Genomic DNA, 56,883 nt, shown 5'->3' on the forward strand with positions numbered 1-56,883 from the left:
CATTCGCCATGTGAAAGTAGGACACCGCCAGACGCCCCATATAAAACCCCAGCTCAATGAGCTGGGGTTTTAACGCAATATTGACAGTTTTTGTGGTGGATATAGCTCAGTTGGTAGAGTCCCGGATTGTGATTCCGGTTGTCGTGGGTTCGAGCCCCATTATCCACCCCATAATAGAAAAAGCCCTGATTTCTTGATGAAATCAGGGCTTTTTCACGTTCTGCGCTGTTAATAAGCGGCAGGCTGTTAAATAACATGGATACAGCCTGCCATTTCCCGCCTGAATTTATTTACAGCAATCTTGATACCAGCCGGTCGGCCCGGACCCGGTTCATACGGGTCAGCAGTTTACGTACCGGCTCCGGATAATGGTCTACGGTTTCCAAATCCAGATAATGATTGATCCGGCTGGTATTGGCACGGATAGCGGCCAGTTCCTGCTCTTTTTGCGCGGCTAATTGCTGCTGCGGGTCATGAAGCAGCAGGCCATTTTCCAGATCCAGACTAAAAGCGCGTGGATTGAGATTATTGCCGGTAATCAGCATGAACTCCTGATCTACCCACAGGCCCTTGAGGTGGTAGCTGTGTCCCGGGTCATTCCACAACAGCAGATTCAGTCTGCCGGCATCGATATCGGCCTGTTGTGCCTGAGCAAAGCGGCGCAGGTTGGCTTCATACAGATAGGGCAGTGCGCCTATGACTTTGAATGGTTCGCTAGGCGGGATAAAGAAGTCGTTGGCGGTCTTGTCGCCGACGATAATGTCGACGCGCACACCGCGCGCCAGTAGCTGGCGTATTTCACGCATCAGCGGGCGCGGCAGGTTGAAATAGGGCGTGCAGATCACCAGATGGCTGCGGGTGCTGGCCATCAACTTCTGGATCAGGCGGTTGAGCGGATTGCGCTTGCCTACCCCTAATAATGGGGTGACGCCTAGCGAGCCTGGTGCGGCCTGATCCTGTACCTGGCTTTGGTAATGGCTGTTGCTGAGCCGTTCGCGCAGGGCGCGGATATCGCCGCGTATGCTCTTGGTCGCGGGCGGATTGGGCTGATCCAGACGGTGTACGGCCGGACTGGCAAGTACGGTGTCTTTCAGCAGGGCAACCATGCTGTCGGCAAGCCCACGGTTGGTAATCAGGTGATAGCGGTCATAGCGATAGCGCTCGCCGACATGCAGATAGACATTATTGAGGCTGGCACCGCTATAGATTACGGTGTCGTCGACAATAAACCCCTTGAGATGCAGCACACCGAACAGTTCGCGCGTCTGCACCGGCACGCCGTATACCGCGACTTCCTGATCCGGATGTTTAGCGGCCTCGTCCTGATACCAGGCTGCATTGCCATCCGCCTTGCCTTTGCCTATCAGCCCGCGCTGGGCACGGTGCCAGTCAACCAGCACGGCGATTTCCAGTGCCGGGTTGCGCTTACGGGCCGCGTACAGCGCTTCCAGTACCATGGCTCCACCTTCATCGTGTTGCAGATAAAGGGCGGTCAGATAGATGCGGTGCTGCGCCTTGGCGATGTGTGCCAGCAGGGTTTCACGAAACGCGGCGGTGTCGGTCAGCGTAATGATGTCTTCGGCCGCCAGCGCAAAGCGCGGCAGCGCATGGATGTAGCTGCGTGGATCGTTGAAAAGCATGATGAGGCGCCAAAACACGCGGATGAATCGGAATGTCTGATGTTAGCATCAAGCGGCGCCTTCTCCCATGGGTTCGGTCAAACTAGAGACAGTATGAAGTCTTTGCTCTATAGATGCCGCTGGCAATACAATAGGCAAATAGTCTATTTGCAAGGAGAAGGCGATGCTTTACCCGGAACTCTATACACAATTGGAAAAAGCACGCTGGAACATGGAAGCCGATATTCCATGGGACACCTTTGATGGCAGCCTGTTGTCCGACGAGCAGGCTCAGACTATCAAGATGAATGCGATTACCGAGTGGTCGGCCTTGCCGGCCACCGAGATGTTTTTGCGCGACAACCGCCACGATTCGGATTTCTCCGCCTTTATGTCGGTCTGGTTCTACGAGGAGCAAAAGCATGCGCTGGCGCTGATGGAGTATCTGCGCCGCTTCCGCCCGGAATACTGCCCGACCGAGGCCGAACTGCATGCAGTGCGCTTCGAGTTTGACCCGGCGCCGCCACTGGAAACCCTGATGCTGCACTTCTGCGGCGAGGTGCGGCTGACCCAATGGTATCGCTGCGCATCCGAGTGGCACACCGAGCCGGTGATCAAGGCCATTTACAAGCATCTGAGCCAGGACGAGGCGCGCCATGGCGGCTGCTACCTCAAGTACATGAAGAAGGCGATTGTGCAGCATGGTGATGTGGCGCGGGCGGCGTTTGCCAAGATCGGTCTGCTGATGGCTTCTTCCGGCCGCTCGGCCAAACCGTTGCACCCCACTAATTTGCATGTCAATGAAGCACTCTTCCCCAATGACACCATACAAAGTCGTTTGCCTGACCCGGACTGGCTGGAAGCGTGGCTGACACAGCAGATCCGCTTTGACGAGCCTTGGGAGGCGCGCGTGGTGGGTGGTATCCTTCGCAACTTGTCCAATCTGTTCGAGCAGCCGCTGGAAACGATTCTGCAATTGAATCGCTACCGCAAGGCGCTCGCGGCAAGTGTGAAGGAAACCCATGTCCTACCCGACCCCGCAATTTGAAGCCAAAGTCTGCCCGCCCGAGGCGCTGGCCGAGCGTCTGGCGGCCTTGCCGCGCCCGGTGGTGTTTACCAACGGCTGTTTTGATATCCTGCATCGCGGCCATGTAACCTATCTGGCACAGGCGCGCGCGCTGGGTGCCAGCCTGGTGGTCGGCCTGAATACCGATGCCTCGGTCAAGCGCCAGGGCAAGGGCGACGACAGGCCGATCAATAACGAGGCCAACCGCGCTGCCGTGCTGGCGGCGCTGGAAAGCGTGAGCCTGGTGACCTGGTTCGATAGCGATACGCCAGCCGCGCTGATTGCCGAAGTCCAGCCCGAAGTGCTGGTCAAGGGCGGCGACTGGAGCGTAGACAAGATTGTCGGTTCAGCCGAAACGCTGGCGCGTGGCGGCGAAGTGCATTCCATTCCCTTCCTGTTTTCCACCTCGACTACGGCTACCCTGAACAAGATCCGCACAAGCGAGGGCAAGGCGTGAGCGATCACGCCTTTGCCGTCTTGCGCCTGTTGTCTGCCGGCGGCTTTCAGTCGGGCGAAGCGATGGCGCAACAACTGGGCTGTTCGCGTACCTTGGTGTGGCAGGCGGTGCATGCCATCGAGCAGGATTTCGGCCTGACCGTGTTTTCGGTGCGCGGGCGCGGCTATCAACTGGCAAGCCCTTTTGACTGGCTGGATGTGGCGCAGATTCGTACCGGCCTGTCCGAAGCGGCGGGCGACAGCCTGACCTTGGCGCTGGTCGAGCGCACCGACTCCACCAATACCCAGCTTATGACGCGGGCAGCCGCGGGGGCACCGCAAGGCTTGCTGCTGGCGGCCGAGGCCCAAAGCGCCGGGCGCGGCCGTCTGGGACGGCGCTGGCAGATGAAGCTGGGCGCCGGCCTGACTTTCTCGCTGCTGTGGCGTTTCGAGCGTGGCCTGGCGGCCCTGGCCGGCCTGTCACTGGCGGTCGGCGTTGCCATGGTGCGCGCCTTGCGCGGATTGGGTGCGCCGGTGATGCTTAAGTGGCCGAATGATGTGCTGCTGGATGGCAAGAAGCTGGCCGGCACCCTGATCGAGTTATCCGGCGACGCACAGGGGTCGGCGGCTGTGGTCATCGGCATCGGTTTGAATGTGGCCGACCCGGGCGAAGTTGACCAGCCGGTGGCCAGCCTTGCCGATGCCGGCTTGCAGCTTAGCCGCAATACGGTGCTGGCTGCCTTGCTCAACGAGTTACAGCAGGTGCTGGTCGAATTCGAGCGCGGCGGCTTCGCTGTGCTGCGCGATGAATGGTCATCTTATGCCGCGCACAATCAAGCGCCGGTGCGCTTGTCGTTCAGCCACCATGAGCCGGTTGATGGCGTTGCATTGGGGGTGGACGACAGCGGTGCCTTGCGGGTGCAAACTGCGTCCGGCGAGCAGCTGTTCCATGTGGGAGAAGTCAGCCTGAGGCCGCGGCCATGAAGCTATTGATCGATATCGGCAATACCCGGCTGAAGTGGGCGGTGTATCAGGGTATGGATTGTATGGCGCAGGGGGCGGTTGCGCATGGCGATATCGCCTCCCTCGCCGATATCTGGCCGCGCTGGCCGATTAGCGCCGGTTGGGCGGCCTCGGTGGCAAGCCCCGAGCTGCGTGCCGCTGTCGATGCCATCAGCCCGGTGCCGCTTGTCTGGGTTTCAGCCCAGCGTGCGGCAGGCGGTGTCAGCAATCATTACCGCAATGTGGCCGAGCAGGGAGCCGACCGTTGGCTGGCGGTACTGGCGGCACGTTCTTTGGTGGACGGGGATGTGGTGGTGGCCTGCGCCGGCACGGCCTTGACGGTGGAAGCGCTATCGGCCGAAGGAGATTATCTGGGGGGGCTGATTCTGCCCGGCCAGCAGCTGATGCTGCATAGTCTGGCGCGCGGCACCGCTTTGCTGGACAGGCCGGCGGGCGTGCATAGCGCTTTTCCGCAGGGCACGGAAGACGCCATTGCCAGCGGCGTGCTGGATGCACAAGCCGGTGCCATTGAGCGCATGCGTGCACGTCTGGCGGCGCACAGTGGGCGTCCCGCGGCTACGGTGCTTTTGACCGGTGGCGATGCGGCGCGTTTGCTGCCTCATCTCGCGGCACCGGTGCGTATCGTGGATAATCTGGTGATTCTTGGACTTCTCAGCATGGCGAGCACCTCATGAAGTGGTTTTTTGCAGCCGTAGTGACACTCAATTTGCTGGTAGCGGGGCTGATTGCCTTGCAGAAGGCGCCGCAAGATGATTTTGGCGCGCGCGAGGTCAGCCCGCAGCTGATCAGCCGGCTGCCGGATCATGGCTATCCGGCTCGCGTGGCAGCCAGCGCCCCGAGTGTGGAACAGGGGCTGACCGAAGCCAGCGTGCCGCTTGCCCTTGCCCCCCTGCCCGTACCTGCGCCGGCCAAGCCGGTGAGCAGTGCGCCGCTTGCGGTCGCCCCGCGTGCCGAGCTGCCTGTCGCCAAGGTCGAGGTGGTCAAGCAGTGTTATCGCTGGGGCGAGTTGAACGACAGCCAGCTGGCGCGTGCCCGTGGCGGTATTGCCACTTTGCGCCTGCCGGCGGCTCAGGTGTCGGACAGCGTGCGCGAGGACAAGCAGGCCGGCGGCAAGGCCTGGGTGTATTACCCGCCGCTGGCGACCCAGTCCGAGACGCAGACCCTGATCGCCGAACTCAAGGCCAAGGGGCTGGATAGCTATATCGTGCGTAATGAGGGCCCGTTTCGCGGTTACCTGTCATTGGGCCTGTTTGCCAAGGAAGAGGGCGCCAAGGCCCTGGTCAAGCGCCTGAAGGACTTGGGCTTTGACAAGGCGCAGATCGATGCACGCGGAGCGAGCAGCAAGAAAACCACGGTGAGCCTGCGTGCGCTGACACCGGAGCAGGTGGACAAACTCAAGGCGGTGCAGCAGCGCCTGCTGCCCGGCATCGTGGTCCAGCCTTTCAACTGCAACTAAGCGACCTGCCCGTCGGGAGCGCCCGCTCCCGACATCTGCCCTACCCTCTTTCCGTTACACGCCTGTTTCATATTAATGTCATATTTTTTTGATCCTGCTGTCACAGTAGTGACTTATGGTTGTCCTTATCGACCGGCCTCGCGGTAGAACCCAACGGAGTCATTCATGAGCGACAGCTACAAGATCAAGCATCACGGTGTGGAAGAGTGCAGTAATGAATCGGGCAACCCGGCGTTTTCCGCCGTACTGGATGCGCGCCTGTCGCGGCGCAGCGTGCTGCAGGCCGGGGGGGCCGCCGGTGTAGCCGGTTTATTGCCCGCGCTGGTTCAGGCTGCGCCCATGTCAGTGAAGCCGGCGGTCTTGGGCTTTGCACCGGTACCGTTCTCGGTGGAGGATAGGGTCGTGGTGCCACAAGGCTATGTAGCTGACGTGCTATATGCATGGGGCGACCCGGTCGGAATCAAGGGCATGAGCCCTGTGTTCAAGCCGGATGCGTCCAATAGCGCCGCCGAGCAGGAAGTACAGGCCGGCATGCACCACGACGGCATGGCGTTCTTCCCGCTGCCGCAGGGCTCGCAGGCCGCCAAGCATGGCCTGCTGGCGATCAACCACGAATACACCGACGACGGCCTGCTGCACAGCGATGGCATGAAAACCTGGAGCGGCGACAAGGTCAAGAAGGCACAGGCGGCGGTGGGCGTATCGGTGATCGAGGTGGAGGATGCTGGCAAGGGGCGCGGCTGGCGCGTGGTACGCCCGTCGAAGTACGCACGCCGCATCACCGCCAATACGCGGATCGCGATCGGTGGCCCGGCGCGCGGCCATGCACTGATGCAGACCGAGGCCGACCCCAAGGGTGTCGAGATCCTTGGCACCTTCAATAACTGCGCCAACGGCAAGACGCCGTGGGGCACCTATCTGACCTGCGAGGAAAACTTCGACGGCTACTTCGTCAACGATTCGGGCACGCTGTCGGACAACGAGAAGCGTTATGGCATCAAAAACAAGGACGCAGGCTACAAGTGGGCATGGGAAGATTTCCGTTTCGACTTGCAGATCAATCCGAATGAGGCCAACCGCTTTGGCTGGGTGGTCGAGATCGATCCCTACGACCCGAAATCCAAGCCGGTCAAGCGCACGGCACTAGGCCGCTTCAAGCACGAAGGCGCGACGGTGACGATTGCGCCCGATGGCCGCGCCGTGGTGTATATGGGGGATGACCAGCGCTTCGAATATATCTACAAGTTCGTGTCGAAAAACCGTTACCAGCCCAAGAACCGCAAGGCCAATATGAACTTGCTGGACGAGGGCACGCTGTACGTCGCGCGCTTCGATGCCGATGGCTCCGGCCAGTGGCTGCCGCTGGTGCATGGCCAGAACGGGGTGGATGCCGGTGCAGGCTTTGCCGATCAGGGCGAGGTCGCAATCAAGGCCCGCATGGCGGCCGATATCGTGGGTGCCACCAAGATGGACAGGCCGGAGTGGATTGCGGTCAACCCGCGTGTAGCCGGCGAAGTGTATTGCACGCTGACCAATAACAGTGAGCGCGGCACCGAGGGCAAGCCGGGTACGGATGCCGCCAACCCGCGCGCCGACAACAAGTTCGGCCATATCATTCGCTGGCACGAGGCCGGCGGCAACGCGGCGGCGGCTTCGTTCAAGTGGGACATCTTCGCGCTGGCCGGCAAGCCGGATGCCGCCAAGAGCGAGCACAGAGGGGCGCTCAAGGGAGATGGCTTTGGCAGCCCGGACGGACTCAGCTTTGATGCTCAGGGCGTGTTATGGGTGCAGACCGATGTGTCGACCTCAACGGTTAACATGAAGGAATACGCAGGCATGGGCAACAACCAGATGCTGGCGGTGATTCCGCAAAGCGGCGAATTCCGCCGCTTCCTCACCGGCCCCAACGGCTGCGAGATTACCGGCATCAGTTTCACGCCGGATAGCAAAACGCTGTTCATCAATATCCAGCACCCCGGCGAGCCGGAAAGCGAACGCTCCGACCCGGCCAAGCCGACGGCGGTGTCGAGCTGGCCGGATGGCGCAGCTTCCGGTCGTCCTCGCTCGGCCACGGTGGTGATCCGCAAGCTGGACGGTGGGGTGATCGGTAGCTAAGGCGGAAAAGCAGAATGCAAGGCCGGCTTTATGCCGGCCTTGTCGTTTGTCTGGCTGGTTTTCGTATCAGCAAAAAGACCAGGCCGCTGGCCCATGTCATCAGCGCCAGCGTGATGAATGTATGGTGGTAGGCGGCAAAGGTTTTGCCCTGATCCGGGTGGAAGTCTTGCCCTAAAAACAGCGACAGCACCACGATGGCGAAGGTCAGGCCCATGCTGAGCGCCAGCTGCATGGCGGTCGAGAGCAGCATATTGCCGGCGCTGGCGTATTGGGCCGGCAGACTGGACAGCGCGCTGGCGTTAAGTGTGGAGAATTGCAGCGAAATGGCGGCACCGAAAGCCAGTAGCACCAGCACGAAATACAGATTGCTTGTCTGTGGCGTGGTAAACGCCAGTGCCATGATGGCTGCACCCACCGCGATATTGCTGAGCATCAGCACGCGGTAGTTGCCGAAGCGCTGGATCAGCGGCACGACGGTGGGCTTGACCAGCAGCGCGGCGCCGGCAATCGGCATCAGCAGCAGGCCGGCATGTGCCGGCGAATAGAGAAAGGCCAGCTGTAAAAATAGCGGCAGCAGCAAGGGCAGGCCGCCCGAGCCCAGACGCACCAATAAATTGCCCAAGATGCCGATGCTGAAAATGCGGTTGCGGAAAATGGCCAGCGGAAACAGCGGTGCCTTGTGCTGCCGGGCGTAGGCAATATAGCCGGCGATACTGGCGATGCCGCAAGCGGCCATTGCCAGGGTGGCAGCTATGGACAGGCGGTGTTCGCCGAACATCTCCAGTGCGTAGGAAAGCAGCAGCACACCGCTGGCAAACAGCAGATAGCCGGGCACATCGATGCGGGCAGCGGGCTCGCGTAGCTGCGGCATATGCCTCCACGCCAGCACAAAGCCCACTATCCCGACCGGCACATTGACCAGAAAGATCCAGTGCCAGCTGCTGTACTCGACAATCAGGCCGCCGAGCGAAGGGCCGAGTACCGGGCCGATCAGGCCGGGCAGGGCAATAAAATTAAGCGCCTCCATGCGGCTGGTGCGATCGGGATAGCTCTTGAGTACGGCCAGGCGTCCGGTGGGCAGCATCAGCGCGCCGCCCACCCCTTGTACGATACGGCAGGCTATCATCTGCGGCAGTGTCTGCGAGGCGGCACACAATATGGAGCCCAGCGTGAATAGTACGATGGCGGCAAGGAAGGCGCGGCGGGTGCCGAAGCGGTCGGCCACCCAGCCGGAGAGCGGCACCAGCACTGCCAGCGTCAATACATAGGCGACCAGTACAGACTGCATCACCAGCGGGCTCTCGCCCAGGCTGGCGGCCATCGACGGCAGGGCGGTGTTGAGGATGGTGGCGTCCAGCGTCTCCATAAACAGGCTGATGGCCGCAAGCCAGGGCAGCCAGGGGGAGACGCCATCGACGCGGGGGGGAAGCAGAGTCGGCATCTACGCACTATATATGCCGCCGCCTCATCTTGCCGGCATTGGCCGTACAGGCTCAGGCGGTGATGGTTTGTGCGCTTTTCTGGCTGAGGGCCTGATTGAATTGTTCTGTCGGTAGCGGCCGGCCGAACAGATAGCCCTGATAGTGATGGCAGCCTAGGCGCGCCAGGGTCGCTTGCTGGGCATCCGTCTCTACGCCTTCGGCAATGACATCCAGCGCCAGCGTCTGTGCCAGTGCCAGAATGGTACGCACGATATCGGTATCGGTATCGTGGCCCGCTTGTTGCAGATCGCGCACAAAGCTCTGGTCTATCTTGAGCTGATCCAGTGGCAGGCGTTTGAGATAGGCCAGCGACGAGTAGCCGGTACCAAAGTCATCCAGTGAAAAGCTGATGCCGTGAGCCTTGAGCGCTACCATCTTGAGAATGGTCTGCTGTACATGGTTCAACAGCATGCTTTCGGTCAGTTCGAGTTTGAGTCGTCGCGGGTCGGCGCCAGTTTGTTCTACGATGTCCAGCACTTGCTGCACAAAATCGGGCTGATGAAACTGGCGGGCGCTGACATTGACGGCCAGCGTCAGCCCGGCACTTTCCGGCGCATGGCTCCAGCTGACCAGCTGGCGGCAGGCCGTTTCCAGTACCCAGTTGCCCAGCTGGATGATGAGCGTGCTTTTTTCCGCCAGCGGAATAAACAGTCCTGGCGAGATCGGGCCTTTTTCGGGGTGTTGCCAGCGCAACAATGCTTCGGCGCCCAGCACCTTGCCTTGGGCATTGACCTGAGGCTGATAGTGCAGTGCCAGTTGCTGCTGGTGTATGGCATCGCGCAGGCTGGACTCCAGCGCAGCGCGCTCGTCTACCGTGTGCTGCATGGCCTGGTCGAAGAAGCAGACGGTATTGCGTCCGCTGGCCTTGGCCTGGTACATCGCAAGATCGGCCTGCTTGAGCATGTCTTCGATATTGCCATCGTGGCCATGGAATAATGCAACGCCGATGCTGCAGGAGCTGTGGTGGCTATGTTTGCCCAGTACGTAGTTTTCCTGCAGGGCCGCCAGCAGTTTTTCGGCCACGGTCTTGCAATAGCTGGCTGCAGTTTCCGGGTCGGTACTCAGCCCTTCCAGCAGTACCACAAACTCGTCTCCGCCTAGCCGGGCGACAATATCGCTATCCCGCGTATTTCTGCACAGGCGCTGGGCCACCTGTTGCAGCATCTGGTCGCCCTTGTCATGGCCCTGGGTGTCGTTCAGATCCTTGAAATTGTCCATGTCGATAAACAGCAGCGCACCAGACAAACCGCTGCGTGTCGCGCCGGCCATGGCATGTTGCAGATTGTCCAGCAGCATGCGGCGGTTGGGCAGTCTGGTCAGCGGATCGTAATAGGCCAGACGCTGGATTTCTTCTTCGGCATGTTTACGCAACGTAATATCGGTCATGGTGCCGATATAGTGGGTGACTTGCCCCTGCTCATCGAGAACCGTAGTGATAGTCAGCCACTCGGGGTAGATCTCGCCATTCTTGCGCCGGTTCCATAGCTCGCCTTGCCAGGTATGGTTGCGGACCAGTTCGTCCCACATGGCGTGATAAAACTCGGCAGAGTGACGGCCCGATTGCAGCAGCCGGATAGGCTGGCCCACCACTTCTTCGCTGCGATAGCCGGTGATGTCGCAAAAGGCCTGATTGACGCGCACGATTAGCTGGTGCCGGTCCGTGATGACCATCCCTTCTTGCACCTCGAAGGCGATGGCGGCAATGCGCAGATCGGCTTCGGCACGCTGACGTTCCTGTGCGCGGTCAAGAAAGGCGTTGAACCATTCTGTCAGCTGGTTGATTTCGTCAAGTGTCCGTATTTTGGCCAGTCGCCATTGCCGTGGCAGGCGGTCGGCCTGAAAGTCGCGGAAACCGTCCGAAATGGCGCGCAAGGGACGTATAACCCGGATGGTGTAAAGGCGGATCAGCAAGGCAATCAGCAGCAGGGAGACGAGCAGGATGGCGACGCCGGCCTGCGCGATGCGGCTGACCGGCGCCAGCAAGGTCGCTTGCGGTATCAGACTAACTACATACCAATCCAGCCCTGCCAGTTTGTGGTAGTTGAGCTGGGTCGCTTGCTCATCCATTTTGATGGTGAGCGATCCTTGCCGGCCTTGTAGCAGTACGCCTAGCGCCGGATCTATGGTCTGCCCCAGCAGCGCTTCATCCGGGTGAAACAGCAGGCGCTGTTTGGCGTCGACGACCAGTAACACCGCGCCTTCACCCATCTCCATTTCGCGCAGATGCTGGTATAGGAAGCGCGGGTCGAAATTGACCTGCAGCATGGCGAGAGTCGCCGTCTTCTGGCCGCTGGCATCCAGCTGTTGCAGCAGTTTGGTCGCGACAATCACTTGCCGGGTACTGGACGAAGTATTGACGTTGTTTTCAATGCCATGCCAGCGAATGGCATTGCCTGCACTGTTCGTTTCGCGCTGCAATCGCTCGCGCAGCGTATGGTCGATGGCTGACAGGTTGAGCGTATCGCCCACATGGTAGTGCTGGCCATTGCGGGTAAACAGATCGATGGAGGCCAGTCCTTTCAGGCTGCTGTATCCGCTGAGGATATAGCCTATGCGCGCCTGGGTAGATAAGGACTCGAAAGCACTATCGCGCTGGCTGGATTTGTCGGCGCGCGCCAGCATCTGCTTGATTTCGTCTACCGACTCGATGTTATGAATCAGGTCTTCGATCTGTTCCAGATGCTGGGTCAGATGGGCGGCCTGTTCGGTCAGCAGGTTCATATTATGGCGGGAAGCCAGCTCGACCACCGTGCTGCGCGTCACGCTGAAGCTGATCAGCTGGTACAGCAGCAGCGGCAATACGCTGATGGCCAGCAAGAACCCGATCAGCTTGAGCGAGATATTGATCTTCATTACGGTGCTGTGCCGGGGCGCGTGCCGCGCAGAAGAACGGAATCGACCAGTAACTCGGCCGGCACCGGCTTGCCGGCTAGCATGGCAAGCGCTGTTTTGACGCCCTGATAGCCTTGTTCATTGCCCTGCTGGTCCATTGTCGCGACCAGTTCGCCACGGGCAAGTGCCTGGCGGGCATCGGGAATGGCATCGAAGCCGGCGACAAGGATGTGTGTGCGCTTGCTGTCAGTCAGATATTTGCGGGCACCGATCGCCATCATATCGTTGGCGCAGAAAATGCCGCGCAAATTGGGGTGTTGTTTCAGCAAGGACTCGGTGACATGGTAGGCATCGTCTATTTTCCAGTAGGCGCTTTCGCTGGCAACGAGCTGCATGCCGGCCTGCTGGAAGGCGCGCTGTGCGCCCAGGCGCCGTTGCTTTGCATTATCGGCTGATGGAATGCCTTCGATAATGGCAACCGCCGAGTGGGCGGGCAGATGGCGGCTCAGTTCCATGGCCGATGTAAAAGCGGCCGCTTCATTGTTGATGCTGATAAAAGGCACCGGGCGCATGCCTTGTGCCGCCATGGCCCGTGTGTCCAGCCGGTTGTCGATATTGACGATATGGATGCCAGCCTGCTGTGCCTGCTTGAGGGCCGGCACCAGGCGCACCGAGTCGCCCGGTGCAATCACGATCGCATCCGTGCCGCGCTTGACTGTATCTTCGACAATCTTGATTTGCTGTTCGATCGAGGTTTCTTGTGTCGCTGTCTTGATCTCCAGCCGGGTGCCGGTTTCCTGCGCGGCACGGCGTGCCCCTTTTTCCATTTCGATAAAGAAGGGATTGGTCAGGGTTTTCATGACCAGCGACACCCGCAGGCCATTTGTGTTGCTGGTCGCGGCAGCCGGAGCCGATGCGGTAATGGCGGAAATAGAAGCTTGCTCGCTATCGCAGGCTGCCAGCCCAATCAACAGCAAGGCGACAATCAGTTGCCTGAATTTAGAAAAGGTCATGGCTTGTGCCCGCAATAAAATATTGAAAGCCATCTTGCATCATCGATGATGCCCGTTTTCGTATTAAGTGAAACCTATCAAGCTCGGCATGATCTTATCGCATGTTGCCTGCTTATTACAAATGAGTATGTTTTTATTGTGTTTCTTGCGCAGTGTTGATACCGAAGGCACACTGCATGATGTGCCGATGGGGCACGGCAGCCTTAAACCGTCGGCTGTACAAGATGGACGGTAGCCGGTGACTGCCCGGCGTGATTTACATGGGGTAACACCATGTCGCAGATGATTTATGGGGACGGCGCGATCCGCCGTACCAGCCTGTTCGGCTCTTCCATCGAAAACACTTACGCCGGCGTGCTCTCCTTTATGCGCCGAAACTACACGCGCGAGCTTGCCGGCGCCGATGTGGTGGTGTCCGGCGTGCCGCTGGATCTGGCGGTGACCTTCCGCCCCGGCGCGCGTCTGGGACCGGCGGCTGTCCGTGCCGCCAGCGTGCAACTGGCCGAGCTCAAGCCCTTTCCCTGGGGTTTTGATCCGTTTGAGGATCTGGCGGTGATCGATTATGGCGACTGCTGGTTCGATGCGCATAACCCGCTGACCATCAAGGACGCGATTATTGAACATGCGCGCACCATCCTTGCTTCCGGTGCCAAGATGCTGACCTTTGGCGGCGATCATTTCATTACTTATCCGCTGTTGATCGCGCACGCCGAAAAATATGGCAAGCCGCTGAGCCTGATCCACTTCGATGCCCATTGCGATACCTGGGCCGACGACAGCCCGGACAGCCTTAACCACGGCACTATGTTTTACAAGGCGGTAAAAGACGGGCTGATTGATCCGAAAACCTCGGTACAGGTCGGCTTGCGTACCTGGAATGACGACTTTATGGGTATTCCGCGCATTGATGCGCCGACGGTGCACGAGATCGGCGTTGCCGAAACGCTGCGCCGTATCAAGGACATCGTGGGCGACAACCCGGCTTATCTGACCTTCGATATCGACTGCCTCGACCCGGCCTTCGCTCCGGGTACCGGCACGCCGGTGCCGGGCGGGCTGACCAGCGCACAGGCGCTACAGATCGTACGCGGACTGGAAGACGTGAATCTGGTGGGGATGGATGTGGTGGAAGTGTCGCCGCCATTTGACCAGAGCGAAATCACCGCCCTGGCCGCGGCACATATTGCTTGCGATCTGTTATGCGTGCTGCGCCAGCGCAAGGTGGCAGGCAAGCTGTAATTTATAGGCAAGTAAAAGGGCATTCCTGACGGATGCCCTTTGTCGTTTAATTGATCAGCGTGGCACTGATCAGCAGCAAGAGCAGCAGTGTTTCGCTGACCTCTATCCCCGCACCCAGACAATCACCGCTCATCCCGCCCAGCTTCTTTTTCAGGTACGCCCACCAGAGCACACCCGCCAATGGTGCGGCCAGCAAAGCCGGGGAGATCCAGGCCGACAGGCCGGCAAGCGCAGCCGCCGCCAGCCAGAATGACGGCCAGTGGCTGCGCCAGGCAAAGCGCTCGCCGCTGCCGGCAGCCAAGGGTGGCAGGGTGGCCGACCAGGCCACGGCAAACAGCCGCGACCACGCCGGTATCAATAGCAGGGCGGCCCATAACCCGGCTTTGGCGACCAGCATCAGTAGCACCAGTTTGGCCGCCAGTTGGCAGATCAGCACGATGACGCCGAAGCTGCCGACATGCGGGTCTTTCATGACTTCCATAAAGCGCTGCGGCGAGCTATGGGCAGCGCCTAGCGCATCGGCCAGATCGGCCAGCCCGTCCAGATGCAGGCCACCGGTCACCCATACCCATAGCAACAGGGCGGCCAGTGCCGCCAGCCAGGGTTCGATCTGGCCCAGCGCAAACAGCGGCAAGGCAATCAGCGCACCGACCAGCAAGCCGACCACGGCAAACCAGCGTGCGGCATCGGCCAGCCACGCCGGATCGAAGTGCTTGAGTTGGGGGGTGGGCAGGCGGGTGAGGAACTGTACCGCCAGAATCAGGCTGCGCATGGCGACTCCAGTCGGGTGAGATAGGCTGGATGCCCTTCGAGGAGGGATAGCTGGGCGAAACCGCCGCGTGGCACCGAGATCAGCCGTGCGGCGCTAAACGGCAGGCCCAGCAGCTCGGCCAGGAGCAGGGTAATCACGCCGCCGTGGGTGATCAGTACACGGTGATCGCCTGTGGCTTGCGTATTCCACTGCGCCAGCGCCGCCAGGATGCGCTGGCGAAAGCCGGCGTAGTCCTCTCCCCCGGGTGGGCATAGCTCGCCGGCTGCCAGGCGCAGGCCCCAGCCTGGAGCCTGAACCTCTACCAAACCCGATGGCAGGCCGTCCCAGTCGCCGAAGTCCATCTCGGCAAAGCCGGCATCGACCGTGAGCGGCAGCGAGGTGGCCAGTGCCGATTCGACGGCAAAACCGTGACAGCGCTGTAAGGGTGAGCTTGCCAGTGCAGTGACCGGTGCGCCGCGGCTGAGGCTGGCCCAGCTTGCATGCAGCTGTTGCCAGCCCTGTGTGTTTAGCGCGAGATCGGTGCGGCCGATCAGGCGGCCGGCGTGATCTATTTCGCCGTGGCGCAGCAGGGTAAGCGTGTAGGCGCTCATGCCTTGTCCGACACGCCGGCGCTATCAAAGGTCGCCATTTCGCCGTGCAGCAGGATGGCGGAGGCTATCAGCGGCAACACCAAAGCGGCGCCCGAGCCTTCGCCCAAGCGCAGGCGAAAATCGACCAGCGGGATCAGGCCAAGATGCGCCAGCGCGGCCAGATGGCCGGTTTCCTGCGAGCGGTGGCTGGCCATCAGCCACAGGGTGCAGTCTGGTTCCAGCGCCTGCGCCACCAGCGCCGCAGCGGCGGCGATAAAGCCGTCGACCAGGCTGGGCATGCCCAGACGCGCACCTTCCAGATAGAAGCCGGCCATGGCGGCGATTTCCAGTCCGCCCACTTCGGCCAGTACCGTCAGTGACTCAGTGTCCTGCGTCAGGCGCGCCAAGGCCGCCTCGACAACGCGAGCCTTGAGTTGAACACCGGCATCATCCACCCCGGTGCCGCGTCCGACCACGGTCGCGGCGGGCAGTGCGCAAAAATGGCAGATCAGCGCGGCGGAGGCGGTGGTGTTGCCGATGCCCATATCTCCTGCAATCAGGAGCGTGGCGCCGGCATCAATGGCGCGGCGCGCGGCGGCACGACCGGCCTCTAGCGCGTCTTGTGCCTGCTCGCGGCTCATGGCGGCTTGTACCGCCAGATTGTGCGTGCCGGTCATCACCTTGGCGTCCACCACATGCTCGCCCAGGGGCGGCAAAGTGCTGGCGACGCCGACATCGACCACTTCCAGCCGCGCATTATGCTGGCGCGCCAGTACACAGATAGCTGCGCCACCGGCAGCAAAATTTTTCACCATTTCGGCCGTGACGGCCGATGGGTAAGCCGATACGCCTTCGGCCGTCACGCCATGATCGGCGGCAAACACGGTGATGGCTGCATGCGGCAGTTGCGGGATTTCACGTTGCTGCCAGGCGGCAAAACGGCAGGCAATGTCTTCCAGCATGCCCAGACTGCCGGTGGGCTTGGTCAGCCGGTTTTGACGGGCTTGGGCGGCGAGCAGAGCGATATGGTCGGGGATGGGGAGCGAGGTCGGCATGATGGGCTTTGTGTATGGGGGCTATATGGTCAAGGAATATAAGGCAAGACGCAAATGGCGTGGAAGGAATCGGCTTACCCAGATATACTGCGCGCCGCAGGTCATGGGAAGCCGGTGTAAATCCGGCGCTGCCCCCGCAACGGTAAGGTCTCGTATCAGTGATGATGCGCAGGCTTCGCAACAGCCACTGTCGATATTCGGCGGGAAGGCGCGAAGCTGGCTTGACCCAGCCCGGAGACCAGCCTGCACAGGCGTCGCTGGAACTGACGCCTTTAGCTGGAGTATCGCGGGGAGGCGATAACGACCATTGTCGTTCTTAAGGTGCGCGAACTGCGTATCTCTTCCTGCACTCCTTCTCGTTTTTCTTTCGAGGGGTGCTGTCCAAATGTTCAAGCAAAAAACCATTGTTGCGCTGGTGTCCCTGGCGCTATCTCCGGCGCTATTCGCTGGCCAAACCACGGTTCAGGCCGAAGAGGTGGTGGTCACCGCCACCCGCACCGCTACGCCGGTATCTAAAGTGTTGTCCGATGTGACGGTGATTACGCGCGAGGAAATAGAAGAAACCGGCGCCACTCAACTGACCGAACTGCTGGCGCGTCAGCCGGGAGTGGAGGTAGCAAGTAATGGCGGCATGGGAACCAGTTCTTCGGTATTCATGCGTGGTGCCAATTCGAATCACACGCTGATCCTGGTCGATGGCATGCGTATTGTATCGGCATCTGCCGGCACTACCGCCTTGCAGCAGATTCCGCTGGATCTGATCGATCGGGTTGAAATTCTGCGTGGGCCGGCATCCAGCTTGTATGGTGCCGATGCGATTGGTGGCGTGATCCAGATCTTTACCCGTAAGGGTGAGGGTGCACCGAAGTTCAGCGCGAATCTGGGCTTTGGTGAACGCGGTACGACGATTGCTGGTATGGGTATCAATGGCAAAGTGGCAGACACTGCCTTTGGTATCAATCTGAGCCATCAGTCGACGAATGGCTTCTCTGCACAGAGCGCCAATTCGGATTCTGAATGGGGTTTGCATAATCCTGACCGAGATGCTTATCGCGAGAATGCCTACTCTGCCTATTTGACACAAACATTGGCCGCTGGCCACACGCTGACCGTGCGTTCGTTTCAGACATCCAGCAATGTCGAATACGATGTGAGTGAAGTTAATCAGGATGAGATCAGAGGCCGTTTGTCCGGTCAAAGCATCGAACTGCAAAACAAGCTGACTGACATCTGGAGCAGCACCCTGCGCTTTGCCCGTACGCAAGATAAGCAGGAAGGCTTTGATGATGGACAGATGGATATTCGCGCCAGTTTGTTCGATACCACGCAGAACGAATGGCTGTGGCAGAACGATGTGGCAACCAAATTGGGCGCCTTGCAGTTGGGGCTGGTGCATACCGAGCAGAATGTAGATGGTGTTGCCAGCTACATGCCTAATGGTTTCACCGTAACGCGCCGTACTAATAAAGCTGCTTTTGCCGGCTATACCGGTGATTTTGGCCCTCATTTATTGCAAGCCAGTTTGCGGCATGATGACAACTCCCAGTTTGGCGGCAAGACCACAGGGCAGGTCTCTTATGGCTATCGCTTTGCTGATGGCTGGCTGGCGCGTGCCGGTTATGGCACTGCCTTTCAGGCACCCACCTTCAATAACCTGTACGGTTCGTATAAGCCGAATCCTAACTTGAAGCCGGAAGAAGCGACCAATTATGAGGCAGGCTTGCGTTGGACAAATGCAGGGCATCGTGCCGAGCTGACTTGGTTTCAGAATACGATTGATAATCTGATCATTTATCAGGGCATGAGCAACAATATGGGGGCTGTTAACCGCGATGCCCGTATTGAAGGTGTGACGCTAGCGGGTGAGTCCAGCATGGGTGCGTTGACGCTATCCGGTTCGGCGACTTGGCAGGATCCGGAGGATCGAAATACGGGCAAGCAATTGCTCCGTCGTGCTCATGCGTTCGGGCAGGTTAATGTTTCTTATGATTGGGGCCGTTGGATAAGTGGTGCCGAGTATCATGTCACTGCCAGCCGTCCTGACTATGGCGCGGAATTGCCGGGTTATGCCAAGCTGAACCTGTATGCAGATATGAAGCTTGCGCGCGAGTGGACTGCAACTGCCCGTATCGAGAACGTGGCCGACCGTGACTATGAAAATGCCTACGGCTACAACACCGGCGGCCGTACCTGGTTTGTCGGCGTGCGTTACCAGCCTAAATAAGCCATGACTACGCATCTGATATCGGGTGGTGCCCGTTCCGGCAAGAGCCGTTTTGCCGAAAGCCTGGCGCTGGCGCATCAAGGCCCGGTGACGTATATCGCTACGGCTCAGGTGCGTGATGGCGAGTTTGCACAGCGGGTGGCGCACCATCAGGCGCGCCGCCCGGCACACTGGGCGCTGGCCGAGGCGGGGCGTGATCTGGCGGCGCTGCTGCGGGCGCAGTCTGCGCCTGACACCCTGCTGCTGGTCGATTGCCTCGGCATGTGGCTGATGCACTTTTCCGGTGACGATGGTGCGCTGCAGACCGATGCTTTTGAGGTGGAGAAAGCGGCGCTGCTGAGCGCTTTGGCCGACATGTCAGGCACCGTATTGCTGGTGTCCAACGAGACCGGCTGGGGCGTGGTGGCGGCCGATGCGATGACGCGACGTTTTGTTGACGAGCTGGGGCGGTTGAATCAGGATGTGGCTGCCGTGTGCGATCAGGTGACGCTGGTGGCCTGCGGTCTGCCGCTGGTGCTGAAAACGCCATAAGGCTGGCCTGTGCAAGGGCAGTGTTTGACGGCCTTGCCGGGCTTGGCTATTCTCGCCGTCATGGAAACCGAATTCGAATCTCTGGAAGGCCGGGTTGCCGCGCTGATTGCACGCATCCACGAGCTGGATGGCCAGAATGAGCGCATGGCCAGCGTGCTGGCCGAAGTGCTGAAAGAAAATGCCGAACTCAAGTTCTGCGTCGAAGAGACGCGCTTGCGGGTCGAAGCCTTGATTGCGCGCCTGCCGGGAGAAGCTGACGATGAGTAATCTGGTCCACGTCGACGTTAACCTGCTGGGCCGCCAGTTCGCTATTGCGACGCCGCCTGAGGAGCAGGAAACACTGCAAGAAGCAGTGCGCCTGCTTAGCGGCAAGATCGATGCGATTCAGGGTGCAGGCCGCATTATGGACACCGACAAGATCGCCATTATGGCTGCGCTGAATATCGCGCATGATCTTTTGAAGATAAAAGTCGGTGAGGGCTTGGAGATCGCGCAATTCCAACGTAAAATACGTTCCATGATCGAAGCGGCCGATACGGCGCTTGATCAGAGCCGGCCCAGCTAGTCAGGCCGGTCACTGCAAGGTTTAAATCCCCCTGCGGTGTGCGAGAAGGCTCACAAATTTCCTTGAACCAATGTGTTCGCTTTGGTTGCAGGTTTTAACATGTGTGGGTGTGTCGCTCCGGCTTGCCGGAAGCGCCCGAAACACAAGACCCGTGACCCCCTTTGTTCAGGGTTCAAGCGGATTTTGCCGGATCGCCACTCGCGGGGGGTTCCTCTTCCAAGATGAATCTCCCCGTTGTCCACGATAAACAATTGCTCCGGCGTGAATTGCGCCGCCGGCGCATGGCCGTGTCGCGTGTCGAACGCGGGCGCGCTGCGCTTGCCGTTTTGCGCCATGCCTCGCGTCTGCTCGGTCGCGGCAAGCGCATAGGCGGCTATCTTGCAGCCGGCTCCGAGCTTGATCTCGAACCCTTGATGAGTGCCGCGCTGTTTCGTGGCGCTTCCCTGTTTTTACCCCGTATCCCCCATCGTGGCCGCCGTTTGTGGTTTTCCCGCATTGGCGCGGCGGACCGCTGGTTTTCCCATCCGCGCTATGGCATCACCGAATACGACGGAATGCTGGCGCGCGCCGAAAACCTGGATCTGTTGTTTGTGCCGCTACTGGGCATCGATGATGAGGGTTTCCGCATGGGGCAGGGCGGCGGTTTCTACGATGCGACACTGGCTTACCGGCGTCGCCGTGCCGGTGGCCCCCTGCTGGTCGGCGTGGCGTATGAATGCCAGCGTGTGGCGCAGGTGCCGCGCGAGAGCTGGGATGTGCGCCTGGATGCGCTATTGACCGAGGCCGGTCTGTACCGCTTGACGGCACAAGGCTGGCAGCGCTGGTATGGGTCTTGATTCGCGACGCGTTGATATCTTTATTGCCTGAAAATATTCGTACCCGCACAATGCCGGCATATTGCCGGTTTTTTATGGAGTGCAGTGTGCAGGAACGTTACTGGTTGATGAGGTCGGAGCCGGACGACACGTCTATTGATGATCTGGCGCGCGAGCCGCAGCGCTTGTTCGAGTGGAGCGGGGTGCGCAATTATCAGGCGCGCAACTTTATGCGTGACGATATGCAGCCGGGTGACAAGGTTCTGTTCTGGCACTCAAGCTGTCCGGCGCCGGGCATGGCCGGCATCGCCGAAGTGGTCACGCTGGCCCACCCCGATGCTACGCAGTTCGATTCCGAATCACCTTATTTCGACCTCAAGTCCACAGCGGATGCGCCGCGCTGGGTTTGTGTCGATGTGCGTTTTGTCGCCAAAACCCCCTTGCTGAGCCCGGCTGCCTTGCGCATGATTCCCGGCCTCGAGTCCATGGCGGTGCTCAAGCGCGGTAACCGCCTGTCCATTACCCCCGTCACTTCCGAAGAGTGGAAAATCATCATGGAGCACCTGGGCTGATGCTGTCTTTATCCTTGTTTGCGGTGTTGCTGGGTTTCGGGGCGATTGCCGGTTTTCTGGCCGGCCTGTTGGGCGTGGGCGGTGGACTGGTCATCGTGCCGGTGGTGGTTGGCGTATTGTCGGCTGCCCATCTGGGTGGCGCGCATGTCCAGCATATTGCGGTGGGTACTTCGCTGGCGGTAATGGTGTTTACCAGCATTTCCAGCGTGCGCGCCCACCATGCGCGTGGTGCGGTCGACTGGCGCATCGTCAAGCGTATGGCGCCAGCCATGGTGCTGGGCACGCTGGCCGGCAGCGTGATCGCCGGCTGGATACCGGGGCGCGAGCTGCGCTGGTTTTTTGTGATTTACGCCTACGTGATCGGGCTGCAGATGTATCTGGGCGCCAAGCCGCCGGCCAGCCGCGAACTGCCGGGCACAGCCGGGCAATGGGGGGCGGGCGGCGTGATCGGCATGATCTCGAGCTGGGTCGGCATCGGAGGCGGCTCGATGAGCGTGCCGTTTATGAGCTGGTGCAATGTGCCGGTGCATACGGCGATTGGTACCAGTGCCGCCCTGGGCTGGCCGATTGCCGTGTCCGGCGCTATCGGATATCTGGCTAGCGGCTGGGGTCAGACCGGCTTGCCATGGGGCTCGCTCGGCTTTATCTATCTGCCGGCCATGTTGACGCTGATGGTGATGACGGTCTTGCTGGCACCTATAGGTGCGCGTGCCGCGCATAAATTGCCGGTGGCGAAACTGAAGAAGGCGTTTGCGCTGCTGATGGCGGTCATGGCGACCGAGATGCTGTGGACCTTGCTGCACTGAAAGGATAAGGATGAAAAACGCGCTGATTCTGTTGCTGGCCTGCTCGCTGCCGGCTTGGGCGTATACCGATGAAGGCCGCCTGCCGTATACCGGTCAGGCCGGCCAGTTGCCGCTACAGGTGGTGACCGATTTTCTCGGCCACCGTCTGGGGCAGGATGGCCGTTTCGAGTATGCCACGCTGAAGATAGAACAGCAGAGCCGGCCCGAAGCCTTCGATCATGCCCGCATCAGTGTGGTGCGCGAGGGCTTGCTGGATGACAGCGTGCGCGCCAATCGCTGGCGTTTCGACGTCAACCGTGCCTCCGACGGGCGCTGGCGCATAGACAGTGTGCGCGAAGATTTTGCCTGCCATCGCGGCCGGGCAGGCTGGGGTGTGCAGCCTTGCAGGTAAATGGCCAGCACCATTGGACAGTCACGCGATTTGCTGGTGCCTGATGAATAAAAGCCGCTCTCGGCCATGAGGCGGCTTTTATTCATGTTACAGCCGTCTACACGCGAAAATAAGCCACACTGCTGCGCAGCTGTTCGGCCAGTGTATGCATGCGCTGGACTTGCTTGACCGCAGACTGGGTCGTCTCGGCATTGGTGCCGGCCATTTGGGCGATCTGCTCCACATGGTTGGCAATCTCCTGGCTGGCTATCCCCTGTTCGCGTAGCGCATGCGAAATATCCACCACGGCGGCGACCACTTGGGCCGAGCTGTCACGGATCAGGCCAATGGCCTTGCCGCCCTCTTCCGCCAGTTCGCGTCCCAGTTTTACCCGTGCAACCGCTTCATTCATGCTGCCTTGCGAGGTGTTCGAGCTATCCCGGATCTCATCTATCATGCCGGCAATCTCCTGAGTCGCCTGTGCTGTGCGTTCGGACAGTTTGCGCACCTCGTCAGCCACGACGGCAAAACCGCGTCCGGCCTCCCCGGCGCGGGCCGCCTCGATCGCTGCATTGAGGGCCAGCAGATTGGTCTGGTCGGCAATATCCTTGATCACCTGCATGATGCTGGCGATATTGTGCGTCTTGCCAACCAGTTCGGCGATGCTGCCGGCGGCCTGATCGACCATGCTGCCGATGCGCGTCATTTCGGTAATGGCCTGCCCCAGCACTTCACCGCCCTGATCAGATAACTGGTTGGAGCTGGCCGATATCTGCTGGGCGTCCTGTGCACTATCCGAAATATGGCTGATGCTGACGGTCATCTGTTCGACCGAAGCGGCCATGGCGGTCGCGCCCTCGCTTTGCCGGCTCGAATTGTCGGCAACCTGATCGGCACCGCCGGCTACTTCGGTGCTTAAAGTCCCCAACTCACGGGCACTGGCGACGACTTCGCCCACTGTCTGGTGCAGTTGCTTCTGCATATGGGCAATACTGGCCATCAGGCTATGCTGGTCTCCTGCTGCCGTGGCGACCTTGATATCCAGCCGGCCTTCGGCAATCTGCTGCACGATATTGGCGGCTACTGCCGGGTCCGCGCCCAGTTGTGCCATCACGCCCTTGAGTAAACGCCAGCCCAGCAGTGAAACAATGGCGGCAATCAGGAGGATGATGCCGGCGATTTCCAGCAGTTCTTGCTTTAAGACCGACTGGATATCATCCAGATACAGGCCTGTTCCTATCATCCAGCCCCAGTTCGGGCTGGCCTGAACATAGCTCAGCTTGGCTTGCGGCTTGTCGCTGCCGGGCTTGGCCCAGTAAAACTCGACCAGCCCGCCACCTGTGGCAAGTGCGCCATCAAATAAGCGCCCCAGATCCTGGCCATCGGCAGTGATGACGCCATGCATGTCCTTGCCGATCAGCTTGGGGTTTACGCCGTGAGCAATCCAGTGCAGGGACTTGTCGCCGACAAAGAAGTATTCCTTGCCGTCAAAACGCAGCGCGGTCAGCGCCTGTTTGGCCAGCAACTGGGCTTGTTCTTGAGTGAGCTCGCCACGGCTTGCCCGCTGTTCATAGTTGGCAACCAGGCTGATGGCGTTCTCGACCTGACCGCGAATCATGGTGCCACGGTCATTCATCATCTGCTGGTACTGGCTGTACAGCAGCATGGCGCCTAGCGCACAGACTAGCAGCACAATGCTGGCAATCATCACCAGCAGTCTTGTTTTCAGGGTGGTGGTTCGCGGCATGGGGGGCATCCATTTTCATATTATGGATTGAACATATCATGGCTGGTTGTTATGCAATCAGATCTAAATCAATACATTTTTATATACATAAAGCATATTTTTTTAAAGTTTACAGAAAGTCCGGGCGGTGTAGCGTACTTATTCTTGCTGCAGCAATGGCTGTTCGAGTATTGATGCTGAAAATCGCGCACACCAGCCGGCTGTAAGCCTGTGAATATGTGTAGATCAGCGTGACGCGCGCCCAGCGCTGGCGTATCGACAGCATGCGTGAAGATTGTCCCTGCCAAGTCGGCCTTACAGGGATGTGTGGGAATAACCTTATTGACAATATTGTTGACAATGGCATTACTGGATCGTCATGATGTATCCGCATTTTTATGCATAAGTATTTATAAAAACAAGAGACATCACCAGCACGATGAAAACCAACCTACCGATCACCACGGTCGAGCATGTTCTCGATCCCAAGCGTCCCATTGTGTCCAAGACCGACCTCAAGGGCATGATCAGCTACGTCAATCCGGCCTTTGTCGAGATCAGCGGGTTTGCGCGCGAAGAGTTGCTGGGGCAGCCGCATAATATGGTGCGCCACCCGGACATGCCGGCTGAGGCTTTCGCCGATATGTGGCACACCCTGAAGGCCGACCTGCCATGGCGGGGGCTGGTCAAGAATCGCTGCAAGAACGGGGACTTCTATTGGGTCGAGGCCTACGTTACGCCCTTGTTCGAGGATGGACGTAAAGTAGGCTACCGTTCGGTGCGCAACATGCCGCAAGCGGCCGAGGTGCGGAAGGCTGAGCAGCTGTATGCCGCCATCCGCAGCCGGCAGGCGACACTGCCGCCGACCCGCTATCCGGCCCGGACTTCGATGCGGATCCGGATCGGACTATTGGCCATTCTGCCTGTGCTATTGATGGCAGCCATGTCACAGGCTGGGCTGAATGTCTGGCTGGCGGCCGCCCTATGTGCTCTGCTGGCGGGTGGTCTCGGTGCCTGGTGCTGGCAGGGGCTGCAGCGACCGGTCGCAGCCATCCGTCAGGCGTTGCAGCAGTTATCGGAAGGAAACTTCCGCTTCAGTATCGATACGCGGGCCAGTGCGGAATTCACTGAGCTTTTGATCGGCATGACTTCGATGCAGGTCGGGCTCAGGGCCGTGATCGCGGATGTGGTTTCGGGTGCGGAACAGATCAGGACGCAGTCGGGCTCTGCGCTGCGCGGAGTGGGCGAGGTGGTCGAGAGCGGGCATAAGCAGTCGGACGGTATCGCCTCTGTGGCGGCTGCGCTGGAGCAGTTATCGGCATCGGTACGCGAGATTCACGAAGCGACCGAGCGCAGCACACACCATGCAGCCGGAACCCAGACGCTGGTCGAGCAGGGGCTGAGTGCGATGCAGTCGACTCTGACCGTGACCGAAGAACTGGTGCCTACCGTACGGGATGCCCAGCAGCGCATGAACCAGCTGGGCGATGACGTCAACGCGGTAAACCAGATTACCCAGATTATCAAGGAGATTGCCGACCAGACCAATCTGCTGGCGCTCAATGCGGCGATCGAGGCGGCGCGTGCCGGGGAGGCCGGCCGCGGCTTTGCCGTGGTGGCCGACGAGGTGCGCAAGCTGGCCGAGCGTACCACCCAGAGCACGGTGGAAATTTCCAGTACGACCAACCGGATTATCGAGCAGACCAGTGCGGCGCTGGCCGCCATGCAGCTTTCCTCCTCCAAGGTGGAGGAGAGCACCCGCCTGACGCGTGCCTGCAATTCGGTATTCGAAGAAATCCGGCAGTCTGCCGAGGTGGTGTCTGGCTCTGCGCGCGATGTGACGGTGATGCTGGGGCAGCAACGTCAGGCCTCACTGGAAGTGGCGCAGACCATGGAGCACCTCAGCGCGTTTACCGAGAGCAATGCGCATAGCATGGTACAGACTGATCTCTCCGTTTCCGATCTGCAGGAAGCCGCCGAAGAGATGCGGGTGCTGGTGGCGCACTTCGAGCGCAGCCTCTGAGCGGGGATGCCCTCTATAGCGCCTGCAGCGCGCGATACAGCGGCAGGCAGGCATCGGCGATGCGCTCTATGCTGGCTTCGCGCAGGGCGGCAAGATCGACGGCACGCGCCTGTTTCATCCCGGCCCAGTCCAGTAGCGCGGCTTGTGCTTCGGGATGGTCGAACAGACCGTGCAGATAGCTGCCCAGCACCTGATGGTCGTTCGAGATCGCGCCTTCTGCCGCGCCGTTTATCAGGAAAGCCGGCTTGGCCAGTGCCGCACCCTGTGAGCGCCCCATATGGATTTCGTAGCCGCTAACCGCCGCCTCGGCAAAGGTGCAGTGCCCGGCGACATTCTGCAGGCGCTTGTCGCCGGTCAATACCGTTTCCATTGCCAGTAAATCCAGCCCGGTACTGCTGCCGGCTGCGCCCTCTAAACCGTCCGGATCATGAATCTGTGCGCCCAGCATCTGGTAGCCGCCGCAGATGCCGATTACCTTGCCACCGTAGCGCAGGTGGCGGCTGATGGCCGCATCCCAGCCCTGAGCACGCAAAAAGGCAAGATCGGAACGGGTGTTTTTGCTGCCGGGCAGGATGATCAGCTCGGCCGGCGGCAATGCGTCACCGGCCCTAGCGAATACCAGATCCACATCCGGGTGGGCGCGCAGCGCGTCGAAATCGGTATGGTTGCTGATATGCGGCAGGCGCGGCACCACGATGCGGAAGTGGCCGTGCTGCTGCGTGGTTTCCACTGCGTCTTCGGCGTCCAGCGTCAGCCCTTGCAGGTAGGGCAATACCGCCAGTACCGGCTTGCCGGTTTGCCGCTCCAGCCAGTCAAGTCCGTCGCTTAGCATGCTCGCGTCGCCGCGAAAACGGTTGATGACGAAGCCGGCGATGCGCGCGCGCTCGCTGTCCGACAAACAGGCCAGCGTGCCGATCAGGTGGGCGAATACGCCGCCCTTGTCGATATCGGCCACCAGTATCACCGGGCAATCCACTTCTTCGGCAAAGCCCATATTGGCGATGTCGCGCGCGCGCAGATTGACCTCGGCCGGGCTGCCGGCCCCTTCGACCAGCACCACCTGATATTGCGCGCGCAGGCGCTGGTAAGACTCAAGCACCGCCGCCATCGCACGCGGCTTGTAGTTGTGGTAGTCGTGGGCATGCATGTCGGCGGCGACACGGCCGTGGATGATGATCTGCGCGCCGGTGTCGCTGGATGGCTTGAGCAGCACCGGGTTCATATCGGTATGCGGCGCCAGCCCGGCCGCCACGGCCTGCAGCGCCTGCGCACGGCCGATCTCTCCGCCGTCGGCGGTAACCGCGCTATTGAGTGCCATATTCTGCGGCTTGAAGGGGACGACCCGGATGCCGTCGCGTGCCAAGAGCCGGCATAGTGCCGCCACGACCGTACTTTTGCCGGCATCCGAGGTGCAGCCTTGCACCATCAGCGTGTGGTAGGGGAAATTCATGGTGTCTGTGCCTTGCGGGCTTGATCGAGTCTTGCGCACAGCTGGGCCGCGCCATCGATAATGCGCGGGCCGGAGCGCGATAGCAGCGAGCTGTCCACGGTATAGAGCTGCTGGCGGCGTGCCGCGTTTAGCGTCGGGTAGCGCTTCCACATATCCAGTTCGGTGCTGCGCCTATCGTCGCTGCCGGCGATGATTACATCCGGGTTGGCGGCCAATACCGCTTCGGCATTGACGGTGGGTGCGGTGATGGGCAGCTGGCCGAACACATTGACCCCGCCGCACAGACGGATGGCATCACTGGCGATATGGCTGTCGTTCAGCGTATACAGCGGCTTTTGCCACACCTGATAGAACACTCGGACCGGTTTTTTGCCGCTGTAGCGGCGGGTCAGCATCTCCAGTTTCTGCTGGTAAGTCTGCGCGGCGGATTTGGCGGCGGCTTCACTCCCCAACAGGCTACCCAGTCGGGTGATGGAGCCGGGGAGATCGGCCAGCTTTTTCGGTTCGCTGTAAAACAGCGGAATGCCGAGTTTTTTCAGCTGGGCCAGCTGGCGCTCGGCATTGCCGTGCAGCCAGACCACCAGTAGATCAGGCTTGAGCGCGATGATGCGCTCCAGATCGAGCTGGCGGTTGTCGCCGATACGCGGCAGTTTGAGCGCAGCCGGCGGATAGTCGCTATACGACACCGCTCCCACCATGCGCGCGCCACCGCCGGCAGCATAGATCAGCTCGGTCGCGTGTGGCGCCAGGCTGATCACCCGCTGTGCCGGGCGCGCGAGGGTGACGGTATGGCCGGCGTCGTCCGTCACGCTGATGGCGGCGTGGGCGGGCAGGGCGAGCAGCCCGGCAAGTAAAAGCAGGATTTTCATTGTGTGTCCTTGCGGTAGGCTGCCAGTGCCAACGCCAGCCGATGCCAGGCATCTTCGTGTGGCGGCAGGCCCAGGCGAATGCCGCGTGCGGCTTGGGGAAACAGGCGCACCCAGATCTGCTGCCGTGCCATATGGGCGTGCAAGGCTTCGGCATCGGGCGCCGGCCACCAGCGAAATAGCGCCGTGCCCTGGCTTTGAATAGCGTAGCTGGCCAGCAACTGATGCAGGCGCTGGCCATCGGCTTGTAGCTGCACGCGCATGCGTGCTTGCCAGTCGCGGTCTTGCAGTGCTGCGCAGCCTATGGTTTGTGCCGGTCCGCTGACCGACCACGGGCCGATCAGGCTGGCCAATCGCTCCAGTAGCGGTGCTTCGGCTGCGACAAAACCCAGACGCAGGCCGGCGAGACCGAAGAATTTGCCGACCGAGCGCAGCACGATCAGCCCGTTCTGGCCGCTGTGGGCGGCGACGGACAGGCTTGGCACCATATCGGCAAAGGCTTCGTCCACGATCAGCCAGCCACCGCGCGCGGCCAAATGTTCTGCCCAGCCCAATAGCCTGGCCGGTGCGGTGTGTTCACCGGTCGGATTGTTGGGGCTGCACACAATCAGTACGTCACTCGTCGCAAGATGGGCGTCCAGCGCGTCCCAAGCCACTTCCTGCACCGTATGGCCGGCGGCGCGCCAGCTGGCTGCATGTTCGGCGTAAGTGGGCGACGCGATACTGACGCGGCAGGGCGCGCGCAATCGCGGCAAGGCTTGGATTGCAGCCTGAGTGCCGGCCACGGCCAGCATCTGCGGTGCGCCGTAACAGGCACAGGCGGCTTTGATCAGCGCCGGATCGTCTTCCGGCAGGCGCTGCCAGGCATAGTCTGGCAAGGGTGGAACAGGATAGGCGTAAGGCGATAAACCGGCTGACAGGTCGATCCAGTTGTCGCCGCCAAAACGGGCCTTCGCGGCGTTAAGGTTGCCGCCATGCAGCAGGCGGCTCATGGCCATAACCCCGGCGTGGCCAGCGCGGCGACCAGGCTGAAGATGATCAGCCATAGCACACTGCCCTTGGCGACCAGCGCCCATGCGCGCGCCAGATCAGTGGCGCGGGCATGGCGCCCCTCGCCCAGTGGCGGGCGCATCTCGTCTTCGCCGTCATAGCGTGCCTTGCCGCCCAGTGTCAGGCCCAGCGCGCCGGCGCCGGCTGCCATCACCGGCCCGGCATTGGGGCTGGGCCAGTTGGATGCCTGGGTTTTCCAGCAGCGCAAGGCGCAGCGGGTATGGCCGAGCAGGGCATAGGTCAGCGCAGTCAGGCGCGCAGGGATAAAGCCCAGCACATCGTCGGTGCGGGCAGCCATCCAGCCGAATTCGCCAAAGCGGGCATTGCGGTAGCCCCACATCGCGTCCAGCGTATTGGCCAGCCGGAACAGCAAGGCACCGGGGCCGCCGGCGATGGCAAACCAGAACAGGGTGCCGAATACCGCATCGCTGCCGTTTTCCAGCAGCGACTCGACCCCGGCCTTGGCCAGATCGCTTTCGCTGGCTTCTTGCGTGTCGCGGCTGACGATACAGGCGGTCATGCGCCGCGCACCGGCCAGATCGCCGCCATGCAGCGCCTGTGCAATCGGTGCGCTATGGTCGCGCAGGCTGCGCAGACCCAGTGCGCCGTAGAGCAGCACCGCGTGGCCCAGCCATGCCCATGCGCCCCAACGGGTATGGGCAAGCGCGAGCAGCCAGAAGCTGAGCAAAACCAGCGGCAGCACCGCCAAGACCCAGGCCAGCAGCCCGCAGGCGCGGCGAGCGCTACCCTTATTCAGCCTGCGCTCCAGCGCCGATGCGAGCGTGCCGAAGCCGACCAGCGGATGGAGGCGGCGCGGCTCGCCCAGCAGCAGGTCGAGCAGCAGGCCAAGTCCCATCAGAGCGGCCAGCATCAGCAGCGGCACGCTCGTTACCATTCGATGGCCGCCTGCGCGCCGATGCCGGCCTGATAGGCATGTTTGATGGCCTGCATTTCGGTGACGGTGTCAGCCGCGTCGATCAGCGCTTGCGGCGCGCCGCGTCCGGTAATGATCACATGCTGCATGGGCGGGCGCTTGGCCAGATCGGCCAGCACCGTGTCGAGATCGAGATAGCCGTATTTGAGCGCGATGTTCAGCTCGTCCAGCACCACCAGACCGATAGCCGGGTCGGCCAGAAAGCTGCGCACCAGCTCCCATGCCGCCGTGGCTTTGGCGATATCGCGCTCGCGGTCCTGCGTCTCCCAGGTGTAGCCCTCGCCCATGGCATGAAAGCGGACCTCATCGGGAAAACGGCGCAGGAAACGCTCTTCGCCGGTGGACATGGCACCCTTGATAAACTGCACCACGCCGACCTGCATTTCATGGCCCAGTGCTCGCATCACCATGCCGAAGGCGCTGGAGCTCTTGCCCTTGCCGTTGCCGGTGTTGACGATCAGCAGCCCCTTTTTGCCGTCGGCGGCCGCGATATGCTGGTCGATGATGGCTTTTTTGCGTTGCATGCGTGTCTGGTGGCGCTGATTAAGCTCGTCTTGTTGCCGGGTCATGGTGTCAGCCTGGTTTGCGGGAGATAAAGGGTATGGCCATCATGCACGATAGCCTGCAGCGGGTAGCCCAGACAGCGGCCAAGATCATCGGCCTGTAAGGCGCTGACCGGGCCGGCCTGCCAGTGGCCGTTTTCAAACAGCAGCAGCGCGTGGCTGGCATGCTGCAAGGTCAGGTTGAGTTCGTGGCTGACCATAATCAGCGCCTTGCCCTGTTCGCGTGCCAGACGGGCAACCAATTCCATCAGGCTGATCTGGTGTGCCAGATCCAGCGCGCTGGCCGGCTCGTCCAGCAGCATCAGCGGCGTGTCTTGTGCCAGCAGGGCGGCAATGGCTGCGCGCTGGCGCTCGCCGCCGGACAGGGTGCGGATGTCGCGCGTGGCCAGATGGCCGATATCCAGCGCCGACAAGGCGTCGCGTGCCGCGTCGAGGTCGCTTGCCGACTCCCAGTAGGCATGCTGGTGTGGATGACGCGCCGCCAGTACCGCATCCAGCACGCGGTAGCCGAAGGCATCGTTGCGCCCTTGTGGCAGATAGGATAGCGCGCGGGCGCGCTCGCTGGCGGGCCAGTCGGCAAGCTTGCGTCCTTGCAGCAGGATGTCGCCGCCCGCCGGGCTTTGCAGTGCCGCCAGCGTGCGCAGCAAGGTGCTTTTGCCGGCGCCATTGCGACCAATAATGACCCAGCTTTGGCCGGCATCGACTTGCCAGTCCAGCCGCTTGAGCAGGCATAGCGGGCCGATTTGCAGGGAGAGAGCGTGGGTGGTCAGCATGTACCGCTCCTGCGTACCTGACGCAGCTGCAGCAAAAAGGCCGGCACGCCGATCAGGGCGGTAATCACGCCGACCGGCAACTGCTGTGGTGCGATCAGGGTGCGCGACAGGGTATCGGCCAGTACCAGTAGCAGGCCGCCGCTGATGGCGGCAGAGGGCAAGAGCAGGCGGTGGTCGGGGCCCAGCGCGAAACGGCAGGCATGCGGCACGATCAGGCCGAGAAAGCCGATACTGCCGGCGCCCGTGACTGCGCTGGCGGTGAGCAAGGCGGCGAAACCGAACAGGCCATAACGCAGCTGGCCGACGCGGATGCCGAAGGTGGCGGCCATTTCGCCATGCAAGGCCAGAAGATTGATGCCGCGCGCGGCTTTAAGGCCGAAGGCCAGCGCGATGGCCAGTACCAGCCAGGGCAAGAGGCGCAATTCGCTGCCGGACAAGTCGCCGATCAGCCAGAACACCATGCCGCGCAGGCTGCTGTCCGGCGCGATGGAAAGCATCAGCGTCACCAGTGCTCCGCAGCCGGAAGCCAGAATCACCCCGGTCAGCAAGAGCAGGGGCGAACCGCCGCCGCTACGCAACTCGTCGCGCGCCAGCAGCAGCAAGAGCAGGCTGATGGCGATGGCGCCGGCTACCGCCGACATATCGACTACCCAGATGCTGGCACCCAACAGCATGGCCAGCAGCGCACCGGCAGAGGCGCCACCGGACACACCCAGGACATAAGGGTCGGCCAGCGGGTTGCGCAGCAGCGCCTGCATCATCACCCCGGCCAGTGCGAGCGAAGCGCCGGTCACCCAGGCGACCAAGGCGCGCTGAAGGCGCAATTCAAGCAAGGTGGCGGCCAGCGTGCTGTCCTGAGCGCTGATCAGGGCCGATAGCCCTTGCCATAATTCGCTTCCGTTTAGCGCGACTGAACCCAAGGTGGCGGACGCAAGCAGGCTGGCCAGCGACAGCGCAGCCAGTAGCAGCAAAATAAGATGGGCGCGGCGGGCAGTCAGCGGCATGGCTGGCTGTTCACGCGGAAAAAAGAAGTCATGCCGTGCTTCCCGGGCCAGAGCGTTAAAGCGCTCCGGTGTAAAGATTCAGGGAAGCACGGCAATACATAAGGTATCGAGGCTGAAGACAGGCCGCCCACCGCAGCACTTCCCCTTGCGTAGCCGCATGCGGCCATTTTGCTGGTTCGGTGTCCGGGCTCTCATCCGCGCCACATCCCCTTCCCGTGAATCGTTCACCGTGGGTTTTGATGTGGCGTGCCAAGCATGAAGCCTTGGCCGGATGCATACCGTTGCGGGGGCAGCACAGCTAGGGAGGCGTTCCCTGCTGTTTCCCGATGGGCTCCCACGCGGGAGAGCGCCAGCTAAAGAGCCGCGATTTTAGCATGCGGATGGCCGGATCGTGGCAGCTTGTTGCCGGATAGCATGCCTTGGCCGTATGCACCCCATGACACCATCGCTATAATGATCCGATTCTGTATTTCCTCCTTTCATATCAGCGATCGCCATGCAAGAACACTACAGCCCACGCGAGCTTGAAGCCGCCGCACAAGAAAACTGGAAAGCGAGCCACGCTTTCCGTGCCACCGAAGACAGCTCGCGTCCCAAGTATTACGCGCTGTCGATGTTCCCGTATCCGTCGGGCAAGCTGCACATGGGTCATGTGCGCAACTACACCATTACCGACGCCCTGGCGCGCTTTATGCGCTTCAAGGGTTATAACGTGCTGCAGCCTATGGGCTGGGATGCCTTCGGCCTGCCGGCCGAAAATGCCGCGATGAAGAGCGGCGGCGCGCCGGCGGCCTGGACCTACGCCAATATCGACTATATGAAGACCCAGCTCGACAGCCTGGGCTTTGCCATCGACTGGGAGCGCGAGCTGGCCACCTGCAAGCCGGACTACTACCGCTGGGAACAGTGGCTGTTTACCCGCCTGTTTGAAAAGGGTGTGATCTACAAGAAAAACGGCGTGGTCAACTGGGACCCGGTCGACCAGACCGTGCTGGCCAACGAGCAGGTGATCGACGGGCGCGGCTGGCGTTCGGATGCGCTGGTGGAAAAGCGCGAGATCCCGATGTACTACTTCGGCATCACCCAGTACGCGGAAGAGCTGCTGGGGGATCTGGATACGCTGGATGGCTGGCCGGAACAGGTCAAGACCATGCAGCGCAACTGGATAGGCAAGAGCTTCGGTGCCGATATCGAGTTTGCCTACGACGAGGCCTCGATCGGTCACGCCGGCAAGCTCAAGGTCTACACCACCCGTCCGGATACGCTGATGGGCGCGACCTATGTCGCCGTTGCCGCCGAACACCCGCTGGCGACGCAGGCTGCCGCCGGTAATGCGGCCATGCAGGCGTTTATCGCCGAATGCAAGGCCGGCTCGGTGGCCGAAGCCGATATGGCGACCATGGAAAAGAAGGGCATGGACACCGGCCTGTTCGTGGTTCACCCGCTCACCGGCGAAAAACTGCCGGTATGGGTCGCCAACTATGTGCTGATGGGCTACGGCGAAGGCGCGGTGATGGCCGTGCCGGCACACGACGAGCGCGACTTCGCTTTTGCCAACAAGTATGCGCTGCCTATCGTGCAGGTGTATGCGCCTAAGGACGGCGACAACGATTTCGACGCAACCGTCTGGAAAGACTGGTACGCCGCCAAGGATGGCTCGCTTGCGACGCTGAACAGCGGCGCATTCGACGGCAAGGATTTTGCTGCTGCGTTTGATGCCATCGTGTCGGCCTTGGAAGCCAAGGCCGCCGGCAGCAAAAAGACCCAGTACCGCTTGCGCGACTGGGGCATCAGCCGCCAGCGCTACTGGGGCTGCCCGATTCCTATCATCCATTGCCCGTGCTGCGGCGATGTGCCGGTACCGGAAAAAGACCTGCCGGTGGTATTGCCTGAGAACGTGATTCCGGATGGTGCAGGCAGCCCGCTTGCCAAAATGCCGGAATTCTACGAAACCAGCTGCCCGAAGTGCGGTGGCGCGGCCAAGCGCGAAACCGACACCATGGACACTTTTGTGGAGTCCAGCTGGTACTACGCACGCTACGCCAGCCCGCATTGCGACACCGCCATGGTGGACAAGAAGGCGGCCGACTACTGGCTGCAGGTCGACCAGTATGTGGGCGGTATCGAGCACGCCATTTTGCACCTGTTGTACGCGCGCTTCTTCCACAAGCTGATGCGCGACGAAGGGCTGGTGTCGTCCAGCGAGCCGTTCAAGAGTCTGCTGACCCAGGGCATGGTGATCTGCGAAACCTTCTACCGCGAGCTGCCTAACGGTTCCAAAGACTGGATTGCGCCGGCCGATGTGGTGCTGGAGCGCGACGGCAAGGGCAAGATTGTTGCGGCCAAGCACCGCGTTGACGGCCAGCCGGTGGTAGTGGGCGGCGTCGAGAAGATGTCGAAGTCGAAAAACAACGGCGTCGACCCGCAGGCCTTTATCGAGCAGTACGGTGCCGACACCGCACGTCTGTTTATGATGTTTGCCGCACCGCCTGACCAGAGCCTGGAGTGGTCGGATGCCGGCGTGGAAGGTGCGTTCCGCTTCCTCAAGCGCCTGTGGCGCGTGAGCGGCGAGCATGTCGCCGCCGGTGTGACCGACAAGTATGTGGCGGGTGATCTGTCTGCCGGCTTGAAAGAGCTGCGCTACAAGCTGCACGCCACCATCCAGAAAGTGGCCGACGACTACGGTCGCCGCCAGCAGTTCAATACCGCCATTGCTGCGGTGATGGAACTGCTGAACACCTACGACAAGACCGATTGCAGCGATGCTGCCGGCCGTGCCGTGGCGCAGGAAGTGCTGGAGGCCGCGGTGATTCTGCTGGCACCTATCGTGCCGCATATCTGCGAAGCGCTGTGGACCGAGCTCAAGCCGGGAACCGCTTTGCTGGATCAGGCCTGGCCGGAGGTTGACGCCGCTGCGCTGGTGAAGAGCGAGATCGAGCTGATGGTGCAGGTGTGCGGCAAGCTGCGCGGTAGCGTGGTGGTGGCGGCCGACGCTGGTCGCGACGTGATCGAAGCGGCGGCGCTGGCGCATGAAAATGTGCAGAAGTTTATGGAAGGCAAGCCGGCGAAGAAGGTGATCGTGGTGCCGGGCCGACTGGTGAACATTGTCGTTTAACGGCAAGCCAACACAGAAGCCGGGGCAACCCGGCTTTTTTCGGGCAATGCCCCTGTTGCGCATTGGTGTTTATGGCATGCTATGTACGCTATTCATGCGTCAGTCACCCTTCCCCGTTAGGCTCGCGCCGGTGTAAAAGGCACTGGCGAGGTCTTAAGCTGGCCTTTGTTTGAGCGATTCGACGTTAGCGAATCGCGAGTTGGCCAGCGCCTCGGCAGCGTCTTTTGCGCCGGGGTTTCGCGAGACTTCGGGGGCGCCGGGGCTGCAAGGGGCCGGGCGCGTCCGGCCCCTGCCCGCATGCCGCGCGGAAGCGGCAAGTAAAAACGTCCGCGCAGCGGACACAAATCCAAAGCCCATTTGCGCCAACTCGTAATTGGGACATCGTTTTTTTATCAGGGGAAAAACATGAATCGTATGCTTGCCTGGAGCGCTGCCGCCTTGATGACGCTGTCGCTTGGCGCTTGCGGCTTTCATCTGCGTGGTCTGGGCGGCCCGCTCAAGGCCATGCCGTTTGCCAGCCTGTCGGTCGATGGTGCCGGGCCGGTTTATAACCAGGTGCTGGTCGAACTCAAGCGTGACGGCCGTGTCAGCCTGCCAGCCAAGGGTGTGGCGGCCGATGCCTTGCTGGTGATTGCACCCGAGTCCACCAGCAAGGATGTGCTGACCGTCAACCGCGCCGGTAAAGTGAGCGAGTACCAGCTGACGCTGCGCCAGAATGCACTGCTGACTTTCCGTCAGTCGGACGCGCCGGTGCCGGTTTCGGTTACGGTGCGGCGGCAGATGTCGTACTCGGAGCAGGTGGTGCTGGGCAAGGAGCAGGAAGAGGCGCAATTGTGGGCCGGCATGCAGCGCGAAGCGGCCAGCCAGCTGGTGCGCCGTCTGGCCTATGTCAAACCGCCAGAGACCGATCTGCCTGCAACGGGAAAGACTGATGCCCCAGGCAAACCCTGAGGCCCTCAAGTCCTTGCTCGGGCGCAATCTGGCGCCGCTTTACCTGATTCATGGGGAAGAGGCGCTGCTGGCGCTGGAAGCAGCGGATGCCATTCGCGAAGCGGCGCGCAAGGCCGGCTATCTGGAGCGCGAGGTGCTGACGGTCGAGCCCGGCTTTGACTGGTCCAGCCTCGTCAATGCCATGCATAGCGTGTCGCTGTTTGCGTCGCTTAAATTGCTGGAAGTGCGCATTCCGTCGGGCAAGCCCGGTGCCGAGGGCGGCGAGGCGCTGCAAAAACTGGCGGCCCATCTGCCGCCGGACACGGTGACGCTGGTGATCCTGCCCAAGCTGGAACGGGTGCAGCTGCAGGCCAAGTGGTTTACTGCGCTGCAAAAGGCCGCGCTGGAGATTGATGCCAAGGCGGTGACCCGTACCGATTTGCCCGGCTGGGTTGTCCGTCGGCTGAAGGCGCAGGGGCAGAGCATGGAGGGCGAGGCGCTGGCCTTCTTTGTCGACCGGGTCGAGGGCAATCTGCTGGCCGCGCGTCAGGAAGTCGACAAGCTGGCATTGCTGTATCCGCAAGGCGAACTGAAGCTGGCCGATGTACGCGAGGCGGTGGCCAATGTGGCGCGCTTCGATGTGTTTCATCTGTCGGCGGCCTGGCTGCAAGGCGATGCGCCCCGTGTGGCACGCATGCTGGAAGGGCTGGAAGCCGAGGGCGAGGCGCCGGTGCTGGTATTGTGGGCACTGGCCGAAGATATCCGCATGCTGCTCAAGCTGCGCCAAGGCATCAAGGACGGGCGCAACGCCCGCGAAATGGCGCGCGAGCTCAAGCTATGGGGCGAGCGGCAGAAACTGGCCGAGCCGGCATTGCGCCGCATCGGCCCGCGCAAACTGATGGATGCGCTGACCCAGTGTGCCGAAGTCGATCGCCAGATCAAGGGCGCGGCGCAGGGCGAGCCGTGGCAGGGGCTGCTCAGGGTGGCGATGTTGCTGGCAGGGTAGGCCGTCGGGGAATAAGGGCGCAAGCTCCCCACTCCTTATTTCCCGCCCTTCCATACCACAATGGCGCATCCTGCGGCGGCCCATGCTGGCCGCCGTCATAGGCTTGACGTTACAATGGCATCTAGTGCGGGCATCTGTTCCGCTTCGTCGAACCTCAGCGTGGTCTTTACTATCCATGAGCGACACCCCGATTACCGACACCCCCATCCCGGCCAAGCGCTCAGGCGCCGGCAATATTGCGCTGATTGTCGCGCTGGCGGCATTGGGCCTGTCCGGCTGGCAATACTATGAAACCCGCGTCACGCTGGATCAGGCCCGTTTGTCGCTGGCGCAAAGTCTGGCCGATGCCGGCGGCTCCGCCCGCGTACTGCGTGAACAAAATACGGCGACCTTGAGCGGGTTAAAGGCTACCGATGCCAAGCTGGCCCTGCTGGAGGCGCGTGTTAACCAGTCTGCCGGGCAATATGCCACCTTGGAGGGCATGTACCAGGAGCTGACGCGTAACCGTAGCGACTGGTTGCTGGCCGAGGTCGAGCACACGCTGTCCATCGCCAGTCAGCAACTGCAGCTGGCGGGTAATGTGTCGGCTGCGGTGTCGGCGCTGGAAATGCTGGATACCCGCCTGGCCCGTTTTGACAGCCCGCAGCTGATCGGCTTGAAAAAGGCGATCAACAAGGACTTGATCGAACTCAAGGCGCTGCCTTATCTCGATAATGTCGGCATTACCCTCAAGCTGGATCAACTGATGCTGTCGGTAGATACCCTGCCGCTGGCGGTTGACCATCACCGTCTGGCTCCGGTGGCCGGTACCCGCCTCGTGCTGCCGGCGAATGCGTCGTGGTGGGAGAAGGCGCTGTCCGATTTGTCGGGCAGCATCGGCGAGCTGGTGCATATCCGTCGCATGGACAAACCCGAAGCCTTGCTGCTGTCGCCCGAGCAGGCCTTTTTCCTGCGTGAAAACCTGAAAATGCGCTTGCTGGATGCGCGCATGGCCTTGCAAGGCCGTTTGGGCGGGACGTTCAATGCTGATATCAGCGCCGCACGCAGTTATGTAGAGCGTTATTTTGATCGCGATGCACCGGCCACCCAGCAATGGCTGGCTACGTTGAACGGCATCAAGGATGCGCCGCTGGATGTCGAGTTGCCGGATCTGGCTGCCAGCCTCAAGTCGGTACGCGATGCGCAAGGCAGCGTGGAGGTGAAACCGTGAAGTTTGTGCTGTGGATTATCGGCCTGTTTGCGCTGGCGGTGCTGCTGGGGCTGGCGGCGACCGTCAATACCGGCTACGCCATCCTGTTTGTGCCGCCTTACCGCATGGAAGTCTCGTTCAATCTGCTGATCGTGGCGATCATTGTGCTGATTCTGCTGGCGCATGGCGCTTTGCGCCTGATCGCGCTGGCGGTACGCTTGCCGGAAGAGGTCCGCCAGTTTCAGCGTCAGAAAAAGCTCAAGGCTTCGCGCCATGCGCTGCGCGAAGCGGCGCTGGCTTTTTTTGAGGGGCGTTACCAGAAAGCCGAGCGCGAGGCGAATAAGGCGGTGGATGACGAATTTGCCGCGGAGAACCGCGCACTGGCCTTGATGATCGCGGCGCGCTCTGCTGCCCAGACCAACGATATCGCACACCGTGACGAATATCTGAGCCAGCTTGAAGGCTTGCCCGAGCGCCTGCAACTGGCGCGCCATATGCTGGAAGCCGAGCTGAATTATGAAGCCAAGCAGCCGCTGGAGGCGCTGGCGGCTATCGAGCGCGCGCGTGCCATCTCGTCCAGTCTGACCTCGGCGCTGAAGCTCGAACTCAAGATCCGCCTCAAGCTCAAGCAGCCGGAAGCGGTGCTGCAATTGAGCGAGAAGCTGCTTAAGTCGGATGCGCTGGATGCGGCGCAGGCCAGGCGTTACCGCCTGGCCGCCTATGCACAGCAGCTGGCTGGTTTTGCCGGTAGTGAAGAGATCAGCACCTGGTGGCGCAAGATTCCCGAAGTCGAGCGCGGCAATGCCGAGCTGGTTGCCCAAGTTGCGCAGCGCATGCTGGCATTGGGCGATGCGGATGCGGCCGCCACCTTGCTGGCGAGTGCCTTGTCTGCCGATGAGGATGCATCCGAGCTTGCGCTGCCATTGGCGGACATGGCCGGGCAGATCAGCGCAGCGCAGCGCATCCGTTTGATGAAGGAGGCCGAAGCCTGGCTGAAGTCACGCCCGCGAGACCATCAGCTCTTGTTTGCCCTGGGTTGCCTTGCGCAGGAGCAGAAACTGTGGGGCAAGGCGCAGAGCTATCTGGAAGCCAGCCTGTCGGTCACCCCTACGCTGCAGGCTTGTGCCAAGCTGGCAAGCTTGTTCTTTGCGCTGGAGAAGCCGGAGGCGGCCGAACGCTACCGGCAGCAGGCGCTGGAGATTGCGCTGGCGACGGCTTGAGTGCCCGCCTTTGATGATGAAAAAACCCGCTTCTGGCGGGTTTTTTCATGGTTATGTCCCCGTTACGGGTAGGCGCAGATGGGTTTTGGACTTTGTGTCCGCGCAGCGGACACATTAATTCAAGGCCAGGCTGTGTCTTCAGCCGGCAAAACCCAGAGCGGCGAGCTCGGCCGGGGTCAGAAAACGCCACTGCCCGGGTGCCAGCTCACCCAAGTCCAGCGAGCCGATGGCGATGCGGTGCAGCGCCTCGACACGATTACCGGCGGCAGCGACCATGCGCTTGACCTGATGGTAACGTCCCTGACTGATGGTCATATGGATGGTGTGTTCATCCACCTGCAGGACGGCATCGACCGCCAGTGCTTCATCCTCATCCCTGAGCAGTACGCCGCTTTGCAATTGCGATAGCAGCATCGAGTTGGCCGCATGCTTGAGCGTGACGCGGTAGCACTTGGGCACCTGCTTCTTGGGGGAGGTCAGTGCATGGATAAACTGGCCGTCGGTGGTCAGCAGCAGCAGACCGGTCGTGTCCGCGTCCAGTCGCCCCACCGCACTGACGCCCAGGTTGTTGAAGGGAAGTGGCAGGCGCGAGTAGACGCTGGGGTGGTGGATGGGCTTGTGCGAGGTTTCGGTATTCGCCTCTTTATTCAGCATCAGGTAGACCGGGCCACGCAGTATCTGCCACGGTTCGTCATCCACGCTTAAGCTGTGAAGCGCGTCCGGCTGCACCTTTGCACGCCAGTTGTCGGCCTGCTCGCCGTTGATTTCGACCAGGCCGTATTCGATCAGCTTGCGGCATTCCTTGCGGCTGCCGAAGCCTTGTTGTTGCAAGAAGCGGTAGAGTTCCATGGCGCGATATTAGCACGCCTCAGGGGGTAATCTGAATGGACGTGCTGGCGCGCTGGACACGGTTGCGGCCGGCTTCTTGGGCGCGATACAGCGCATCATCAGCCGCGCGCAACAGCGTGTCATTGTCCTTTCCGTGCTGCGGATAGGCCGAGACGCCGATGGAGATGGTAACGCGGATCGTGTGCTTGCCATCGGCGCTGATGACGTGTAGCTGTTCGATTTTGCGCCACAGCAGGCCGGCCTGCAGTCCGGTGTCGTCCAGCAGCGCTGGGTCGTGATTGCATGTGTAGTTTGTACAGGTAGAACTTGCTATTGCATCTCTACATTAGCCATTAGCGGCATCTTTGCAGATGGCTTGTGTTGATAGATAAGCGCTCTTTTGGCATGCCGTTTCTGCATGCTATGCATCGATATATTTCATTATTATTAAAATCTAATATGACTTAGAATAATTAAATTGAGTGATTTAGCTTTTTGGAATCGCTTTGGTGCATGGCTAACTTATTGTTCATGCAGGAATAATGCGGTATTTCGATCGTGGGAATGATGATGCGTGGAGTCGTTGAGGCGTGGGCCGAAGTAGAGGGACAAGATTTTCTGAGTGATGGACATTCACGGATGGATGCTGGGGTCGCTTTTGAGGATCTGGTCGATATCACCCAGATTTATCTGAAGGATATCGGTAGCTGCAAGCTACTCAGCGCGGCAAACGAACAGGCGCTGGCATTACGCATGGCAGAGGGCGACAGTAATGCGCAGGCCTTGTTGGTCAAACACAATCTGCGTCTGGTGGTCAGCATTGCCAAACACTATCTCAACCGCGGTTTGCCGTTATTGGACCTGATCGAAGAAGGGAATATGGGGCTGATGCATGCTGTCGAAAAATTCGATGTCAGCCGCGGTTTTCGCTTGTCTACCTACGCTACCTGCTGGATACGGCAAAATATCGAACGCGCCATCATGAATCAGTCGCGCACCGTCCGTTTGCCGGTTCATGTGGTCAAGGAGTTGAATGCCTGTTTGCGTGCCGCCCGCGAGCTGGAAAGCCACAGTGGCATCGAGCCGAGCATGGAAGAAATTGCCTGGCATCTTGGCAAGCCGGTTGCCGATGTGCGCCGCCTGATGGAACAGAATCCGCGCATGATGTCGCTGGATGCGCCGCTGGACAGGGATCCGGGCTTGAGTGTGGGGGAGGCGATTGCCGATACCGAACAGGCCGAGCCGGACGAGGCGCTGAACAATGCCGAATTGATGAGCTATTTGCAAGAATGGCTGGCTCTGCTGCCAAGCAAGCAGCGGCTGGTCGTCGAGCACCGCTATGGTCTGAACGGAAACGAGATCAGCACGCTGGAAGAAGTCGCCAGAATGCTGGGGCTGGCGCGCGAGCGGGTGCGCCAGATCCAGATTGAAAGTCTGGCCCGCCTCAAGCAGATTGCCAGCATGCAAGGCATCGAGGCCGATGCCGTTTTGTCTTGATAGCGCAAAGCGGCCCGCTGCCTTATATGGCTAGTGCGGGCCGGTTCAGGCTTTAGCGCTTGGGCTGGCTGAACAGTGCAGCTTGCGGGCGGGCCTGTTTGCTGCGTCCTTGCCCGGCCGGCTTGGCGCCTTGGGGTTTGGGTGCGTCATGGCCGTGTGGCTTGGCCTGATGCGCATGTGCCGCTTTTTGTTTTTGCTGGGCCGGCGCGCCGCGGCGCGCATTATTGCCTGCGTTTTGTCCCTGTCCCTGACGGCCGCCCTGGCCACGGCCTTGCGGCTGGCGCGGCTTGAGCAGCGGCTCGGGCTTGACCGACAGGTCGGCCTTGTAGCCGGCCACTTCGAAGCGTTCGATGTCTTTCTTGATCAGGCGTTCGATATCTTTGAGCAGCTTCAGCTCGTCCACACAGACCAGAGACACGGCTTCACCGCTGGAACCGGCACGACCGGTACGGCCGATACGGTGCACATAGTCTTCCGGCACGTTAGGCAGCTCGAAGTTGACCACAAACGGCAGCTGGTCGATGTCCAGGCCACGTGCGGCGATATCGGTGGCGACCAGCGCCTGCAAGTCGCCCGACTTGAAATTGGCCAGTGCACTGGTGCGTGCGCCCTGGCTCTTGTTGCCATGGATCGCGGCCGAGCGGATGCCGGCCTTGTCCAGTTTTTCCGACAGGCGGTTGGCGCCGTGCTTGGTGCGGGTGAATACCAGCAGCTGGTGCCAGTTATTGTCCTGAATCAGCTTGATCAGCAGATCGGTTTTCTTGTCGCGGTCGACCAGGTGCACGCGCTGGGCCACCAGCTCGCTCGAGGTATTGCGACGGGCGACTTCCACCAGCTGCGGATTGTCCAGCAGGCCGTCGGCCAGCGTGCGGATCTCGTCGGAGAAGGTGGCCGAGAACAGCAGGTTCTGCCGGCGCGGCGGCATGATGGCCAGAATTTTCTTGATGTCGCGGATAAAGCCCATATCCAGCATGCGGTCGGCTTCATCCAGTACCAGAATTTCAACCGCCGACAGATCGATGGTTTTTTGCTGTACATGATCAAGCAGACGGCCAGGGGTGGCGATCACGATATCGATGGGCTTACGCAGCTGGGCGTATTGCGGGTTGATGCTGACGCCACCGAACATCACCATGGAGCTGAGCTTCAGGTGCTGGCCATAGGTCTTGACCGATTCGGCAACCTGGGCTGCCAGTTCGCGGGTCGGGGTCAGAACCAGTGCGCGCGGGCGGCCGGCACGGGTATTGGCTGGCGTCGTAGCCAGACGCTGCAGCAAAGGCAGGGTAAAGCCGGCGGTCTTGCCGGTGCCGGTCTGCGCGGCCGCCAGCAGGTCGCCACCCTTCAAGACTTGCGGAATGGCCTGCAGCTGGATAGGCGTCGGGATGGTATAGCCTGCGTCGGCAACGGCGCGGGCAATAGGTTCGATCAGGCCGAGTTCGGCGAAGGTGGTCATGCGGTTTCCTTGCTGCGGCGAGCCGGTATCCGGCATCCATCCGCGCCGACTGCGGTAGAGTCAAAATAAAAGCACCGGCGGATGGCAGCCGGTGCAAGCGGGGCAGTATACGCGAAATGCAGAAGCATAGTGTCGGGATAGGGGGTATCGGGGAGCGGGGAACCGGGACTCGCGATGTTGATGCGAGCATGCTTGGCCGAAATGCTGAAACCCGAGTCCCGAGTCTACCCCTGCCTCACCACCACCGGCTGTTCGGGCAGCGGGAAGCCGGCTGCGGTCAGGGTGTCGCGTATGGCGCGGTTGCTGTCGAAGTAGACCTGCCAGTAATGGTCGGTATGGCAGTAGGGACGCACTGCCAGAACCGGGCCGCGCTCGTTGAATTCCAGAATCTCGATATCGGGTGGCGGCGTGGTCATCACATTGGCGATGGTGGCGATTTTTTCCCGCAGCAGGGTTTGCGCCAGTGCGTAGTCTGCCGAGTTGGCCAGCTGGGCACACAAATCGACACGGCGGTAGCCGTTGGTCGAGTAGTTCTGGATATTGTCGGAAAAAATCTTGTTGTTGCCGACCAGAGTCTGCACATTGTCCGGCGTGTTGAAGGTGGTGGCGAACAGGCCGATATTTTCCACCGTTCCGGTGACGCCGCCGGCACAGATAAAGTCACCGACCTTGAACGGGCGCAGTACCACCAGAAAGATGCCGGCAGCGAAGTTGGCCAGCAGCCCGCTCCACGCCATGCCGATGGCGATGCCGCCAGCGGCAATCACGGCGGCGAAGGTGGTGGTCTGCATGCCGAAATAGCCGAGGATGCCGATGATCAGGATGACGGTGAGCGATACCGATAAAAAGGAATGGACATAGCGCTGCAAGGTCGCGTCGATATTGCGCCGTATCAACTGGTCGCTGACCAGACGGCAGGCCAGATTGATCAGCCAGCGTCCGATAATCCATAGCGCAATGGCGGCCAGAATGTTCAGCCCTATGCTGACGGCGATATCTGTCCAGTGACTCCAGTTGACTTGTGGCATGACGTGCTCCTGCAAGGTGGATGAAGTTGCAGCATAGAAGCTGGGCTTGGGCCTGCAAGCGCATTGCCATCGCCAAGGCCCGCTTGTTAAGCTGCGCCTCCTTTGCTGCTGCACCTCCTTATCGCGGGGTCGCAGGCAATTTCCGGGAACATCATGAAGACACGTACTTTTTACGCGTTGGCTGCCTGTTTGCTGCCATGGACGCTGGCGCAGGCCGCCAGCCAGGTATTGCCGCTGGATACGCGGGCCAGTGCTTATTTCAATGGCTGGCCGGAGGCGGGCGCCAAACAGGGCGGGCATTACCCCGGTGCAGTCAATCTGGCGTCCAGCTGGCTGGGCAAGCTGGACGATGACCAGCTACAGGCGCTGCTGGCGCGCAAGGGTATTGCCGTGCAGCAGCCTTTGGGCCTGTATGGCACGGGCAGCAAGGCGGTGGCCGCGCGCCTGGGCAAGTTGGGTTATCGCCATATCAGCTATCTGCCGAATGCCTTGGCCGATACGGCCAAACTCAAGGCCCTGCCTAATTATCAGGCACTGGTGCCGGCATTCTGGCTGCGCGATTTGCAGCAGGGCAAGCCGGTCACTGCTGCGCCGGCCAAGGGCTGGAAGCTGTTCGAGGTGGGCTGGAGTGTGCCCAAGGCTTATCTGCTAAGCCATATTCCCGGCGCGGGGTATATCGATACCAATACGCTGGAATCCGAGCCACTGTGGAACAAGGTGGACGACAAACAGCTGGAAGCCACTTTGCTGGCGCAGGGCATCACCAGCAGTACGCCGGTCATCCTGTACGGGCGCGATACGCTGATGGCGGCGCGCGCAGCCCATATCCTGATGCTGGCAGGGGTCAAGGATGTGCGCATCCTCGATGGCGGCTATCCGGCCTGGAGCGCGGCGGACTATCCGGTGGCGCGCGGTTTGCCGCCGCCGGTCACGGCAGCGCGTGCCTGGGGCGGGCCATTTCCGGCACACCCGGAGTGGCTGGTGTCTACCGCCGAAGCCAAGGCCCTGCTTAAGTCGCCAAACGGACGCCTGGCCAGCATACGCAGCTGGGCCGAGTTTACCGGCGAGACCTCGGGTTACAGCTATATCAAGCCCAAGGGCGATATTCCCGGTGCGGCCTGGGGTCATGGCGGGGTGAACGCCAATGATATGAGCGACTTCCGTAATCCGGACCATACCATGCGTTCGGCCGACGAAATTGCCGCTTTCTGGCGCGAGGCCGGCATTTTGCCTGAGCAAAGAGTGGCGTTTTATTGCGGCACCGGCTGGCGCGCATCCGAAGCCTTTTTCTACGCTTATCTGATGGGCTGGAAACAGCCGGCGGTGTATGACGGCGGCTGGATGGAGTGGAGCAGCGATCCGGCCAATCCTGTGGTGCGAGGCGAGCGCCCGATCAAGCCTTGAGCCGTGGCCGCCTGCGTGGCGAGTGCAGGCGGCTTTCGCATTTTGCTTGCGTATGGCATGGTAGCGTGTGTCCCATTCGTAATAAGAACACAGGAAACCATCATGCAAGAGCAACACGCCTGGTCCGGCCGCTTCTCCGAGCCGGTCTCCGAACTGGTCAAAAAATATACTGCATCCGTCAATTTCGATCTGCGCCTGGCTGAATTCGATATCGAAGGCTCGCTGGCGCACGCCACCATGCTGCACAAGGCCGGTGTATTGTCGGATGCCGATCTCGCTGCCATCCGTCGCGGCATGGCGGACATCCTGAGCGAGATCCGCGCCGGCGAGTTTGACTGGCGCGTGGATCTGGAAGACGTGCATATGAATATCGAGCGTCGCCTGACCGACAAGATAGGCGATGCCGGCAAGCGTCTGCATACCGGGCGTAGCCGTAATGATCAGGTTGCCACCGATATCCGCCTGTGGCTGCGTGCCCAGATCGATGCCATCGTGCCGCTGATCGGCGAGCTGAAAACCAGCCTGCTGGATCTGGCAGATGAGCATGCCGACACGGTGATGCCGGGCTTTACCCATCTGCAGGTGGCGCAGCCGGTAACCTTTGGCCACCATATGCTGGCCTATGTCGAGATGTTGTCGCGCGACGCCGAGCGCATGGGCGACTGCCGCCGCCGCGTCAACCGCCTGCCTTTGGGCGCGGCGGCACTGGCCGGCACCACCTTCCCGATCGACCGCCATTACACCGCCGAATTGCTGGGGTTTGACGATGTGTGCCACAACTCGCTGGATGCGGTGTCCGATCGCGACTTTGCCATCGAGTTCACCGCGGCCGCATCCTTGGTGATGGTGCATCTGTCGCGCCTGTCCGAAGAGCTGATTTTGTGGATGAGCCCGCGCGTCGGCTTTATCGACATCGCTGATCGCTTCTGTACCGGCTCCTCCATCATGCCGCAGAAGAAGAACCCGGATGTGCCTGAACTGGTGCGCGGCAAATCGGGGCGCGTGGTTGGCCACCTGATGGCGCTGATCACGCTGATGAAGGCGCAGCCGCTGGCCTACAACAAGGACAATCAGGAAGACAAGGAGCCCTTGTTTGATACGGTTGATACCCTGATCGACACCTTGCGCATCTACGCCGACATGATGCGCGGCATCACGGTCAAGCCCGAGGCAATGCGCGCCGCCGTGCTGCAGGGCTTCGCCACCGCCACCGATCTGGCCGATTATCTGGTGAAAAAGGGTCTGCCGTTCCGCGACAGCCATGAAGTGGTGGCCCTGGCGGTGCGTCATGCCGAAGGGCAGGGCGTGGATCTGGCCGATCTGTCGCTCTCGGTGCTGCAGGGCTTTAGTGCGCTGATCGCGGAAGATGTGTATGTGGTGCTGACGCCGGAAGGCAGCCTGGCCCAGCGTGATCATGTTGGCGGTACCGCACCGGCACAAGTGCGTGCCGCGATTGCCCGTCACCGTCAGTTACTAGGCTGATAGCCTTGCCGGAGCCGCCCTGCTTGGTATCAGGCAGGGCGGTAACCCGGTATTTCCTGCCCCAACTCTTTAGTTGTAAAAAAGTCACTGCTATCTGATTTTGGTGGCGCTATGGACTGCTAACACCCATAGTAGCAAGATTGCGTTTTTTGCTCGCCATGACGTCATGACCCCTCTGAATGATCCCCGTGTCGCATCGCGACCGCGCCGCCTGCTGCTGGTGTTGCTGGTCGTATTGCTGCCGGCCTTGCTGGGTTGGGGCATTACGCTGGTGAGCATTTATCTATCGATGCAGTCGCGGCTGGAGGGTGTGGTTGGCGGGGCGCACGACGCCGTGACGCTGGTGTTCAAGAGTGCCGACGCCACGGCCAGTGAGGCGCTGTTGCTGGTTGGGCAGCCTTGCCAGGGCAAGACTTTGCGCTTGCTACGCGAGCTGACCACGCGGGCGCTGTATGTACGTACTGTCAACCTAGGCTCCGGCGAACATTACTATTGCTCGTCCTTGTACGGGGCCCTCAGCAAGGAGACCGAGCTGTCCGGTTATGCCGGCGGGCGCACCAAGCTGCGTCTGGGCAGTCAGCTGACGCCGGGCGGTGGGGTACTGGCCTATCGGGCGCTGGCTGCGGATGGCTCGTTTGCGGTGGTAGGCATCTCAGGTGGTCATTTGCGTACCGCCTTGCGCCAAGGGGGGCTGTCCGATGGCATGTCGCTACAGATAGGCGACAAGTGGATGGATAGCGAGGGTGGCGTGCATTCAGGCACGCCACCCCGCAGCCTGTTGCTGGAGACTCGCCGCCAGCATGCCATCTATCCGTTCACTATCGTGGCGGCGGTATATTGGCCGGCATTTCTGGCCGAGAGCAGGGTCAGCTACCAGCCCATGCTGATCCTGCTGTTATTGCTCGGCAGCTGGGCCGGGTGGTTCTATTACCAGTGGTTGCAGCAGCCGCGTCCGGCCTCCGAGGTGATTGCCGCCGCGGCTGAGCGGCAGGAATTCATCCCTTTCTTGCAACCGCTGTTTGATGCCAGGAGCGGGCGCCTGATGGGCGCCGAAGTGCTGCTGCGCTGGCAGCATCCGCGCGATGGCCTGCTGTCGCCATTTGCCTTTATCGAGGCCGTCGAAAAAAGCGGGCAGATGGGGCGGATTACGCGCCAGCTGATGCAGGACGTGACCACCGCCCTGGCGCCACAGGCTGCGCGTCTGCCTGACGGCTTTCATCTGGCTTTCAATCTGGATGCCGGGCAGCTGGATGACCCGTGCCTGCTGGATGATTGCCGTCGTTTGATGGCGGCATTTCCGGCGGACAAGCTGGTGTTGACGCTGGAGCTGACCGAACGCGAAGCTTTTGGCAGCGACGGCCATTTCGAGGTTTTTAGCGCCCTGCAGGCACAGGGCATCCAGCTGGCCATCGATGACTTCGGTACCGGCCAGAGCAGCCTTGCCTATCTGCACCAGCTCGCCATCGACACGCTGAAGATAGATCGTGCTTTTGTCGACGCGATCGGTCGCGATTCGCTGGGCAAGGTGGTGCTCGATGCCATCATCGCGCTGGGGAAGCAGCTGAACCTCAAGCTGGTGGCCGAAGGCGTGGAAACCGAGGCACAGCGCGACTATCTGGTGGCCGCCGGTGTCGATTTTCTGCAAGGCTATCTGCTGGCCCGGCCCATGCCGCTGGCCGGTTTTATCGCGCAACTACCCGAATAGGCCATAACCCATCTATTTATCGGCTCAAGGTTCTGCCTACCGCCTCGTTCCAGCCGCCGTAGAGCTGTTCGCGCCGCTTGTCGTCCATGCCCGGGGTGAAGCGTGCCTCCAGCTGCCAGTGGCCGGACAGCTCGTCCAGCGAGCCGAATACCCCGGCGCCCAAGCCCGCCAGATAGGCGGCGCCCAGTGCCGTAGTCTCGGTCACCTGCGGGCGCTCGACCGTTACGTCCAGCATGTCGGCCAGAAACTGCATCATCCAGTCATTGCCGACCATGCCGCCATCCACCCTCAGTGCCGAGGGCGCACATACGCCATCGGCTTGCATCGCCGCCATCAGGTCACGGGTCTGGTAGCACACTGACTCCAGCGCCGCACGCACGATATGGGCAATGCCCGAGTCGCGGGTCAGGCCGATGATGGCGCCGCGTGCCAGCGGGTCCCAATAGGGGGCACCCAGGCCGGTAAAGGCCGGTACCAGATAAACACCGCCGGTGCTTTCCACCTGGCGCGCCAGCGCTTCGGCCTCTCCGGCGTGGTCGATCAGCCTGACCGCATCCCTGAGCCACTGCACTGCCGCACCGGCGATAAAGATGCTGCCTTCCAGTGCATAGGTGGTTTGGCCCTGCAGGCGGTAACACACGGTAGACAGCAGGCGGTGGCTGGATGCGACCACTGTGGCGCCGGTGTTCTGCACCATGAAGCAGCCGGTACCGTAGGTGGACTTGATCATGCCCGGCGCGAAGCAGGCCTGGCCCACTGTCGCTGCCTGCTGGTCGCCGGCCATGCCGGTAATGGGGATGGGGGCACCGAACAGACGCGTGATGCCGAACTCGGCGGCATTGTCGCGCACCTCGGGCAAGAGCGAAGCCGGAATGCCGAACAGCGCCAGCAAATCGGCGTCCCATTGCTGGGTATGGATATTGAACAGCAAGGTGCGCGCGGCATTGGTCGCGTCGGTGGCGTGCACCCGCCCTTCGGTCAGCCGCCACAGCAAAAAGCTGTCTATGGTGCCAAAGGCCAGTTCACCGCGCTCTGCGCGCTCGCGCACGCCGGGTACGGTATCCAGCAGCCAGCGTATCTTGCTGGCAGAGAAATAGGGGTCGAGTACCAGCCCGGTACGCGCGGCCACCAGTGCACTATTGTCCGCTGTGGCCAGCATCTCGCATAAGGCGGCTGTGCGCCTGTCCTGCCACACAATCGCGTGGTACACCGGCTTGCCGGTGGCCCTGTCCCACAGTACGGTGGTTTCACGCTGGTTGGCGATGCCGATGCCGGCAATAGGCTCGGTGCTCGCACCGGGTGTGGCCAGCGCCTGGCGGCATAGCATCAGGGTATGGTTCCAGATCACCTCGGGGTCGTGCTCGACCCAGCCCGGCGCCGGGAAAATCTGTGGCAGCTCGGTCTGGGCGCGGGCAAGTACTGTACCTTGGTGGTCGAACAGCATGGCGCGGGTGCTGGTCGTTCCCTGATCAATGACAAGCAGACGTGGCGGCATTGTGGTTTCCTTGGCAATTTTGGCCGGCTGAATTTGCGCAAAACGGCCTGTTTATGTTAAAGACTGGTGCTTGTATTTTCGTTTCCGAACCATCATGAGCCGATCACCCCGTCACGACAAAATCCTGCAACTGGTACGCGAAAGCGGTTTTATGCCAATCGAAGAGCTGGCACGTCTGCTGGATGTGACGCCGCAAACGATACGCCGCGACATCAACCAGCTATGCGAAGCCAATCTGTTGCGCCGTTATCACGGCGGCGCCGCGCTGGGCAATAGCGTCGAGAATGAAGACTATTTCGCGCGCAAGGGCAAGCTGCAAAGCGAAAAAGCCCATATCGCCGGCCTGTTGGCCGAAAGCATTCCCGACCATGCTTCGCTCTTTATGAGCATAGGCACAACCATGGAGGCGATTGCCCAGGCGCTGACGCTGAGCCATAAGGGCTTGCGCGTGATCACCAACAACATCCACGTCGCGTCCATTATGTCGGCCAACCCCGATTTTACCGTGCTGATCACCTCTGGTGTGGTGCGTGCGTCCGATGGCGGCATCACCGGCGTCGCGACCATGGACTTCATCAACCAGTTTAAGGTCGATTATGCGGTGATTGGTGCTGCCGGTATCGAGACCGACGGTTCGCTGCTGGATTTTGATTATCGCGAAGTGCGCGTGGCGCAGGCGATGATGGCCAATGCGCGCCATCTGTTCCTCGCTGTCGATCACAGCAAATTCGGCCGCAATGCCTTGGTACGTATGGGGCATATCAGCGACTTCCATACTGTCTTTACCGATGCAGCACCGCCGGCGGCGCTGGGCAAGCTGATGCAGGAACATAACGTCGAGCTGCAACTGGCCGAAGCGTGAGGCGGGGGGCGGGGATTCGGGACTTGGGATCCGGGACTTGGGATCCGGGACTTGGGATCCGGGACTCGGCTCCCAAGTCCCGAATCCCCCATTCCCCACCCACTCTCGCGCCTGCTGTTATAATCCCGCCTCTTTATCCTGAGTGACGGGCGTCTCGCCCCCTGTGCCTGATATGAACGTTTTTTACGAAGAAAGCGGCAGCTTCAAGACGGGCAGCGTGGTGTCCAAGACTGACGCCAGCCTGCAGGTCGATACCCAGCATGGCAAGCGCGTCAAGCTCAAGCAGGCCAATGTCTTGCTCGAATTTACCAGCCCGCTGGCCAGCTTCCTGGATGAGGCGCATGTACTGGCCGCCGAGCTGGAGCTGGACTTTCTGTGGGAAGTGGCCGGTAGCGAAGAATTCGATTTTGACGCACTCGCCGTCGAATACTGGGGCGCCAAGCCGACCCCGCTGCAACTGGCCGCCACGGTGATGACGCTGGCTAGCGCGCCGATGTATTTCTACAAGAAGGGCAAGGGCCGCTTCAAGGCTGCACCGGAAGAGGCGCTCAAGGCTGCGCTCGCCGGCATCGAAAAGAAAAAGCGTGAACAGGCGCAGATTGATGCCTGGGTGGAAGAGCTCAAGGCCAAACAGCTCCCCGATGCCATCCGCTCGCCGTTGATGAGTCTGTTGTGGCGCCCGGACAAGAATACCCTGGAATACAAGGCCTTCGATGCCGCCAGCAAGGCCACGGGTCTGGCTCCGGTCAAGCTCGCGCGTGAAGTGGGCGGCATTCCGTCGGTGCCGGCCTATCTGATGGCCGGTTTCGAGATGGAGTGCTTTCCCAAGGGCACCGGCTTTGGCAAATATGCACCGGCCACCGCGCCGACGGATCTGCCGGCCGCCGGTGTCGCGGCTTTTTCGATTGATGACGCCGCCACCACCGAAATCGATGATGCGCTGTCGGTGACTGATCTGGCCAACGGCAACAAGCGGGTCGGCATCCATATCGCCGCGCCGACGCTGGGGGTGGAGCCGGGTTCCGACATCGAGAAGCTGGTGTTCGCGCGCCTGTCTACCGTCTACTTCCCCGGCGACAAGATCACCATGCTGCCGGACGATGTGGTCAGCGCCTTTACCCTGGACGAAGGCAAGCCGTGTCCGGCGCTCAGCCTGTATGTGGAGGTGACGCCCGAGTTCGAGATTGTCGGCTACGAGAACCGCATCGAGAACGTCGAGATTGCCGCCAACCTGCGTCACCACACGCTGGAACCCTTGTTCAACGAAGACACCATCGCTACCGACCCCGGTGTCGATTACCCGTTCAAGCGCGAGCTTTTGTGGCTGCATGATTTTGCCGTGGCACGCGAGAAATTCCGTGGCAAGTATGATCCGACCCGCCCGCAAGGCGTCGATTACAACTTCGCCGTGAATGAAGGCAAAGTCAGTATCACCTTGCGCAAGCGCGGCTCGCCTATCGACAAGCTGGTGTCGGAAATGATGATTCTGGCCAACTGCGAATGGGGCCGCCAGCTGGGCGAAGCCGGCGTGCCGGGTATGTACCGCGCGCAAAGCATGGGCAAGGTTCGCATGACGACCCGTCCCGAGCCGCATGTCGGTCTGGGTGTGCCGCAATACGCCTGGTCGACATCGCCATTGCGCCGCGCTGCCGACTGGGTCAACCAGCGCCAGATCGTGTCCCTGATCCGTGGCGAGAAGCCGGAGTTTGCCCAGGGCGACGCCATGATGTTCGCGCTGCTGCGCGACTTTGATGCGACCTACTCTTCCTATCTGGGCTTCCAGGACAAGATGGAGCACTACTGGTGCTTGCGCTGGTTCGGTCAGGAAGGCGTGAGCGAGATCACCGCCACCCATATCAAGGAAGATCTGGTACGCATCGACGGCCTGCCCATGCGCACGCGCATTCCGGGCCTGCCCGAGCTGAACCGTGGTGACCAGATCCGCCTGCAGGTGATACGCATCGATGAGCTGCTGCTGGAAATCGAATTCCGCTTTGTCGGCAAGGTCGGGCACATCGAGGCCGAACTGAGCGAAGAGGAAGAGGGCTGAGCCTTAAAGCTGTGATAGAAAAACCCCGGCGCTGCGATGCAGCGTCGGGGTTTTTTATGGATACCGGCCAGCGTTTTGATGCTCAGCCGGGGTGAAGATCGCGTTTTTGCTAAGCGATTTCGGCTTCGGCCATTTCTTTTGCCTGCTGCTGTTTGGCGAGCTCTTCTTCACGCAATTCACGGCGCAGGATCTTGCCGACGTTGGAGCGTGGCAAGTCCTGGCGGAACTCGATCTGGTGCGGCACCTTATAGGCCGTCAACCTTTCCCTGCAATAGCTGAGCAAGGCGGCCTCGTTCAGATTCGGATTGGTGCTGACTACAAACAGTTTAACGGCTTCGCCGGTACGCGCATCCGGCACACCAATACAGGCAACTTCCAGTATGTCTTCGTGCAGCGCAATGACATCTTCGATTTCGCTAGGAAACACATTAAAGCCGGACACGATAATCATGTCCTTCTTGCGATCCACCAGCTTGTATAGCCCGGTCTCGGTTTGGTAGGCGATGTCGCCGGTTGCCAGAAAACCGTCTTCCTGTATCACGCGCGCGGTTTCGGCCGCTCGTTTCCAGTAGCATTTCATGACCTGTGGCCCGCGCACGCATAGCTCGCCTGCTTGTCCGAAGGGCACAATATGACCTTCTTCATCACGCAATTCGATCTCGGTGCCCGGTATCGGCTGGCCTATGGTGCCGGTGTAATGCTTGTTCTGGATCGGGTTGGTGCAAACCAGTGGCGAGGTTTCGGTCAGGCCGTAGCCTTCGATCAGTGGCAGCCCCGTGACTTTCAGCCATTTTTCCGCAACGGCCTGCTGGATAGCGGTGCCACCGCCAACACTCAGGCGCCAGCTGGAAAAGTTCAGCTTGGCAAAGTCGGGGTGATTGGCCAATGCATTAAACAAGGTGTTGACGCCGGTGATGCAGTTGACCGGATAACGTCCCAGATCCTTGATCACGGCAGGGATGTCGCGCGGGTTGGTGATCAACAGCGAGGTGCCGGCCAGGCGCGTAATCAGCAGGCAGTTCATGGTCAGCGCGAGGATATGGTATAGCGGCAGGGGCGAGGCCATGATGATAGGGGAAATGTCGGTCAGCGCCGGCTCGACCACCATCGCGGCTTGCTCGAGGTTGGCCAGTACATTGCCGTGGGTCAGCACCGCCCCCTTGGAGAGCCCTGTTGTACCGCCAGTGTATTGCAGCAGGGCGATATCTTCGCGGCGCAAGACCGGATCTTGCCAGGCTTTATTCTGGGCCTCTTTCAACGCAGCCTTGAGCTGGATGGAACCGGGCAGCCACCATGGCGGCACCATTTTTTTGAAGTGACGCAAAACGGCATTGACCAGTGCACCGCGCATCAGGCCCAGCAGGTCGCCAACCGAGGTCACCATCACGTGCTGTACCGGGACATTGCCCAGCACTTCTTGCAACACGCCGACAAAATTTTCCAGAATCAGAATGGCCGTCGCCCCCGAATCCTGTAGCTGGTGCTCCAGTTCGCGCGGGGTATAGAGCGGGTTGATATTGACGACAATCAGTCCGGCGCGTAGCGCACCATACAGCGCAACCGGGTACTGCAGCAGATTGGGCATCATCAGTGCAATGCGGTCACCCTTCTTCATTCTCAGGGCGCCGGTCAGATAGGCGGCAAAGGCGGCCGATAGCCGGTCGAGTTCTTTGTAACTCAGCTTGGCACCCATATTGCAAAACGCATCCCGTTCCGGGTGGCGTTTGACGCTGTCTGCCAGCATCGCCCCCAGTGATGTGTGCGTCAAAGGACGTAAGGCTGGCGTCTGTGGTGCTGCGGCGTCCATGGTCATCTTGCTCTCCCCTCTATTTTTATTTTTTAGTAGCGATCATCTTCCCGTATTGAATAATGCACATATAAATATTACCCATAAAGAGTTTTTGCCTGACTTTAGTTGGGAAGACTATTCGTCTTTCGATATGTGGCGATAAAAACAACAGGCGGTGCTACCCGACTTGGCATGTCCCGTGCATTCAGTGGCTGCTACTTCATTTGCGGATGCTTGGATGCGTGCTACTGACGGGAAGATTGAATAACCTCAATGGCTTATTGAATTTTTCTGCTGCCGCATACGTTTAAAGCGCACTCAGGTAGTGCGCTTTTTCCCTGCCGGGGATGGCCATAATTTATTGCGATGCTGTGTTGTCAGGCATTCGCTGTCGCCATTGCTGGCGCTTCCTCCCTGAGCTCCCTGCGCAATATCTTGCCGATATTGGTCTTGGGCAACTCGGTGCGGAAGACGACCTGACGCGGCACTTTATAAGCGGTCAGATGAGTGCGGCAGTGCTTGATCAAGGCCTCCTCCGTCAGGCCCGGATGGCGTTTGACCACGAAGATTTTGACCGCTTCGCCGGTGCGTTCGTCCGGTACGCCGATGCAGGCCACTTCCTGCACATCGGGGTGAAGTGCGATCACATCTTCGATTTCATTGGGATAGACGTTGAAGCCGGACACCAGAATCATGTCTTTCTTGCGGTCGACCAGCTTGTAAAAGCCCTGCTCGGTCAATTGGGCAATATCGCCGGTGGCAAGGAAGCCGTCGGCATGGAATACCTTGGCCGTTTCATCCGGACGCTGCCAGTAACCCTGCATCACTTGCGGGCCGCGTACGCATAGCTCGCCCGGCTCTCCTCTGGCGACATCCCGACCCT

50 protein-coding genes, 1 tRNA gene, 1 other RNA gene and 2 riboswitches (1 of these 54 only partly in view) are annotated in these 56,883 nt (G+C 60.8%); of the genes, 29 read left to right on the plus strand and 23 right to left on the minus strand.

The window, feature by feature from the left end; all coding sequences use genetic code 11:
* Positions 1–95 precede the first annotated feature (95 nt).
* Positions 96–171, plus strand: a tRNA-His gene (locus GQF02_RS05175).
* A gap of 119 nt (positions 172–290) precedes the next feature.
* Here GQF02_RS05175 and pssA read toward each other — a convergent pair.
* Positions 291–1,640: a CDP-diacylglycerol--serine O-phosphatidyltransferase gene (gene pssA / locus GQF02_RS05180; RefSeq protein ID WP_160795386.1), complete on the minus strand. Its 1,350-nt coding sequence runs from the start codon at positions 1,638–1,640 to the stop codon at positions 291–293.
* Positions 1,641–1,803: 163 nt separating this feature from the next.
* Here pssA and GQF02_RS05185 point away from each other — a divergent pair, with 163 nt between their 5' ends.
* The 6 genes from GQF02_RS05185 (at position 1,804) to GQF02_RS05210 (ending at position 7,714) form a co-directional block, all read left to right on the plus strand.
* Positions 1,804–2,667 (plus strand): ferritin-like domain-containing protein, encoded by an 864-nt coding sequence (locus tag GQF02_RS05185; RefSeq protein WP_160795388.1) that lies wholly within the window; start codon positions 1,804–1,806, stop codon positions 2,665–2,667.
* Positions 2,642–3,142, plus strand: a complete 501-nt coding sequence (rfaE2, locus tag GQF02_RS05190) for a D-glycero-beta-D-manno-heptose 1-phosphate adenylyltransferase (RefSeq protein WP_160795390.1) — start codon at positions 2,642–2,644, stop codon at positions 3,140–3,142. Before GQF02_RS05185 ends, rfaE2 begins: the two co-directional genes overlap by 26 nt.
* A complete protein-coding gene (locus GQF02_RS05195) occupies positions 3,139–4,104 on the plus strand; it encodes a biotin--[acetyl-CoA-carboxylase] ligase (RefSeq protein WP_160795393.1) in 966 nt (321 codons plus the stop codon). The genes rfaE2 and GQF02_RS05195 overlap by 4 nt, the downstream gene beginning before the upstream one ends.
* A complete protein-coding gene (locus GQF02_RS05200; protein ID WP_160795395.1) occupies positions 4,101–4,817 on the plus strand; it encodes a type III pantothenate kinase in 717 nt (238 codons plus the stop codon). The genes GQF02_RS05195 and GQF02_RS05200 overlap by 4 nt, the downstream gene beginning before the upstream one ends.
* Complete coding sequence (locus GQF02_RS05205; RefSeq protein WP_160795397.1) at positions 4,814–5,599, plus strand: SPOR domain-containing protein; 786 nt, start codon at positions 4,814–4,816, stop codon at positions 5,597–5,599. The genes GQF02_RS05200 and GQF02_RS05205 overlap by 4 nt, the downstream gene beginning before the upstream one ends.
* A 165-nt stretch (positions 5,600–5,764) precedes the next feature.
* Positions 5,765–7,714: a PhoX family protein gene (locus GQF02_RS05210; protein ID WP_160795399.1), complete on the plus strand. Its 1,950-nt coding sequence runs from the start codon at positions 5,765–5,767 to the stop codon at positions 7,712–7,714.
* A gap of 28 nt (positions 7,715–7,742) precedes the next feature.
* Here the strand turns inward: GQF02_RS05210 and mdtD are convergent, their stop codons facing one another.
* The 3 genes from mdtD to GQF02_RS05225 are packed head-to-tail and all read right to left on the minus strand — an operon-like array spanning position 7,743 to position 13,040.
* Positions 7,743–9,155 carry a multidrug transporter subunit MdtD gene (gene mdtD / locus GQF02_RS05215; protein ID WP_160795401.1) on the minus strand — a complete coding sequence of 471 codons (1,413 nt, stop codon included), beginning with the start codon at positions 9,153–9,155 and terminating at the stop codon, positions 7,743–7,745.
* Between the two features lie 52 nt (positions 9,156–9,207).
* Positions 9,208–12,048 (minus strand): bifunctional diguanylate cyclase/phosphodiesterase, encoded by a 2,841-nt coding sequence (locus GQF02_RS05220; RefSeq protein ID WP_235930065.1) that lies wholly within the window; start codon positions 12,046–12,048, stop codon positions 9,208–9,210.
* A complete protein-coding gene (locus GQF02_RS05225; protein ID WP_160795403.1) occupies positions 12,048–13,040 on the minus strand; it encodes a sugar ABC transporter substrate-binding protein in 993 nt (330 codons plus the stop codon). The genes GQF02_RS05220 and GQF02_RS05225 overlap by 1 nt, the downstream gene beginning before the upstream one ends.
* Positions 13,041–13,313: 273 nt before the next feature.
* On the opposite strand from GQF02_RS05225, the gene speB reads away from it, so the two are divergent.
* Positions 13,314–14,279: an agmatinase gene (gene speB / locus GQF02_RS05230; protein WP_160795405.1), complete on the plus strand. Its 966-nt coding sequence runs from the start codon at positions 13,314–13,316 to the stop codon at positions 14,277–14,279.
* A 46-nt stretch (positions 14,280–14,325) separates the two neighbouring features.
* On the opposite strand, the gene cobS is transcribed toward speB, so the two are convergent.
* From cobS to cobT, 3 genes are read right to left on the minus strand one after another with little or no spacing between them, the layout of a single operon-like run.
* Positions 14,326–15,051 carry an adenosylcobinamide-GDP ribazoletransferase gene (gene cobS, locus GQF02_RS05235; RefSeq protein WP_160795407.1) on the minus strand — a complete coding sequence of 242 codons (726 nt, stop codon included), beginning with the start codon at positions 15,049–15,051 and terminating at the stop codon, positions 14,326–14,328.
* Positions 15,039–15,641, minus strand: a complete 603-nt coding sequence (locus GQF02_RS05240) for a histidine phosphatase family protein (RefSeq protein ID WP_160795409.1) — start codon at positions 15,639–15,641, stop codon at positions 15,039–15,041. Before GQF02_RS05240 ends, cobS begins: the two co-directional genes overlap by 13 nt.
* Entirely contained in the window at positions 15,638–16,675 is a 1,038-nt protein-coding gene (gene cobT, locus GQF02_RS05245; RefSeq protein WP_160795411.1) for a nicotinate-nucleotide--dimethylbenzimidazole phosphoribosyltransferase, read from the minus strand. The genes GQF02_RS05240 and cobT overlap by 4 nt, the downstream gene beginning before the upstream one ends.
* An 82-nt stretch (positions 16,676–16,757) precedes the next feature.
* Positions 16,758–16,936: riboswitch (cobalamin riboswitch) on the plus strand.
* Positions 16,937–17,060: 124 nt separating this feature from the next.
* Between cobT and GQF02_RS05250 the strand changes: the two genes are divergently transcribed.
* The 9 genes from GQF02_RS05250 (at position 17,061) to GQF02_RS05290 (ending at position 22,579) form a co-directional block, all read left to right on the plus strand.
* Positions 17,061–18,899 (plus strand): TonB-dependent receptor domain-containing protein, encoded by a 1,839-nt coding sequence (locus tag GQF02_RS05250; protein WP_160795413.1) that lies wholly within the window; start codon positions 17,061–17,063, stop codon positions 18,897–18,899.
* A 3-nt stretch (positions 18,900–18,902) separates the two neighbouring features.
* Positions 18,903–19,430 (plus strand): bifunctional adenosylcobinamide kinase/adenosylcobinamide-phosphate guanylyltransferase, encoded by a 528-nt coding sequence (gene cobU, locus GQF02_RS05255; protein ID WP_160795415.1) that lies wholly within the window; start codon positions 18,903–18,905, stop codon positions 19,428–19,430.
* Positions 19,431–19,454: 24 nt separating this feature from the next.
* A complete protein-coding gene (locus GQF02_RS05260) occupies positions 19,455–19,697 on the plus strand; it encodes a hypothetical protein (RefSeq protein WP_235930066.1) in 243 nt (80 codons plus the stop codon).
* Entirely contained in the window at positions 19,690–19,995 is a 306-nt protein-coding gene (locus GQF02_RS05265; RefSeq protein WP_124734841.1) for a cell division protein ZapA, read from the plus strand. The genes GQF02_RS05260 and GQF02_RS05265 overlap by 8 nt, the downstream gene beginning before the upstream one ends.
* Before the next feature lie 25 nt (positions 19,996–20,020).
* A non-coding RNA gene (ssrS, locus tag GQF02_RS05270) (6S RNA) lies at positions 20,021–20,206 on the plus strand.
* Positions 20,207–20,216: 10 nt separating this feature from the next.
* Positions 20,217–20,831 (plus strand): 5-formyltetrahydrofolate cyclo-ligase, encoded by a 615-nt coding sequence (locus GQF02_RS05275; protein WP_160795417.1) that lies wholly within the window; start codon positions 20,217–20,219, stop codon positions 20,829–20,831.
* Between the two features lie 86 nt (positions 20,832–20,917).
* Complete coding sequence (locus GQF02_RS05280) at positions 20,918–21,382, plus strand: EVE domain-containing protein (RefSeq protein ID WP_328698592.1); 465 nt, start codon at positions 20,918–20,920, stop codon at positions 21,380–21,382.
* Positions 21,382–22,188, plus strand: a complete 807-nt coding sequence (locus GQF02_RS05285; RefSeq protein WP_160795421.1) for a sulfite exporter TauE/SafE family protein — start codon at positions 21,382–21,384, stop codon at positions 22,186–22,188. Before GQF02_RS05280 ends, GQF02_RS05285 begins: the two co-directional genes overlap by 1 nt.
* Before the next feature lie 10 nt (positions 22,189–22,198).
* Complete coding sequence (locus tag GQF02_RS05290; protein WP_124734845.1) at positions 22,199–22,579, plus strand: hypothetical protein; 381 nt, start codon at positions 22,199–22,201, stop codon at positions 22,577–22,579.
* A gap of 97 nt (positions 22,580–22,676) precedes the next feature.
* Here the strand turns inward: GQF02_RS05290 and GQF02_RS05295 are convergent, their stop codons facing one another.
* Together GQF02_RS05295 and GQF02_RS05300 are read right to left on the minus strand one after the other, a co-directional pair.
* A complete protein-coding gene (locus GQF02_RS05295; RefSeq protein WP_160795423.1) occupies positions 22,677–24,305 on the minus strand; it encodes a methyl-accepting chemotaxis protein in 1,629 nt (542 codons plus the stop codon).
* Positions 24,306–24,414: 109 nt separating this feature from the next.
* Positions 24,415–24,570: a hypothetical protein gene (locus tag GQF02_RS05300; protein WP_160795425.1), complete on the minus strand. Its 156-nt coding sequence runs from the start codon at positions 24,568–24,570 to the stop codon at positions 24,415–24,417.
* Between the two features lie 153 nt (positions 24,571–24,723).
* Between GQF02_RS05300 and GQF02_RS05305 the strand changes: the two genes are divergently transcribed.
* Positions 24,724–26,307 (plus strand): methyl-accepting chemotaxis protein, encoded by a 1,584-nt coding sequence (locus GQF02_RS05305; RefSeq protein ID WP_160795427.1) that lies wholly within the window; start codon positions 24,724–24,726, stop codon positions 26,305–26,307.
* Positions 26,308–26,320: 13 nt separating this feature from the next.
* Here the strand turns inward: GQF02_RS05305 and GQF02_RS05310 are convergent, their stop codons facing one another.
* The 7 genes from GQF02_RS05310 to GQF02_RS05340 are packed head-to-tail and all read right to left on the minus strand — an operon-like array spanning position 26,321 to position 32,947.
* On the minus strand, positions 26,321–27,757 hold the full coding sequence (locus tag GQF02_RS05310) for a cobyric acid synthase (RefSeq protein WP_160795429.1): 1,437 nt from the start codon (positions 27,755–27,757) through the stop codon (positions 26,321–26,323).
* A complete protein-coding gene (locus GQF02_RS05315) occupies positions 27,754–28,626 on the minus strand; it encodes a cobalamin-binding protein (RefSeq protein ID WP_160795431.1) in 873 nt (290 codons plus the stop codon). The genes GQF02_RS05310 and GQF02_RS05315 overlap by 4 nt, the downstream gene beginning before the upstream one ends.
* Complete coding sequence (cobD, locus tag GQF02_RS05320; RefSeq protein WP_160795433.1) at positions 28,623–29,615, minus strand: threonine-phosphate decarboxylase CobD; 993 nt, start codon at positions 29,613–29,615, stop codon at positions 28,623–28,625. Before cobD ends, GQF02_RS05315 begins: the two co-directional genes overlap by 4 nt.
* The gene (gene cbiB, locus GQF02_RS05325) at positions 29,612–30,568 is read right to left on the minus strand and encodes an adenosylcobinamide-phosphate synthase CbiB (protein ID WP_160795435.1); all 957 of its coding nucleotides are present in this window, start codon (positions 30,566–30,568) and stop codon (positions 29,612–29,614) included. Before cbiB ends, cobD begins: the two co-directional genes overlap by 4 nt.
* A complete protein-coding gene (cobO, locus tag GQF02_RS05330) occupies positions 30,562–31,176 on the minus strand; it encodes a cob(I)yrinic acid a,c-diamide adenosyltransferase (RefSeq protein WP_124734851.1) in 615 nt (204 codons plus the stop codon). Before cobO ends, cbiB begins: the two co-directional genes overlap by 7 nt.
* Positions 31,173–31,943 carry an ABC transporter ATP-binding protein gene (locus GQF02_RS05335; RefSeq protein WP_160795437.1) on the minus strand — a complete coding sequence of 257 codons (771 nt, stop codon included), beginning with the start codon at positions 31,941–31,943 and terminating at the stop codon, positions 31,173–31,175. Before GQF02_RS05335 ends, cobO begins: the two co-directional genes overlap by 4 nt.
* Positions 31,937–32,947, minus strand: coding sequence for a FecCD family ABC transporter permease (locus tag GQF02_RS05340; RefSeq protein WP_160795439.1), 1,011 nt, complete (start codon positions 32,945–32,947; stop codon positions 31,937–31,939). Before GQF02_RS05340 ends, GQF02_RS05335 begins: the two co-directional genes overlap by 7 nt.
* Positions 32,948–33,103: 156 nt before the next feature.
* A riboswitch (cobalamin riboswitch) is annotated at positions 33,104–33,316 on the minus strand.
* Between the two features lie 127 nt (positions 33,317–33,443).
* Between GQF02_RS05340 and leuS the strand changes: the two genes are divergently transcribed.
* The 5 genes from leuS (at position 33,444) to GQF02_RS05365 (ending at position 40,407) form a co-directional block, all read left to right on the plus strand.
* Positions 33,444–36,062, plus strand: a complete 2,619-nt coding sequence (gene leuS / locus GQF02_RS05345; RefSeq protein ID WP_160795441.1) for a leucine--tRNA ligase — start codon at positions 33,444–33,446, stop codon at positions 36,060–36,062.
* Between the two features lie 405 nt (positions 36,063–36,467).
* Positions 36,468–37,013: an LPS-assembly lipoprotein LptE gene (locus GQF02_RS05350; RefSeq protein ID WP_124734855.1), complete on the plus strand. Its 546-nt coding sequence runs from the start codon at positions 36,468–36,470 to the stop codon at positions 37,011–37,013.
* Positions 36,994–37,998: a DNA polymerase III subunit delta gene (gene holA, locus GQF02_RS05355; protein ID WP_160795443.1), complete on the plus strand. Its 1,005-nt coding sequence runs from the start codon at positions 36,994–36,996 to the stop codon at positions 37,996–37,998. Before GQF02_RS05350 ends, holA begins: the two co-directional genes overlap by 20 nt.
* Before the next feature lie 175 nt (positions 37,999–38,173).
* The gene (locus GQF02_RS05360; protein WP_160795445.1) at positions 38,174–39,208 is read left to right on the plus strand and encodes a uroporphyrinogen-III C-methyltransferase; all 1,035 of its coding nucleotides are present in this window, start codon (positions 38,174–38,176) and stop codon (positions 39,206–39,208) included.
* On the plus strand, positions 39,205–40,407 hold the full coding sequence (locus GQF02_RS05365) for a heme biosynthesis HemY N-terminal domain-containing protein (RefSeq protein WP_160795447.1): 1,203 nt from the start codon (positions 39,205–39,207) through the stop codon (positions 40,405–40,407). Before GQF02_RS05360 ends, GQF02_RS05365 begins: the two co-directional genes overlap by 4 nt.
* Before the next feature lie 138 nt (positions 40,408–40,545).
* On the opposite strand, the gene GQF02_RS05370 is transcribed toward GQF02_RS05365, so the two are convergent.
* Together GQF02_RS05370 and GQF02_RS16200 are read right to left on the minus strand one after the other, a co-directional pair.
* Complete coding sequence (locus GQF02_RS05370) at positions 40,546–41,256, minus strand: pseudouridine synthase (protein ID WP_160795449.1); 711 nt, start codon at positions 41,254–41,256, stop codon at positions 40,546–40,548.
* A gap of 19 nt (positions 41,257–41,275) precedes the next feature.
* Positions 41,276–41,569, minus strand: a complete 294-nt coding sequence (locus GQF02_RS16200; RefSeq protein WP_160795711.1) for a diguanylate cyclase — start codon at positions 41,567–41,569, stop codon at positions 41,276–41,278.
* Between the two features lie 305 nt (positions 41,570–41,874).
* Between GQF02_RS16200 and rpoS the strand changes: the two genes are divergently transcribed.
* Complete coding sequence (gene rpoS / locus GQF02_RS05380; protein WP_235930067.1) at positions 41,875–42,732, plus strand: RNA polymerase sigma factor RpoS; 858 nt, start codon at positions 41,875–41,877, stop codon at positions 42,730–42,732.
* Positions 42,733–42,784: 52 nt separating this feature from the next.
* Here rpoS and GQF02_RS05385 read toward each other — a convergent pair whose 3' ends face one another.
* Together GQF02_RS05385 and GQF02_RS05390 are read right to left on the minus strand one after the other, a co-directional pair.
* Positions 42,785–44,185, minus strand: coding sequence for a DEAD/DEAH box helicase (locus tag GQF02_RS05385; RefSeq protein WP_160795453.1), 1,401 nt, complete (start codon positions 44,183–44,185; stop codon positions 42,785–42,787).
* Between the two features lie 224 nt (positions 44,186–44,409).
* A complete protein-coding gene (locus GQF02_RS05390) occupies positions 44,410–45,213 on the minus strand; it encodes a mechanosensitive ion channel family protein (protein WP_160795455.1) in 804 nt (267 codons plus the stop codon).
* A gap of 153 nt (positions 45,214–45,366) precedes the next feature.
* Between GQF02_RS05390 and GQF02_RS05395 the strand changes: the two genes are divergently transcribed.
* The 3 genes from GQF02_RS05395 to GQF02_RS05405 all read left to right on the plus strand — a co-directional run bounded on the left by GQF02_RS05395 (position 45,367) and on the right by GQF02_RS05405 (position 49,804).
* A complete protein-coding gene (locus GQF02_RS05395) occupies positions 45,367–46,617 on the plus strand; it encodes a rhodanese-like domain-containing protein (protein WP_160795457.1) in 1,251 nt (416 codons plus the stop codon).
* 102 nt (positions 46,618–46,719) lie between these two features.
* Positions 46,720–48,099, plus strand: a complete 1,380-nt coding sequence (gene argH / locus GQF02_RS05400) for an argininosuccinate lyase (RefSeq protein WP_160795459.1) — start codon at positions 46,720–46,722, stop codon at positions 48,097–48,099.
* Between the two features lie 166 nt (positions 48,100–48,265).
* Complete coding sequence (locus GQF02_RS05405; RefSeq protein WP_160795461.1) at positions 48,266–49,804, plus strand: EAL domain-containing protein; 1,539 nt, start codon at positions 48,266–48,268, stop codon at positions 49,802–49,804.
* A gap of 16 nt (positions 49,805–49,820) precedes the next feature.
* Here the strand turns inward: GQF02_RS05405 and glpK are convergent, their stop codons facing one another.
* On the minus strand, positions 49,821–51,299 hold the full coding sequence (glpK, locus tag GQF02_RS05410) for a glycerol kinase GlpK (protein WP_160795463.1): 1,479 nt from the start codon (positions 51,297–51,299) through the stop codon (positions 49,821–49,823).
* A gap of 94 nt (positions 51,300–51,393) precedes the next feature.
* Here glpK and GQF02_RS05415 point away from each other — a divergent pair, with 94 nt between their 5' ends.
* On the plus strand, positions 51,394–52,161 hold the full coding sequence (locus GQF02_RS05415; protein WP_124734867.1) for a DeoR/GlpR family DNA-binding transcription regulator: 768 nt from the start codon (positions 51,394–51,396) through the stop codon (positions 52,159–52,161).
* A gap of 172 nt (positions 52,162–52,333) precedes the next feature.
* Positions 52,334–54,211 carry a ribonuclease catalytic domain-containing protein gene (locus GQF02_RS05420; protein ID WP_160795465.1) on the plus strand — a complete coding sequence of 626 codons (1,878 nt, stop codon included), beginning with the start codon at positions 52,334–52,336 and terminating at the stop codon, positions 54,209–54,211.
* Positions 54,212–54,320: 109 nt separating this feature from the next.
* Here GQF02_RS05420 and GQF02_RS05425 read toward each other — a convergent pair whose 3' ends face one another.
* Both GQF02_RS05425 and GQF02_RS05430 read right to left on the minus strand, forming a co-directional pair.
* Positions 54,321–56,024: an AMP-binding protein gene (locus GQF02_RS05425; protein ID WP_160795467.1), complete on the minus strand. Its 1,704-nt coding sequence runs from the start codon at positions 56,022–56,024 to the stop codon at positions 54,321–54,323.
* Between the two features lie 353 nt (positions 56,025–56,377).
* A protein-coding gene (locus tag GQF02_RS05430) for an AMP-binding protein (protein ID WP_124734870.1) crosses the window boundary here: on the minus strand, positions 56,378–56,883 show its end. The gene runs 1,168 nt beyond the window's last position; 506 of the gene's 1,674 nt are visible here — the last part of the coding sequence; its start codon lies beyond the right edge, outside the window; it ends in the stop codon at positions 56,378–56,380.

The sequence above is a fragment of the Craterilacuibacter sinensis genome, assembly GCF_009831765.1.
Taxonomy (GTDB): domain Bacteria; phylum Pseudomonadota; class Gammaproteobacteria; order Burkholderiales; family Chromobacteriaceae; genus Craterilacuibacter; species Craterilacuibacter sinensis.

Bases quoted from the DNA above. Each gene is read 5' to 3' on its own strand.
- GQF02_RS05265 (WP_124734841.1), top strand. From the start codon at position 19,690: ATGAGTAATCTGGTCCACGTCGACGTTAACCTGCTGGGCCGCCAGTTC.
- GQF02_RS05310 (WP_160795429.1), bottom strand. From the start codon at position 27,757: ATGAATTTCCCCTACCACACGCTGATGGTGCAAGGCTGCACCTCGGAT.
- argH (WP_160795459.1), top strand. From the start codon at position 46,720: ATGCAAGAGCAACACGCCTGGTCCGGCCGCTTCTCCGAGCCGGTCTCC.
- pssA (WP_160795386.1), bottom strand. From the start codon at position 1,640: ATGCTTTTCAACGATCCACGCAGCTACATCCATGCGCTGCCGCGCTTT.
- holA (WP_160795443.1), top strand. From the start codon at position 36,994: ATGCCCCAGGCAAACCCTGAGGCCCTCAAGTCCTTGCTCGGGCGCAAT.
- rfaE2 (WP_160795390.1), top strand. From the start codon at position 2,642: ATGTCCTACCCGACCCCGCAATTTGAAGCCAAAGTCTGCCCGCCCGAG.
- GQF02_RS05335 (WP_160795437.1), bottom strand. From the start codon at position 31,943: ATGCTGACCACCCACGCTCTCTCCCTGCAAATCGGCCCGCTATGCCTG.
- GQF02_RS05290 (WP_124734845.1), top strand. From the start codon at position 22,199: ATGAAAAACGCGCTGATTCTGTTGCTGGCCTGCTCGCTGCCGGCTTGG.
- cobO (WP_124734851.1), bottom strand. From the start codon at position 31,176: ATGACCCGGCAACAAGACGAGCTTAATCAGCGCCACCAGACACGCATG.
- cobU (WP_160795415.1), top strand. From the start codon at position 18,903: ATGACTACGCATCTGATATCGGGTGGTGCCCGTTCCGGCAAGAGCCGT.
- GQF02_RS05420 (WP_160795465.1), top strand. From the start codon at position 52,334: ATGAACGTTTTTTACGAAGAAAGCGGCAGCTTCAAGACGGGCAGCGTG.
- GQF02_RS05285 (WP_160795421.1), top strand. From the start codon at position 21,382: ATGCTGTCTTTATCCTTGTTTGCGGTGTTGCTGGGTTTCGGGGCGATT.
- GQF02_RS05220 (WP_235930065.1), bottom strand. From the start codon at position 12,048: ATGAAGATCAATATCTCGCTCAAGCTGATCGGGTTCTTGCTGGCCATC.
- GQF02_RS05210 (WP_160795399.1), top strand. From the start codon at position 5,765: ATGAGCGACAGCTACAAGATCAAGCATCACGGTGTGGAAGAGTGCAGT.
- GQF02_RS05250 (WP_160795413.1), top strand. From the start codon at position 17,061: ATGTTCAAGCAAAAAACCATTGTTGCGCTGGTGTCCCTGGCGCTATCT.
- GQF02_RS05360 (WP_160795445.1), top strand. From the start codon at position 38,174: ATGAGCGACACCCCGATTACCGACACCCCCATCCCGGCCAAGCGCTCA.
- rpoS (WP_235930067.1), top strand. From the start codon at position 41,875: ATGGATGCTGGGGTCGCTTTTGAGGATCTGGTCGATATCACCCAGATT.
- glpK (WP_160795463.1), bottom strand. From the start codon at position 51,299: ATGCCGCCACGTCTGCTTGTCATTGATCAGGGAACGACCAGCACCCGC.
- mdtD (WP_160795401.1), bottom strand. From the start codon at position 9,155: ATGCCGACTCTGCTTCCCCCCCGCGTCGATGGCGTCTCCCCCTGGCTG.
- GQF02_RS05425 (WP_160795467.1), bottom strand. From the start codon at position 56,024: ATGACCATGGACGCCGCAGCACCACAGACGCCAGCCTTACGTCCTTTG.
- GQF02_RS05340 (WP_160795439.1), bottom strand. From the start codon at position 32,947: ATGCCGCTGACTGCCCGCCGCGCCCATCTTATTTTGCTGCTACTGGCT.
- GQF02_RS05295 (WP_160795423.1), bottom strand. From the start codon at position 24,305: ATGCCGCGAACCACCACCCTGAAAACAAGACTGCTGGTGATGATTGCC.
- GQF02_RS05395 (WP_160795457.1), top strand. From the start codon at position 45,367: ATGAAGACACGTACTTTTTACGCGTTGGCTGCCTGTTTGCTGCCATGG.
- GQF02_RS05390 (WP_160795455.1), bottom strand. From the start codon at position 45,213: ATGCCACAAGTCAACTGGAGTCACTGGACAGATATCGCCGTCAGCATA.
- GQF02_RS05225 (WP_160795403.1), bottom strand. From the start codon at position 13,040: ATGACCTTTTCTAAATTCAGGCAACTGATTGTCGCCTTGCTGTTGATT.
- GQF02_RS05275 (WP_160795417.1), top strand. From the start codon at position 20,217: ATGAATCTCCCCGTTGTCCACGATAAACAATTGCTCCGGCGTGAATTG.
- GQF02_RS05240 (WP_160795409.1), bottom strand. From the start codon at position 15,641: ATGAGCGCCTACACGCTTACCCTGCTGCGCCACGGCGAAATAGATCAC.
- GQF02_RS05300 (WP_160795425.1), bottom strand. From the start codon at position 24,570: ATGCTGTCGATACGCCAGCGCTGGGCGCGCGTCACGCTGATCTACACA.
- GQF02_RS05185 (WP_160795388.1), top strand. From the start codon at position 1,804: ATGCTTTACCCGGAACTCTATACACAATTGGAAAAAGCACGCTGGAAC.
- GQF02_RS05305 (WP_160795427.1), top strand. From the start codon at position 24,724: ATGAAAACCAACCTACCGATCACCACGGTCGAGCATGTTCTCGATCCC.
- cobS (WP_160795407.1), bottom strand. From the start codon at position 15,051: ATGCGCAGCCTGATTCTGGCGGTACAGTTCCTCACCCGCCTGCCCACC.
- GQF02_RS05205 (WP_160795397.1), top strand. From the start codon at position 4,814: ATGAAGTGGTTTTTTGCAGCCGTAGTGACACTCAATTTGCTGGTAGCG.
- GQF02_RS05405 (WP_160795461.1), top strand. From the start codon at position 48,266: ATGACCCCTCTGAATGATCCCCGTGTCGCATCGCGACCGCGCCGCCTG.
- GQF02_RS05315 (WP_160795431.1), bottom strand. From the start codon at position 28,626: ATGAAAATCCTGCTTTTACTTGCCGGGCTGCTCGCCCTGCCCGCCCAC.
- cobD (WP_160795433.1), bottom strand. From the start codon at position 29,615: ATGAGCCGCCTGCTGCATGGCGGCAACCTTAACGCCGCGAAGGCCCGT.
- leuS (WP_160795441.1), top strand. From the start codon at position 33,444: ATGCAAGAACACTACAGCCCACGCGAGCTTGAAGCCGCCGCACAAGAA.
- GQF02_RS05385 (WP_160795453.1), bottom strand. From the start codon at position 44,185: ATGACCACCTTCGCCGAACTCGGCCTGATCGAACCTATTGCCCGCGCC.
- GQF02_RS05370 (WP_160795449.1), bottom strand. From the start codon at position 41,256: ATGGAACTCTACCGCTTCTTGCAACAACAAGGCTTCGGCAGCCGCAAG.
- GQF02_RS05350 (WP_124734855.1), top strand. From the start codon at position 36,468: ATGAATCGTATGCTTGCCTGGAGCGCTGCCGCCTTGATGACGCTGTCG.
- cbiB (WP_160795435.1), bottom strand. From the start codon at position 30,568: ATGGTAACGAGCGTGCCGCTGCTGATGCTGGCCGCTCTGATGGGACTT.
- speB (WP_160795405.1), top strand. From the start codon at position 13,314: ATGTCGCAGATGATTTATGGGGACGGCGCGATCCGCCGTACCAGCCTG.
- GQF02_RS05415 (WP_124734867.1), top strand. From the start codon at position 51,394: ATGAGCCGATCACCCCGTCACGACAAAATCCTGCAACTGGTACGCGAA.
- GQF02_RS05200 (WP_160795395.1), top strand. From the start codon at position 4,101: ATGAAGCTATTGATCGATATCGGCAATACCCGGCTGAAGTGGGCGGTG.
- cobT (WP_160795411.1), bottom strand. From the start codon at position 16,675: ATGCCGACCTCGCTCCCCATCCCCGACCATATCGCTCTGCTCGCCGCC.